Here is a 57,671-nt window from a genome sequence, read left to right on the forward strand (position 1 = left end):
GTGAGCATGCGGCGGATGCCGGAGACGGCGTTCTGGACCATTTTGCGGGCGGTGGGGGGTGGGTTGCCGTCCCACATGGCGTGGAGGATTTGGCTGGTGGCGACGACTTTGTTGGCGTTGAGGAGGAGGTAGCCGAGGATTGCGCGTTGGCGGATTCCGCCGAGTTCGAGGTGGTGGCCGTTGTTGGTGACTTCGGTGCTGCCGAGTACGGAGAAGCGCATGGGTGTGCTCCGGTGGTCTGGTGGTGTGGTGGGGGTGGGTTTTGAGTTTCCCATCGGTGGTCATTGGGGAGGCACCCCTAGGGCACCCCGCAGGAGGTGTGGGTGCATGGTGGGTGTCATTGGGTTGGCAGTGTGGAGTTGCTGGTCAGGCATTGTCGGGTGGTGGTGGGGCATGAGACCGTCATCCGGGTCCGATGAACGGCGCACGGCCGTACGGGGAAAGGTGCCGGTGAGCTGCCGAAGGTTGCTCCCACGGCCGGTGGGGAGCAATTCCCCCGGCCCGCTCCGTCGGCCGGCCCACCGCCCGTGACCCTTGCCACGCAAGGGCTTCCCGGGCCGGGGGTCCACCCTGGACACCGTGCTCGCGGCGCCCGGACGGCCGGGCTGGGTATTGACAAAAGTCACCGGGCCTGCCGCGTGTGACGGGTATGAGCGATTCACGAATGCGTTGTGACGAACCTTCGCGTAGACGGTGAACGCAGACCTTGTTGAAACACGTGCCCGTCCAGCAGGTTTAGATGGCGTTCCGCACCACCGGGCCAAGCTGTGTGAGAGGGGACTCCCATGTCTGTCAATGCGACCGAGATTCTCAATGCCTTCTTCTTCGACGGTGCCGACGCTCCGGCGGACGGTGACCTGCGCATCGACGTCGTGGACAGCTGGACCACCAGCGACCTGGCGGCGGTCCGGCCGACCACCATCAGCTGGAGCGAGGCCCGGGTGGACGGGGGCCGCTGACGCAACCGGGGCGACCGCCACCGGCGACCACGAGCTGAATCGCGGGGGAACGAGATGACGGACACCGACCTGTGGGTGCGACGGTTCCACCCGGCGGACGAGGCGGCGACCAGGTTGCTGTGCCTGCCGCACGCCGGCGGCTCGGCGAGCTACTTCGCCCGGGTGGCCAGGACGCTCGCTCCCGAGGTCGACGTGCTCGCCGTCCAGTACCCCGGTCGGCAGGACCGGTTGCGGGAGCCGGGCCTCACCTCGGTCCACGAGATCGCGGACCGACTGGTGACGGTGCTGCTGCCGCTGGTCGACCGGCCGATCACCGTCTTCGGCCACAGCCTCGGCGCGACCATCGGCTACGAGGTCGCGCTGCGGCTGCGGCGGGCGGGCGTCGGCCCGACCGCGCTGTTCGTCTCCGGCAGGCGGGCTCCGCACCTCCGTAAGGAGGAGCGGACCCACCTGCGGGACGACGCCGGCCTGATCGCGGAGGTACGCGCCCTGGCGGGCACCGACAGCGCGCTGCTGGAGGACGAGGACGTGCTGCGGATGGTCCTGCCGGCCATCCGCTCGGACTACACCGCAGCCGAGACCTACGAGTACCGGCCCGGGCCACGCCTGGACTGCCCGATCGTCGCGCACATCGGCGACAGCGACCCGCGGGTGACGGTCGACGAGGCGAAGGCGTGGCGGGAACACACCGACGCGGGGTTCGAGTTCGTCGTCCACCCGGGCGGTCACTTCTATCTCAACGACAACATGTCCGCGGTGCTGCGCAGCATCAGGGCGCACACCCGGTCGCTCAGCTCGGCCTCGCGCGGCGCCGCCACGGTCGCCCACGCCGAACAACCGGGGTGAGTCGCCGGTCGACCCGAGCCTCAGGAGTGTCCGGAGGTGACCCACATGGCACTGATCGAGAGAGAACACCTGCTGTCCGACCTCGTCGAGACGTACGCGACGGCTGCCGCGGGCCAGGGCCGGGTCGCGCTGGTCGACGGCGGCGTCGCCAGCGGGAAGACCCGACTGGTGAACGCCGTGACCGAGGTGGCCGTCGGCGAGGGCGCGCTGGTGCTGACCGCCGCCTGTTCGGTCGCGGAGAGCATGATCCCCCTGGGGGTGGTGGGACAGCTGTTCCACAGCCTCCGGGCCCAGACCACCTCGACCGGCCACCTGCCGCTGCTGCGGCGCGACACCGGGCCGGCGGGAAACCCGGACGCCCCCACCCTGCGGCACGGTGACGCGCAACTGCTGGAGGACGTCTGCCAGGTCCTCCTCGACGTGGCCGCCGACCGGCCCCTGGTGGTGGTCGTCGACGACGTCCAGTTCGCGGACTCCCTGTCGTTGCAGGCGCTGCTGTACCTGCAACGGCGCATCCGTTTCGCGCGGGTGCTGCTCGTGCTGAGCGGATGCGTGGGCGCGCGGCCCGAGGCGGCGGCGTTCCGTGCGGAGCTCACGCGGCAGCCGCACTGCCGTCACCTGCGGCTGCTCCCGCTGTCGCCCGAGGGCGTCGGGCGACTGCTCGCCGAGCGGATCCGGCCGGAGGCCGCCCGGCGGCTCGCCGCGTCGGCGCACGCCGTCAGCGGCGGCAACCCGATGCTCGTACACGCGCTGCTCGACGACGCCCTCACCGGCGCCGACGGGGACGTCGCGCCGACGGTGGGCGCGTCGTTTGTCCAGGCCGCGCTCGCCTGCCTGCACCGCAGCGACCCCCGGCTGCTCGACGTCGCCCGCGCCCTTGCGGTCGTCGGCCCGTCCGCGTCCGCCGGGCTCGTCACCGGGCTGGCGGGCCTCTGCGCGGCGACGACCCGGCAGGTGCTCGGCGCGCTCGCCGAGGCGGGCCTCACCGAGGGGCACTCCTACCACCACCCGGCGGTACGCGCGGCGGTGCTCGACGACTGCCCGCCGCAGACGCAGTCGGCCCTGCGGTCGCGGGCCGCGCTCCTGCTCCACGAGGACGGCGCGTCCGCCGCCGAGGTGGCCGCGCACCTCGTGGGCGTCGACGGGCCGGCCGGATCCTGGGCCGGTCCGGTGCTGGTCGCGGCGGCCGGGGAGGCCGTCGCCGGCGGCGCCGCACGGCACGCCGTGGACTGCCTGGAACTGGCGCTGCGATCCACCGAGGACGACCGCGAGCGGGCCGCCGTGGAGGCGGCCCTCGTCCGGGTGCACTGGCGCAGCGACCCCGAGGCGGTTCCGCGGCACCTGTCGTCGCTGGCGGTGGCGGCTCGCGCCGGCCTCCTCGACGAGGCCGACACGCTGCTGCTCGCCCGGTCGCTCGCCTGGCAGGGCAGGCACGACGAGGCGGTGGAGGCGCTCGACGGGGTGGGCGACCTCACCACGCACCCGGACCCCGACCTCGGCGCCGACCACCTCGCCACCCGCGAGTGGCTGCGGCACTGCCGCCCGCACGGCGGCGACGGTCCGGGCGACCCCGGGCCGGGCGTGGCGGTCGACCGCGCCGAGGAGGTGCTGCAACGCGCCCGCCCCGGTGACTCCCTCCTGGTGTCGGTGTGGCACGCGCTGCGGGTGCTGATCGGCGCCGACCAGCTCGACCGTGCCGCCGACTGGTGCGAGAAGCTGGCGGAGGAGGCCGAGTCGCACGGGATCACGAGCTGGCGGGCCGTCCTGACCGACGTACGGGCCGCCGTCGCCCTGTGCCGCGGCGACCTCGCCGCCGCCGAGCGGCACGCGCGCGACGCGCTGGCCACGATGCCGCCCGCCGCCTGGGGCGTCGCCGTCGGCTCGCCGCTCGCGCACCTGGTCCTGGCCTGCACGATGACCGGGCAGCTCGCCGAGGCCGAGGCGGCCCTGCGGGAGCCGACGCCGGCCGCGATGCGCCAGAGCATGTTCTGGCCGCAGTACCTGCGGGCCCGGGGCGTCTACTACGACGCCGTGGACCGGCGGCACGCCGCGCTCGCCGACTTCCAGACCGCCGGCCAGCTCGCCGTCGGCTGGGGCGCCGACGATCCGTCCGCGCTGCCGTGGCGGGTCGACCTCGCCCGGCTGTACGTGCGGATGGGCCGGCCCGACCAGGCCCGGAAGCTGATCACCGAACATCTGGCGCTGCCGGGTGGCGACGCCCCGCGCGCCAAGGGCATGGGGCTGCGGGCGTTGGCGGCGGCGTACGCGCCCAAGCAACGGCAGGTGATGCTGCGCGAGGCGATGGACCTGCTGCACGCCAGCGGGGACCGGCACGAACTCGCGCACGTCTTCGCGGACCTGAGCCAGACCGGGCACGCCCTCGGCGAGTTCGGGCGCGCCAAGATGATGGGCGCGCACGCCCTCCAGCTCGCCGAGGGCTGTCACGCCGAGCTGCTGCGGCGCAAGCTCAAGCCGTCCGACGACACCCTCGAAGCCGGGGTGGCCGGCGCGAAGGACGGGCTCGCCACGCTGACCGACGCCGAGCGCCGAGTCGTGAACCTGGCCGCCCGCGGGCACACCAACCGCGAGATCGGCGACCGGCTGTTCATCACCGTCAGCACCGTCGAGCAGCACCTGACGCGGGCCTACCGGAAGTTGAAGATCAGCACGCGTACGGAGCTGGTGCACATCGACCCGCCGAAGGGCGCACGCGGCGCGCGGCGCCGGCGCGTCGCCCCGGTCGGCCCGCCCTCGGGCGACAAGGAAACCACGATGCGATCGGACACGACATGACCGTTGCCGAGGACGAACAGGTCGGTAGCCGGGAGCGCACGCTCGCCCGGCAGATTCTCGAACTGGTCTTCCGCTTCCGCCGTCTCGAGCACGCCGACGACCCGTGCGGGGCGCAGCCGTGCGACGACTGCTTCGCGACCCACGAGGAACGGGTGGGCCGGTACCTACGCAGCGGCGAGCCGCTGCACTTCGTGCTGCCGGCGTTCCCCGCGAAGTCCCGCAACCCGGAGAAGGTGGTCGGGTCGCTGCCCGACCTCGGTGAGCGGATCTCCGTGGAGTTCCTCCAGTCCTTCTGCGAGCAGGTCAGCCACTACCACCCGGCGGGCGCGCGGATCCTCATCTGCTCCGACGGCCACGTCTTCTCCGACCTGCTCGGCATCCCCGACGAGGACGTGACCGCGTACCGCACGGAACTGCAACGCATCATCGACCAGACCGGCGCGTCCTCGGTCTCGATGTACTCGCTCGACGACGCGTTCGGGGCGATGTCCTACGACGAGATGCGCGGGCGGCTCCTCGCCGGGTACGCCACGCCGCTGGCGGACATCCGTGCCGAGGTGCTGACCGACCTGGGCGCCCGGTCGCTGTTCAACGGCATGCACCGGTTCATGCTCGAGGACCAGGGCCCGCTGCACCCCGACCTGAGCCGGACCAAGCTGCGCGAGCACTGCAAGGAGTTCGCGTACCAGATGATCCGGCGCAGCCGCGCCTGGGGAGACCTGGTCGGCACGAAGTTCCCCGACTCGCTGCGGCTGTCGATCCACCCGCAGCCCCGGCACGCCGAGAAGATCGGGCTGCACCTCATCCGGACCAGGGACAGCTGGCTGACGCCGTGGCACGGCGTCGTCCTCGACGACGGCGTCAACCTGACGCTGGTCAAGCGCAGCCAGGCCGAGCGGGACCGGGCCTCGTTGGTCTGGCGCAACGGCCGGCCGAGCCACTACGTGAACCCCCACTTCCGGCAGGAGGAGATCGCCTCATGACCACGGCAGACGAGCTGCGGGTGCAGCGGACGCCGCTGGCGCCGTTCGGCACGCTCTTGACGGCGGAGCACGACGGCGCCGACCTGCGGGACATCGCGCCCGCCACGCTGGAGCGCTGGACGATCGAGTCCAAGGTGGTCGTGCTGCGCGGCTTCCCCCTGCTCGACAGGGAGGACCTCGTCGCCTACTGCGAGACCTGGGGCGAGGTGCTGACCTGGGACTTCGGCGCCGTCCTGGACCTGGTGGTCCAGGAGGACCCGAAGAACTACCTGTTCAGCCGTACGGACGTGCCGTTCCACTGGGACGGCGCGTTCGCGCGGGCCGCGCCGCGGTACTTCCTCTTCCAGTGCCTCGAGGCGCCGGTGCCCGGCGGCGGCGGCGAGACGGTGTTCTCCGACAGCACCGACGTGATCCGGCGCGCCTCGCCGGAGCTGGTGCGCGAGTGGGCGGCGACGGAGGTCAGCTACCGCACGGAGAAGCTCGGCTACTACGGCGGCGAGACCGTGTCGCCGCTGCTCACCACGCACTCGGAGACCGGCGAGACGATCATGCGGTACGGCGAGCCGCTCGACCCGGAGCGCTACCGCAACCCGGTGTGGGTGTCCATCGGCGGCAGGTCGGCGGAGGAGGCCGAGCCGTTCATGGCCGACCTGCGCGACCGGCTGCACCACCCGGACGTCTGCTACCACCACGAGTGGGTCGACGGCGACATCGTGGTCGTCGACAACCAGGCGCTGCTGCACGGTCGCAACGCCTTCCGCGGCAACTCCTCCCGGCACCTCCAGCGGATCCAGATCCTCTGACCCCGGTCAGGGGCGCTCGCGGGTGCCACCGAAGGTCCTCAACCCCGAAGGAAGACACCATGACCGTCGAAGAGGCGCGCGCGGGCGCGTCCACACCGGCGCCGGCCACCGCGCGGCGCCCGATCTACCACTCCATCCGCATCCGCCGGGTCGAGTTCCTGCCCGTGATGCTGGCCATCTACGCGATCCCGTCGCTGCTGTCGGTCGACGACCTGAGCACCCTGGCCTCGGTCCACTTCGCGCTGGTGATCGTGATGGCGCTGTCCATCATGCACTTCATCGACATGACCAACGCGTACGCCGACCGCGACGTCGACGCCGTGTACAAGACGTGGCTGTCCCAGGCGGTGTACGGGCTGGGGCTGCGCAACGTGCGGTGGCAGATCGCCGCCACGGGCGCGGGTGTGCTGGCCCTCGCGACCTACTTCACCTTCCGCACCGGGCACTGGGACATCCTGCCCCTGGTCGCGTTCACCCTCTGGATCGGCGCCCAGTACTCCATCCCGCCGGTCCACCTGAAGAGCTCCGGCGTGGGGCAGATCCCCGGCCTCGCCGCCGTGCTGATCTGGCTGCCGATGCTCGTCGTCGTCCGGTCCGTGCCCGGTGAGCTGTCGTGGCCGCTGCTGGCCGTGATCATCGGCTTCGGGCTGAACCAGGTCGGCATCGTCATGGTCAACACGGCCGAGGACTGGCCGGAGGACGCCGCGTTCAACATCCGCACGTGCGTACGCGCGCTGGGCCTGACCCGCGCGATGGCCGTCGCGAGCGGGCTGATCGCGGTCGGCGGCTCCACGGTGTGCGTGTCGGTGCTCGCCATCGGCGGGTTCACCTGGGGTGCCGTGCCGATGATCGTCGCCATCGCGTTCGCGCTGGTGCACGTGTCGGGCACCTGGCGCGGCGTACGCGGCAAGCCTCTCGCGGACGCGCTGGCGTTCCTGCGGCCCCGGGCGAAGCTGGTGCCGTTGCAGGTGGCGAGCACCGGGTGGGGAACCGTGATCGCCGCCGCCTTCGCCCAGGCGAGCTGAGTCCCGGTGGGGAGGGACACCATGGCGCAGGTCGTGCTGCTCGACGAGGAGGGACGGCCGGTGGGCGCCACCGAGGGCGCGACGGTGCACCACCTGCGTACGCCGTTGCACCTGGCGTTCTCCTGTTACGTCTTCACCAGCGACGCCAAGCTGCTGCTCACCATGCGCAGCGACCGCACGCGCACCTGGCCGGGGATCTGGACCAACTCGTGCTACGGGCACCCCGTGCCGGGGGAACCGGTCCCCGCGGCGGTGACCCGCACCGTACGCGCCGAGCTCGGCCTGGCCGCGCCCGCGCCGGAGCTGGTCCTGCCCGCCTTCCGGTACCGCGCCACAATGGACAACGGCGTGGCGGAGAACGCCGTGTCCCCGGTGTTCCGGGTGGTGACCGACGAGCGCCCGACCCCCGACCCGGCCGCCATCGGCGACTTCGAGTGGGTCGCCTGGGCGGACTTCGTGTACGCGGTGGGCACCGGCGACATCTCCGTGTCGCCGTGGTGTCGCCTCCAGGTCGCCGAGCTCGTCACCCTCGGCGACGATCCGACGCGGTGGCCCACGGCCGACGAGTGCCTCCTGCCCGGCGGGACGCTGACGGCCACCGGCTGAGCGGCGTGCGGCGGACCGTGCCCACCGGCGGGGTGGGCGCGGTCCGTCGTCCGTTGCGGCGGGTGCTGCTGTCGGGCCCGGTCACGACCCGGCCCGGACGCTGGCCTGCACGGTGAACGTGCCGTCCCCCCGCCAGGTGCGCAGCGTGCCGCCCGCGTCCCGCAGCCGGTCGGCCAGCCCCGGCAGCCCGCTGCCGTCGAGGTCCGGCGCCCCGTCGCCGGCCCCGTCGTTGACCACCGTCAGCCGCGCCCCGGACGCCTCGCCGGCGATCTCGATCGTGCACCACCGCGCCTCGCCGTGCCGCAGCACGTGGGCGCCGGCCTCGCGCAGCACGGACACCAGCGGCCCGGTGAGCGCGGGCGGCAGGTCGCGCTCCGGCTGCGTCACGGAGCACCGCACGCCGGCGTTGCGCAGCACCCGTGCCACCGTCTGCGCCTGCTCGCGCAGGCCGACGCTGCGGTAGCCGTGCACGGCCTCGCGCATCCGGGCCGACGCGGCCGCCGCGAGCGCCCGCATCTCGGCGGTCTCCTTCCTGGTCCGCTCCCCGTCGACCATTGCCAGCCGCGACGCCAGCTCCGCCTTGAGGACGAGCGCCGACAGCTCGTTCGCGAGCAGGGCGTAGACGTCCCGGGCGCACCGCAGCCGCTCCTCGGCCGCCGCCAGGCGGGCCAGGGCGTCGTGCCCCTCCCGGGCCTGCGCCCGGAACGTCCAGAACCACAGGTGCAGCACGTTCCACGTCGCCACCGTCAGCCCGAGCACCACCGTGACGGTCACCGCGTCGCGCACGGGACCGCCGAGCCACCAGGCCGTCGCCGCGGCCACCAGCACCGTCCCGGCCATCAGGGTCACCGCGCACCGGACCGGCAGCAGCAGCGGCGCGGCCCCGACGAGCGCGGCCCCCACGAACGCCCAGGCCCGCCCCGGGGTGCCGCCGACCGGCCCGACGAGCGGGACGGACAGCACGGCGGCCGTGGCGCAGCCGGCGACCAGCCACCGGCCGGTCGTCGTCGCCCGCCACGGCATGACCGACCGGTGCAGCGCCGCGGCCAGCGCCAGGACCAGGAGCAGCGACCCCGCCGCGCCGAGCACGATCCCGCGCGGGTCGGGCTCGCGACGCAGTTCCAGGGCGGCGAGCAGTACGCACGCGGCCACCCCGCTCGCGGCGCCCGCCAGGATGCACAGCCTCGCCCGCCGCATGCCCGGGGTGGACAGGGCGTCAGCCGGCGCGGCGGGGGTCCCCGTCAGGCCGGTGGGCCGGATCCCGGTGACCATCAACGCCACGGCTCCCGGCGGACGTGGCGCGTGCCGGGCCCCGGCACACCCGGACGCGCCGACCCGGGCAGCGGTGCGCTCGGTGTCGTCGCCTGCCGGATCACGGTCGCCACGGAATGCATGGTATCGGTTACGGTCGGTTCGTGCCGACGTGGATCCGTCCCTGCCGTCGCATCCCGGGGCCGCCACCCGCCGGGCTCGCCCGTGGGGTGGGTGGTCTCGAGGAGCTGCGCTGTCATCGGAGGGCCTCCGTCCGGTCCTGGTCGCGTGGGCGCCGGCGGGCGCCGGTCCGCCCCGCGGGTCGCCGGCCGTGCCGCAGGCGTCGCCACGCGGTCGGTCGTGCCGTCAGCATGGCGGCGAGGACGCGCCGGATCCCATCCCCGCGTGTCACGTACGACCCGGGAGAACTGCACGGGTGAACCGTGCGCCGGTGTGTCGTCAGCGGGTTCCCGGGCGGCCCGGAAATTGCACGTTCCATCGCCTTGAAATTGTTACCGCCATCGCCCGGTAATTTGCGCTTCGAGTCGTGTCGGCAGATGGCGAACGTGATTGCGGCCGATGGTTCGACTCGGCTAATTTGCAGACACGAAATGCCTCTCCTCTCTGGAGGCTGCTGTGTCCTCATCCGTCGGAATTCTGGGCACCGGATCCTGGGTGCCCGCGCGAGCATTGCCGAACGAGGAAATCGCGCGTCGCGTACCGGGCGCCAGCCCGGAATGGATCGTACGCAAGACCGCCATTCGTTCGCGCCGTTTCGCGGCGGCGGAGGAGGCCACGTCGGACCTGGCCGTGCGGGCCGCGACCCGCGCCCTGCGGGACGCGGGCATCGGCGCCGACCGCGTCGACTACCTCATCGTGTCGACGTCGACCCCGGACCACCCGCAGCCGCCGACGGCCTGCCTGGTGCAGGACCGTCTCGGCGCGTACGGGGCCGCGTGCTTCGACGTCAACGCGGTGTGCGCGGGATTCGTGCACGCCCTGGTGCTGGCGCAGTCGCTGGTGGCGGACCGGCCCGGCACCCACGCGCTCGTGGTCGGCGCCGACGTGTACTCGCGCATCCTGGACTTCGACGACCGGCGCACGGCCGTGCTGTTCGGCGACGGCGCCGGCGCGGCCGTCGTGGGGACGACGTCCCCGGGGCGCGGTGTCGTCGAGTACGAGCTGGCCAGCCGGGGCGACGCCAGCGGCCTGATCGGGGTGGCGGCGGGCGGCAGCAGGCTGCCGGCGTCCGCGACGACGGTGGCGGACGGCGGCCACTTCTTCCGCATGAACGGCCGCGGCGTCACCGAGCTCGTCCTCCAGGACGTCCCGCCGTTCGTGGACAAGCTGCTGGCCAGGGCGGGCGTCGGCGCGGCGGACGTCGCGCACGTGGTGCCGCACCAGCCCAACGGCCTGCTCCTCGACGAGCTGGTACGCGCGTGCGGGCTGACCGCCGCGCACACGCACCGCACGGTGGAGGAGTACGCGAACGTCGGCAGCGCCTCGGTGCCGCTCACCCTCGACCACGCCAACCGGGCCGGGCTGCTCCGCGACGGCGACCTCGTCCTCCTGCTGGCGTTCGGCGGGGGGATGTCGCTCGGGGCGTGCCTGCTGCGGTGGGGCCGGACATCCGGCCCGGACCCCGGCGGGGACCGGTGAGCCCACCGGCCGACGACCCCACCCCCGAAACCCTGCCCGCTTCCACGCCAACCCTGTCGAAACAGGACGGTTATTCATGAAGACCTTGACGAAGCTCGGCGCGTTCGCGCTCGCCCTGGTGTTGGTGCTGGGGAGCGCCTACACCGTCGGCCGCGTGGTCGGGCCCCCGCCGACCGCCGCACCCGCAGCCGCACCCGCCGCCAAGCCGGCCGCCATGGCCGAGGAGTCCTCGTACGGCCTGACCATCAACCACGAGAGCATGAACCTGAAGGTGATCACGGACAACGTCCGGGCGGGCACGAAGCAGACCTTCGCCTTCCAGATCCTGCAGCACGACGGCACGCCGCTGGTGAAGTACAAGCCGCAGCACGAGAAGCTGATGCACCTGATCGTGGCGCGGCGCGACCTGACGAACTTCCAGCACGTCCACCCGAACCTCGGCTCGGACGGCGTGTGGCGGGTGCCGCTGACCTTCGCGGCGGCGGGCGAGTACCGCGTCTTCGCCGACTACATGCCGCTGTGGGGCATCCACGGCGAGACGCTCGGGGCGGACGTGTCGGTGTCGGGCGACTACCGGCCGGAGGCGCTGCCCGCGCCGTCGACCACCTCGACGGTCGACGGGTACACGGTGACCCTCGGCGGTGAGTTGACGCCCGGCAAGAGCGGCAAGCTGACGCTCAGCGTCGCGAAGGACGGCAAGCCGGTCACCGACCTGGAGCCGTACCTCGGCGCCTTCGGGCACCTGGTCGCGCTCCGCGACGGCGACATGGCGTACCTGCACGTCCACCCCGACGGCACGCCGGGCGACGGGCAGACCGCGCCCGGTCCGGACGTCCTGTTCCACGCCACCGCGCCGAGCTTCGGCGACTACCGGCTGTTCCTGGACTTCCAGCACCAGGGCGTCGTGCGTACGGCGTCGTTCACCCTGCGCGTGAAGGGCCCCAACCCGCCGCCGCACGGCCTGAGCGAGGAGGCCTTCGCGGCGGCCAAGGCCCGCAACGAGGAAGCCGTACGCAACGGCGGAGCCGCTGTCCCCGCCGACACGACCGGCGGCGGCACGGAGGGGGGCACCGAGCATGGCCACGGCTGAGAACCACCTGGAACTGCTGATCGGCGGCATGACGTGCGCGGCCTGCGCGGCGCGCATCGAGAAGCGCCTCAACGACATCGACGGGGTGGAGGCGACCGTCAACTACGCCACCGAAAAGGCGAAGGTGCTCCTCCCGCCCGGGATCACGCAGGCGCGGGTGATCACCGCCGTCGAGGAGATCGGCTTCACGGCCCGGCCGGTGCAGCCGCCCGCGGCACCGGCGGCGGACGTCCCGGATCCGGCGGCCGCGGAGGAGGCCGAGCACGACCGTGAGCTGCGGGCGGCCCGCCACCGCCTCTGGGTCGTCGCCGTGCTGGCGGTGCCGGTCATCGCGATGTCGATGTTCTCCCAGCTCCAGTTCGAGTACTGGCAGTGGGCCTGCCTCACGTTGAGCGCGCCCGTCGTGGTGTGGGGGGCGTGGCCGTTCCACCGGGCCGCCTTCGCCAACCTCCGGCACGCCGCCGCCTCGATGGACACGCTGGTCTCGGTGGGCACGCTCGCCGCGTTCGTGTGGTCGCTGTACACGCTGTTCCTCGGCACCGCCGGCGTGCCCGGCATGCGGCACCCGTTCCGGATCACCCTGGAGCGGACGCCCGGCGAGGGCAACATGTACCTGGAGGTCGCCGCGGGCGTGACCCTGTTCATCCTCTGCGGCCGGTACTTCGAGGCCCGCGCGAAGCGCCGCTCCGGCGCCGCGCTGCGCGCGCTGCTGTCGCTGGGCGCCAAGGACGTGACGGTGCTGCGCGACGGCGCCGAGGCGATCGTGCCGATCTCGGCGCTCGCCGTCGGCGACCGGTTCCTCGTGCGGCCGGGCGAGAAGGTGGCGACCGACGGCGTCGTGGAGGAGGGCTCCTCGGCGGTCGACGCGAGCATGCTCACCGGCGAGTCCGTGCCCGTCGAGGTGGGACCGGGTGACGAGGTCGTCGGCGCGACGGTGAACGCCGGCGGGCGGCTCGTCGTCCGCGCCACGAAGGTGGGCGGCGAGACGCAGCTCGCGCAGATGGCCAGGCTCGTCGAGGACGCGCAGACCGGCAAGGCCGCCGTCCAGCGGCTCGCGGACCAGGTGTCGGCGGTGTTCGTGCCCGGGGTGATCGCGCTGTCGCTCGCCACGCTGGGCTACTGGCTCGGCTCCGGCCAGCCGGCGGCGGCCGCGTTCACCGCTGCCGTGGCCGTACTGATCATCGCCTGCCCGTGCGCGCTGGGGCTGGCGACGCCGACCGCGCTGCTGGTCGGCACCGGCCGGGGCGCCCAGCTCGGCATCCTCATCAAGGGACCGCAGGTGTTGGAGTCCACGCGGACCGTCGACACCGTCGTGCTCGACAAGACCGGCACGGTGACCACCGGCGAGATGTCCGTCGTGGAGGTCGTGCCCGTCGACGGCGAGGACGACGTCCAGCTGCTGCGGCTCGCCGGCGCACTGGAGAGCGCGTCGGAGCACCCCATCGCCCGGGCCGTCGTCGCGGGAGCCAGGGACCGGTGCGGCGAACTGCCCCCGGTCGCGGACTTCTCCAGCGAGACCGGCGTCGGCGTGCGGGGCACCGTCGACGGGCACGAGGTCGTCGTCGGCCGGGCGTCGCTGCTGGGCGCGTGGGCGACCGACCTGCCCCCGGAGCTGGTCGCCGCCAAGGCGACGGCCGACGCGGCGGGCCGTACGTCGGTCATGGTCGGCTGGGACGGCGCCCTGCGGGGGATGCTCGTCGTGTCCGACCGGGTGAAGTCCACCAGCGCGGCGGCGGTGGCGCAGTTCAAGCGGCTGGGGCTGCACCCGATCCTGCTGACCGGCGACAACGCGGCGGTGGCGGCGGCGATCGCGGCGGAGGTGGGGATCGACGACGTGGTCGCCGAGGTCCTCCCCGCCGGGAAGGTGGAGCTGGTCAAGCGGCTCCAGGCCGACGGCAAGGTCGTCGCGATGGTCGGCGACGGCGTCAACGACGCCGCCGCCCTCGCGCAGGCCGACCTGGGCATCGCGATGGGCACCGGCAGCGACGTGGCGATCGAGTCCGGCGACCTGACGGTGGTCCGCGGCGACCTGCGGGTGGTCGCGGACGCCATCCGGCTGTCGCGGCGCACCCTCGGCACGATCAAGGGCAACCTGTTCTGGGCCTTCGCGTACAACGTCGCGGCGATCCCGCTCGCGGCGAGCGGGCTGCTCAATCCGATGCTGGCGGGTCTGATCATGGCCGGCAGTTCGGTGTTCGTGGTGTCGAACAGCCTGCGGCTGCGGCGGTTCAAGGCGCTCGCCGGCCACGAACTCCCGGACCGGGCCGACACGGCCGAGGCCTCGCGCGCCCCGATGGTCACCGCCTCCTGACGCGTCGAGCGCGCACGTCCGCACGGAAAGAAACGGAGCCGCACCATGGCCGAGCCGAGCCGGCTCGCGGAGGATCCTCAGCTCCTGCTGCTGCACGCGGCCGGTCTCGGCCGGGCGAGCTGGGACGCCGTCGTCGAACGCATCCCGGGCTTCGCCCGGACCCTCGCGATCGACCTGCCCGGCCATGGCAGCGTGCCGGGGCTCGCGTACGACCGTGACGTCGTACCGAGGCTCGCCGAGTACGTCGCGGAGCGGATCGCCGCGCTGGGGCTGCGCAGGCCGCACGTGGTCGGGCACTCGCTCGGCGGGGTGATCGCACTCGAACTGGCGCGTCGGGTGCCCGTCGCGGCGGTGACCGCCCTGTGCAGCATCGGGTTCCGGGCGGTCTGCCACGCCTCGATGTGCGTGGTGCGGACCCACGCGATCCTGCGGATGACCGCCGCCGTGGGGCCGCGGACGCGGGGGCGGCTGCTCAACCGGGGGGTGGTCCGCAGGATGGTCATGGGCAGCGTGTCGGCCCGGCCCGCCGCACTCCGGCCGGACGTGGCCGCCGCCGACGTGAACTCGATGATCACCAGCGACCTGTCCGCCCTGAGCCGGTACGCGGGGCTCTACTCGTTCCGCGCCGACGCCACCGACACGACGCCGGTGAACCTCGTGTGGGCCGACCAGGACCGCGTGGTCCCGTTGCGCGACGCGCTCCGGGCCCGGCGGGTGCTCCCGAGGGCGCAGCACTACGTCATCCCCGGCAGCGGTCACTTCGTCGTACGCGACGACCCGCACGGCGCCGCTGCCGTCATCCACGCCTGTCACGCCCAGGTGCTGCGGGAGAGGCAGGCCGAGACTCGCAGAGGAGTTCGCGGAAATGTGAACCCACAGCGCGGTAATTGAGCAGGCAATTCGGCCCCGCACATCTGTCGGGGCGGGAACTGTTGACCGACCGGACGCGACTACTGAGGTACGCGGAGCCCGGGACCACCGCTCAGAGGAGTGCGAATGAAAATCACCCCGCAGGCTGGAAAGAAGTTCGGCGTGATCGTGGAGGGTTTCGACGCGGAAACCGCCTCGCCGGAGGACATCGTCGAGCTGAAGAAGGCCATCTACTCGAACAAGATCGCCGTGCTGAAGAACCAGGACCTGTCGCCGCGGCAGTTCCTGGCGCTCGGCCAGCGGCTGGGCCGGGTCGCGGAGTACTACGAGCCGGTCTACCACCACCCCGAGGTGAAGGAGGTGTTCGTCTCCTCCAACGTCAAGGAGGAGGACGGCCGCCAGATCGGGGTGCCGAAGACCGGCAAGTTCTGGCACTCGGACTACCAGTTCATGCCACGTCCGTTCGACATCACCATGATCTACCCGCAGGTCGTGCCGTCGAAGAACCGGGGCACCTACTTCATCAACCTGGCGACCGCCTACGAGCAGCTCTCCGAGGAGCTGAAGCTGGCCGTCAAGGACAAGACGGCGACGCACAGCGTGCTGCGGTACTTCAAGATCCGGCCGACCGACGTCTACCGGCCGATCTCGGAGATCATCGACGAGGTCAACGCGAAGACCCCGCCGGTGACGAGCCCGCTCGCGTTCCCGCACCCGCACACGGACGAGACCCTGCTCTACCTGAGCGAGGGCTTCACGCTGTCGGTGCAGGACGCGGACGGCAACGACCGGCCGGAGCTGCTGACCGAGCTGCTCACGGCCACCGGCCAGCTCGACCGCACCTACGAGCACGAGAACATCCACCTCCAGACGTTCGAGAAGGGCGACATGCTCCTCTGGGACAACCAGAGCCTGGTCCACCGGGCGCTGCACACCGCGACGCCGGAGCCGGCCGTGTCCTACCGCGTCACCGTCTACGACGACGTGGACGCCGCCTAGTCCCGCACGGACGTTCGATCCGCGGTGGGATCCGACGGCGTCGACCGTCGGATCCCACCGGTGTCCACATCGCACGAGGTCGAGAGGCATGACGTGGCAGGTCAGTTGACGGCGGCGAGGATCAGGGCGGACGTCGCCGAGATGCTCCACCGTCGCCCGGACGAAAGTTTCGACGCGGAGGATCTGTTCGACTGCGGCCTGGACTCGGTGCGGCTGATGACGCTCATCGAGCGGTGGCGCGACGCCGGCGCCGAAGTCAGCTTCGTCGACCTGGCCGAGCGGCCGACGGTGGAGCACTGGGTGAAGCTGCTGGTGGGCGGCGATGGCTGAGCCGCTGCCGCTGGGCGCGGCCCAGGAGGGCATCTGGACCGGTCAGCAGTTCGACCCGGACAGCCCCGCCTTCAACACCGCCGAGTACGTGGAGATCCGCGGCCCGGTCGACGCGCGGCTGCTGGAGGCGGCCGTGCGCGGGGCCGTCGGCGAGGCCGAGGCGCTGAACGTGGTGTTCGAGGAGGACGCCGACGGGCGCCCGTGGCAACGCCCCCGCGACGACGAGTCGTGGCCGCTGCACACCATCGACACCAGTGCCGAGGCGGATCCGCTCGCCGCCGCGACGGCCTGGATGCGGGCGGACCTCGACACCCCCGTCGACCTGCGCAAGGACCCGCTGTTCCGGCAGGCGTTCCTCCGGCTCGGCCCGGACCACCTCCTGTGGTACCAGCGCGTGCACCACATCGCCCTGGACGGATACGGGCTGTCCCTGGTCGCCCGCCGGGTCGCCGAGCTCTACACCGCCCTCGTCGAGGGCCGGGACCCCCCGCCCCGGACGTTCGGGGCGCTGGCCGCCGTGGTCGACGAGGACCGGGCCTACGCCGACTCGGACAGGTACGCCGCCGCCCGCGAGCACTGGACGTCCCGGGCGCAGGGCAGGCCGGCGCCGGTGGTGCTCGCCCGCCGCACCGGGAAGCTGGCGCGGACGGTGCTGCGCGCCACGGCGGACCTCGACACCGCCGGCATCGACGCGTTGAAGGCGGTCGCGAAGGCCACCGGAACCACGTGGAGCGAGACCGTCATCGCGGCCTTCGCGGCGTACCTGCACCGGATGACCGGCGCGGACGAGCTGACCCTCGCGCTGCCGGTCATGTCGCGGCTCGGTTCGGTGTCGCTGCGGGTGCCGTGCATGGTCACCAACGTCGTGCCGCTGTGGGTCCGCGTCGAGCCCACCGCCACGCTGGCCAGCCTCACCGGGCAGGTCGCGGCGGAGCTGCGGGCCGGGCGCCCGCACCTGCGCTACCGCTACGAGCAACTGCGCCGCGACCTGCGGATGGTCGCCAGCGAGCGCAAGCTGTTCGGCCCGTCGGTCAACATCATGCCGTTCGACTACGGCCTGCGCTTCGCCGGGCACCGGGGCGTCGTGCACAACGTCAGCGCCGGGCTCGTCGAGGACCTGGTGGTCCACGTGTACGACCGGGCGGACGGCAGCGGGCTGCGCATCGTCCTCGACGCCAACCCGAACTGCTACGACGACGAGGAGCTCACCGGTCACCTGACCCGGTTCCTGGCCTTCCTGCGCCGCGTGACCGACGCCGCCGACACCCCGGTCGCCGACGTCGACCTGCTCCTCGACGGCGAGCGCCGGCTCCTCCTGGAGGAGTGGAACGACACGGCCCGGCCCCTGCCGGCGGTGACCGTACCCGCGCTGTTCGCGGCACAGGCCGCCGCGACGCCGGACCGTACGGCGCTGGTGGCCGGCGACGCCACGCTGACCTTCGCCGAACTCGACCGCCGCGCCGACCGCCTCGCCCACCTGCTCGTCGCCCGGGGGGCCGGCCCCGACCGGCACGTGGGGCTCCTGCTGCCCCGCACCTCCGAGGCGATCGTGGCGCTGCTCGCCGTGCTCAAGGCCGGCGCCGCGTACGTGCCCGTCGACCCGGACCTGCCCGCCCGGCGGGTCGCGGCGATGCTCGCCGACAGCGCGCCGGTCGTGCTGCTCGCCACCGGGGCGCTGTGGGCCGGGCACCGGCAGTCGGAGGTCCCGGTCCTGCTCGTGGACGCCCCCGCGACCGTCGCGGAGCTGGCCGAGGCGCCCGACGCGCCCGTACCGGACACCGGCCTCGCGCCGGAGCACGCGGCCTGCCTCATCTACACGTCCGGCTCCACCGGCGTGCCGAAGGGCGTCGTGGTCGAGCACCGTGGTCTGGTCAACCTCTTCCACCACCACCGCGACACGATGATCCGGCCGGCGGCCGCCGGCCGGGTGTGCCGGGCCGCGCTGTCCGCGTCGCTGTCGTTCGACACGTCGTGGGAGGGCCTGCTGTGGCTGCTCGACGGCCACGAGCTGCACTTCGTCGACGACGACCGGCGTCGGGACCCCGCCGCGATGCTCGACTACGTCGACCGGCACGAGATTGACTTCATGGACATCACCCCCACGTACGCCGAGGAGTTGGTGGCGAACGGCTTCCTCGACGCCGGCCGGCACCGGCCCGCCGTGCTCGCGCTCGGCGGCGAGGCCACCGGCCCCGCGCTCTGGACGGCCCTGCGCGACGCCGGCACGACCGTCTACAACCTGTACGGCCCCACCGAGTGCACCGTCGACACCCTCTGGTGCCGGCTCTCCGAGAGCGCCGACCCGATCGTGGGCAGGCCGCTGACCAACACCAGGGCGTACGTGCTGGACCCGGCGCGCGGGCTCGTGCCGCCGGGCACGGTGGGCGAGCTGTACTTCGCCGGGGCGCCGGTCGCCCGCGGCTACCACGACCGTCCGGAGCAGACCGCGGAGCGGTTCGTGAAGGATCCCTTCGGGCCCCCGGGCAGCCGGATGTACCGCACCGGCGACCTCGCCCGCTGGCGGCGCGACGGCACTCTGGAGTTCCTCGGCCGCGCGGACGACCAGGTCAAGATCCGGGGCTTCCGCATCGAGCCGGGGGAGATCGAGGCGGTCCTGCTGGCCCACCCCGCGGTCGCCCAGGCGGCGGTGGTGCCCCGCGAGGACGCGCCCGGTCAGGTGCGGCTCGTCGGCTACGTCGTGCCGGTGGGCGACGCCGCGCCGGAGCCCGCCGCGCTGCGGCAGTTCGTGGCGGAGCGGCTGCCCGACTACATGGTGCCGCCCGCGTTCGTCGCGCTGGAGGCGATCCCGCGTACCACGAACGGCAAGCTCGACCGCGCGGCGCTGCCCGCGCCGGACCTGACCGCGACCGTCGGCGGCCGCGCGCCCCGCGACCACCGCGAGGCGGTCCTGTGCGGTCTCTTCGCCGACCTGCTCGGCCTGCCGGAGGTCGGCATCGACGACGACTTCTTCTCGCTCGGCGGGCACTCCCTGCTCGTCGCCCGGCTGATGGGCCGGGTACGCGCCGAGTTCGGCGTGGAGATCAGCATCCGGACGGTGTTCGAGGCGCCGACCGTCGCGAAGCTCGCGCCGGCGCTCGCCACGGACACCGCCGGCGGCTCGACGGAGGTGCTGCTCCCGCTGCGGACGCGGGGGAGCGGGCCGCCGCTGTTCTGCGTCGCGCCGGCGACCGGGCTGGCGTGGTCGTACGCCGCGCTGCTGGCGAGCCTGCCCGACCGCCCGGTGTACGGACTCCAGTCGGTCGCCGCCGCCGGGTGCGCGAGCGTCGCCGACCTGGCCGCCGACCATGTGCGGCGCATCCGTGAGATCCAGCCCGCCGGGCCCTACCACCTGCTCGGCGCCTCGTTCGGCGGCCTGGTGGCCCACGAGATGGCCACGCAGCTCGCGGAGGCCGGCGAGGCGGTGGCCCTGCTCGCGCTGCTCGACTCGTATCCGGTGCCGGCCGCCTGGCGGGAGCTGCCGCCGCCCGCCGAGCACGACGCCGCCGCCGCCGTACTCGGCCAGGCCGTGCTCGGCGGCCTCGACGAGGCGCAGCGTCGCCTCGCGTACGACGCCTTCGCGCGCAACTCGCGGCTCGCCGCCGGCTGGACGCCCCGGCGCCTCGGCGGCGACGTGCTGGTCGTCGAGGCGACCGAGGGCAAGACACCGGACTGGCCCGGCCCGCGGAGCTGGGAGCCACACGTCGACGGGCGCATCGACGTGCACCGGCTGGACTGCACCCACGACGGCATGCTCGCCGCCGGTCCCCTGGCGCGGGTCGGCGCCGTACTCGCACCTGTCGGCGATCATCGGAGGGCAACATGAGCGAACGGCGTGAGTGGCTCGGACTCGGCGCGGTTCTCGCCGCGACGTTCATGACCCAGGTGGACGGCTTCGTCGTCAACGTGGCCAGCCCGTCCATCCAGCGCGACCTCGACGCGGGCTTCGACCAGATCCAGTTCGTCGGCGCCGCGTACGTGATCGCCTTCGGGGCCCTGATGGTCACCGGCGCGCGGCTCGGCGACCGGATGGGCCACCGCACGGTGTTCCTCTGGGGCGTCGCCGGCTTCACGGTGACCTCGTTGCTGTGCGGCATCGCGCCGGACGCCGACCTGCTCATCGTGGCCCGCTTCCTGCAGGGCGCCACGGCGGCGTTCATGGCACCCCAGGTGCTCGCGATCATCCGGGCCACGATGCAGGACCCGGAGCGGCTGGCGAGGGCCATCAGCGTCTACGGCGTGGTCATCGGCCTGGGCGTGATCAGCGGCATCGCGGGCGGCGGTCTCATCGTCGAGGCCGACCTCTTCGGCCTCGGCTGGCGGCCGGCGCTGCTCGTCAACGTGCCCGTCGGGATCGCGATCCTGGCGTTGGGCGGGATCCTGCCGCGTACCGTGCCGAAGGCGCCGCACCGCCTCGACCTCGCGGGCGCGGCGCTCACCATCGTGGCGGCGCCGGCCCTGCTCGTGCCCCTGGTCTTCGGGACGGACGGCTCGCCGTGGCTGTGGCTCGGCGTGCCGCTCGCCCTCGTCCTGGCCGTCGTGCTGGTGCGCCAGCAGCGGCGCCTGCATCGCGAGGGCGGCGAGCCGCTGTTCCCGCCGCGGGTCGTCACCGCCCCCGGGATGCGGCTGTCCCTGGTGACCGTGCTGGCGCTGTTCGCCACGAACTCGGGGCTCTTCCTCGTGTTCACCTACTACCTGCAGACGGGGCTGCGCTTCACGCCGCTCACGGCGGCGCTGATGTTCGTACCGCTCGGGATCGGCTTCTCGCTGGGCTCCGCGGCGAGCCGCCGGGTGGCACGCCTGGTCCCGGCGCCGACCCCGGCCGTGGGCTGCGGCCTGCTCGCCGCCGTCCTGCTGGCCAGCGCGGCCGTCGTCCAGGCGCCCGAGTCCGCGCAGGCGCCCATGCTCGTCGCGGTGGTCACGCTGGCCGGCTTCGGGCAGGGCCTGGTCGTCTCACCCCTGGTGGCCGGGATCCTCGGCCGGGTCAGGCCCGCCGAGGCGGGCGCGGCGTCCGGCATGGCGACCACCGTGACGCAGTTCGGCCTGGCGCTCGGGGTCGCGGTCGCGGGGGTCTGCTACCGCACCGTGCTCGGCGCGACGCCCGGCGACCCCGACGTGCCCTTCGCCGACCACGCGACGGCCTTCGCGGTCACCGCGCTCCTGCTCGCGGCCTCCGCGATCTGCGCCGGCCTGGTCAGTGTCCGTCTGCACCACCTGCCCAAGCCCGCGGCCGCGGCCGCGGCAGCGGAAGAGGCGGCGGCGCCGTCGCCCGTCGCCACGTCAACTGCTCGGAGGACCGGATGAAACTCAAGCGACTCCCCCTCGCGGCGGCCGTCGCCGCCCTGCTTCTCACGACGGCATGCTCGACGGCCAAGAGCGAGGCCGGCCAGTCGAACGACCCGCCGAAGGCGGGCTACCCGGTGACGATCAGCAACTGCGGCAAGAAGTACACCTACCAGCAGGCGCCGAGCCGCGTGGTCGTGATGAACGGCGGGTCGGTCGCGGAGGTCTCCGCGCTGCTGGAACTCGGCGTCGCCGACCGGATCGTCGCCAACGCGCAGTCCTACGGCGCCTCCGAGGTCGACGGCCGGGTCGACGCGATCAAGAAGCTGCCGACGGGCAACATCAAGCTCAACGACATGTCGGACATCCCGCGCGAGGCCATGATCGGGCTGACGCCCGACTTCGTGATCTCCACGTACGACGGCGGCTTCCGCGCCGAGGCGGGCTTCGCCACCCGCGACGACCTCGCGGCCGTGGGGGCCAACACGTACGCCCCGAAGAGCTCGTGCGGTGAGGTCGGCACGGTCTCCGGCACGCCGACCGTCGAGGACAGCTACGCGCTGCTGCGCGACCTCGGGGCCATCTTCGGGGTGTCCGAGCGCGCCGAGAAGATCATCGCCGACTCGAAGGCGCGCATCGCCGAGGTCGGGACGAAGACCGCGAGCCTGCCGAAGCAGAAGGTCATGCTGATCATCCCCGGCATGGCGATGGGTGGGGAGTTCAGCTCGGTCGGCGGCAACGGGATCTGGAACGACATCATGGCCAAGTCGGGTGCGGTGAACGCCTTCGAGGGCGCCACCGACCAGATGTTCGCCAACCTCTCCCGCGAACAGGTCGCCAAGGCCGACGTGGACGTCCTGCTCGTCGTGAACTACATGTCGAAGGATCCGGACGCGGACGCGAAGAAGCTGCTCGCCCAGTTCCCGCAGTGGGACGCGGCGAAGAACAACCGCTACGTCGTGTTGTCCGACTCGATCTACCTCGGCCCCAGCAACCACCTCGCGGTCGCCAAGATCGCGCAGGCCGCGCACCCCGAGGCGTTCTGAGCGCCATGACCACCTTGTCGCGTTCCACCAACGGCCGGGTGTCGGCCGCGCCGAAGCGCCCCGCCACCCGGCCGGCCCCCCTGCACGGCGCGCCCCTGCCGCTGTGCCTGCTCGTGCTCGGCGTACTGCTGGTCGTCCTGATCCTCGTCGCGGCGGCCGTCGGCTCGGTGCCGGTCTCCATCGGCGACACCGGCCGGATCGTCTGGGCGCACCTGACCGGGGCGACCCCCGCCGTGGACCCGGCCCACGACCAGATCGTCTGGACCTTCCGGATCCCACGGGTGCTGCTGGCCGCGCTGTGCGGCGCCGGGCTCGCGGTAGCGGGCGTCGTGCTGCAGGCCCTCGTGGCCAACCCGCTCGCCGACCCCTTCATCCTCGGCGTGTCGGCGGGCGGCTCGGTCGGCGCCGTCACCGTGATGGCGCTGGGCGCCGGCGCGGCCGGCGGACTCGGGGTGTCGGGCGCGGCGTTCGTCGGCGCGATGCTGGCGGTGGCGCTGGTCTTCACCCTCGGGCAGCAACACGGCCGGCTCAACCCGGTCCGGCTCGTACTCGCGGGGGTCGCGATCAGCTACGTGTTCACCTCGATCACGAGCCTGCTCCAGTTGCAGACGACGCCCAACAACATGCGCCAGATCATGTTCTGGCTGCTCGGCAGCGTCGCGGGCGCCCGCTGGGAGCAACTCCAGGTCGCGGGCGTGGTCGTCCTCGCGGTGACCGTGCTGCTGACCATGTACGCCCGGCAGTTCAACGCGCTCGTCACCGGCGACGAGTCGGCGACCGCCCTCGGGATCGACGTCAAGCGGCTGCGGATCGTGTCGATCGTCCTGACGTCGCTGCTCGCGGGCGTGCTCATCGCCGTGGCCGGTGGCATCGGCTTCGTCGGGCTGATGGTGCCCCACCTGGTGCGGCTCGCGTTCGGCGTGGACCACCGCCGGGTGCTGCCCCTCGCGGCCCTCGTCGGCGCGGTCTACCTCGTGATCGTCGACCTGCTGTGCCGGACGGTCGACCCGCCGAACGAGTTGCCCCTCAACATCCTGACCGCCCTCTTCGGCGCACCGTTCTTCATCTGGCTGATGCGCCGGGATAGGAGCCTGTCCCACTCATGAAGCTTCAGGTGCAGCAGGTGTGCGTCTCCATCGGTGGTACGCCGATCCTCCGCGACGTCAGCATGGAGGTCGCGCCCGGCGAGGTCGTCGGCCTGATCGGCCCCAACGGCAGCGGCAAGTCCACGCTCCTGCGGACCATCTACCGGTCGGTCCGGCCCGCCGGCGGGCAGGTGCTGCTCGGCGACGAGGACGTCTGGTCGCTGTCGGCGCGGGCGGCCGCGCGGCGGACCGCCGCCGTGTTGCAGAACAGCCCCACCCCGCCGGGCCTGACCGTGCGGGAGGTCGCCGCGCTGGGCCGGACCCCGCACAAGGGGGTGTTCGACCGCGAGACGGCCGACGACAACGACATCGTCGCCGACGCGCTGGAGCGCACCGGCATGCTGGGGCACGCGGACCGGATCTACGGCTCGCTGTCCGGCGGTGAGCGGCAGCGGGTGCTGCTCGCCCGGGCGCTGGCCCAGCAGCCGCAGCTCCTGGTGCTCGACGAGCCGACCAACCACCTGGACATCCGGGCCCGGTTCGAGCTGTTGGAACTGGTGCACACGCTGGCCGTCACCACGCTGGCGGTGCTGCACGACCTGGACCTCGCGGTGCGCAGCTGCGACCGCCTCGTCGTGCTGGACCGCGGGGAGGTGGTCGCGTCGGGGCCGGTGCTGGAGGCGCTCACGCCCCAGGTGCTGTCCGGGGTCTTCGGGGTCACCGCCGAGACGGAACGTCACGAGGACGGGGTCGTCCGCGTCACGTACGGCGCCCGGCCGCTGGCCAAGACGGGCTGAGCCGGGTGCGGCGGACGTGCCCGCCGCCCGGCCGGATCCGGCCGGGCGGCGTCCCGACGGGCGGGCGGCGCGCCCCGGGCGCGCGGCCCCCGTCGGGCGCGCGCCCGTCGCCGCCTTCACCGCGCCCGTGCGCCGCGCGGTCCCCGGGACGCCCGGCACGCTGGCCGAACGGTTCCATCGAATTCTGGTTCCCGGCGATGAGGCCGACTGGACTGCCACTGGAATCCCTTCTTCTCGGCATCCCGCATGGTTACCGTGAATTCATGTCGGAGCCACTGGAAGAAAGCGCGGTCACGGCTCTGGCCCTGGCCGTCGGGCGCGGCGACCGTTCCGCGGCGGATCCTCTCGTCCGCAGCACGCAGCGTGACGTCTGGCGATTCCTGGTCTACCTGGTCGGGTACGCCGACGCCGAGGACCTGACGCAGGAGACGTTCGTCCGCGCGCTGGGCAGCGCGCACCAGTTCACCGGGCGCCACCACGCACGGTCCTGGCTGCTGGCCATCGCGCGGCACGTGGCCGCAGACCACTTCCGCGCCGCCGCGAGCCGGCCCCGGATCGTGTCCGACCAGGACTGGCAGGCCACCGCGGAGCGTTCCGCGGCCCACCACCTGCCCGGCCCGGACGACACGGTCGCGCTCAACCTCGCGGTACGCACGCTGCCCGCGGCCCGCCGTGCCGCGTTCGTGCTCACCCAGGTCGTGGGCCTCGGCTACGCGGAGGCGGCCGCACTGTGCGGCTGTCCCGTCGGCACGATCCGCTCCCGCGTCGCGCGGGCCCGCCGCGACCTCGTGTCGGTCCTGGCACCGGCCCCTCGGCGGCGTCCGGCGCTGCCCCGGTAGGCCCTCGCCACCGCGCGGCGGTCACCGCGTCAAATGTCCCTACTAGAGGATATGACGTGACGGTGGCAAATGTTCCCTAGCATCGATTAGGACCCTTTCGCGCTGCGGCGGCCAGGGGTGGACGGCTTGACGGCCGTCATTTTTTTGTGGAAAGGTCGACCCTCAAGGGGGAAGGTGTCCGTAAGGGCACATCGCAATTCGGGGCCGGGAATCCGTCAAAAACGTTTGCGTTGCGTAACAACTCTGTGGGGTGCGACGCCTGTCGGCGTCCGATCGGCCGCACCGGGTTGTTGCGCGGGTCGACGAGGCATTCCCGCCCTCGGGTCGATCACTGGGGAGTGTGTCGTGGTTGTTGGATCGACGCCCGCTACCGGGCATCGCGGCTGGCGGGGGGCCGGCCACACCGGGTACGGGGCCAGTTGGCCTCTGGGCGTACGCTGGCTGCGCTAGAACAAACGAGAGCGCTGCTGCCGTGAACCTCTCCGTCACATCAGGGCGCTCATCATCGCGAGGGGCCGCGCCGCTACCGGCGCCCCGTCTCGCGATGGGCGTCGTCACCGCCGTCTTCGCAAGCATCAGCCTCATCGGCTTCATCCACGTCATGTTCCTGCCGGTCGGTCCAGTGGCCATCGCGCTGTCGTTCACGTGCATCGCCGTCCTGATGGCGATGCAGTTGCTGTGGTACGGCCGGGACAACGGACGCCTGCGCACGCCGCTGGGCTACGGCGTCCTCGCCACCCAGGCCGCGCTGGTCTATCTGCCGATCCTGACCTTCGGGCAGGCGTGGGTCGGCATGCCGGGCTTCCTGGCCGGCAGCGTGCTGCTCGTGCTGCGGGCGGTCACGGCGTGGGTGACCTTCGTCCTCATCGTCGCCTCGATGGCCGTCGCACAGTGGATCTTCACCCGTGCTCCGATCGACATGCTCTACACCGCGATCTCCACCGTCACGACGGGGCTCGTGGTGTACGGGTTGTCCCGGCTGACCGCCCTCGTCGTCGAGGTGCAGGAGAGCCGTGCGGAGATCGCCCGCATGGCGGTGCTGCGGGAGCGGCTGCGGTTCGCCCGCGACCTGCACGACCTGCTCGGCTACAGCCTGTCCGCCATCTCGCTCAAGATCGAGCTGGTGCACCGGCTGATGGAGAAGTCGCCGCAGGAGGCGAGCGACCAGCTGCTGGAGATCCTGGAGATATCGCGGGTCGCCCTCTCCGACGCGCGGACCGTCGCCAGTGGCTACCGCGAACTGTCGCTGGAGGAGGAGTGCCGGTCCGCCGTGTCCGTGCTGTCCGCCGCGGACATCCAGGTGCGGCTGGACAGCGACCACCTGGACCTGCCGGTCCAGGTGAGCACGGTGCTCGCCACGGTGCTGCGGGAGGGGGTGACCAACATCCTGCGGCACAGCAAGGCCAAGCGCTGCGACATCACCATCCGGCAGACGCAGGACGACGCCTGGATCGAGATCGTGAACGACGACCTGGCCGTCGGGCCGCCCAGGGACCCGGGCAGCGGGCGGAACGGGCTGCGCAACCTGTGCGTACGCGCCGAGGAGATCGGCGGCTCGCTGACGGTCGACCAGCAGCCGGACCAGTTCCGGCTCTGCGCCCGGGTGCCCCTGCGGCTGGAGCGCCACGGGGCGTCCCGGTCACAACCAGCCGGCCTCCCGGGCGACCCGGATGGCGTCGACGCGGTTGCGCGCGGAGAGCTTGTTGACGATCGTGGTCAGGTAGTTGCGGACGGTGCCGACTGACAGGAACATCTGCGCCGCGATGTCGACGGCCTGGAGTCCCTCCGCCGTGAGGCGGAGGACTTCGGTCTCGCGCGCCGTGAGGGGGCACTCGGCGCTGTCCCAGGCGGACATCGCGAGTTGGCTGTCGACGACCCGGCGACCGGCGGCGACGCTGCGGATGGCGTCGACCAGCTGCTCGGTCGGGGCGTCCTTCAGCAGGAAGCCGGTCGCCTTCGCGGACAACGCCCGGCGCAGGGTGCCCGGTCGGCCGAGCGCGGTCAGGACCAGGGTGCGGATCTCCGGCAGGTGGGCCTGGATGTCGGCGATGGCGGAGAGCCCGTCCTTGCCCGGCAGGTCGATGTCGATCACGGCGACGTCGGGCCGGAACCGCCGCGCCATGGGGAGGATCTCCGTGCCCGAGGCGACCGCGGCGACGACCTCGATGTCCGGCTCCAGGTTGAGCAACGCGACCAGCGCATCGCGGACCATGTGCATGTCCTCGGCCAACAACACCTTGATCAACTTGGCATCCCCTGTCGGGCCGGCGCAATTAACCCCGTTCTATCACGCGCCCGCACACATCCTGAATGCTGTTTTCGCGCCCACGTGCGAAGCGTCGCCGAGCCATTTGCCGACGGTCGATCGACCCATTCACATTCCGTGCACGCCCAGGTACTCGTCGTTACAGGACATGTCGTTTTCGGGTAGTCCGATGGCGAATTCGCCGACCCCGACCTCCGCCGGCCAGTCGAGCCCGAACGCCGATGCGGAAACCCTGGCGTCGCCCATGGTCAGGGCGCACGTGGCGAGCCCGAGCATCGTGGCGACGAGGCAGAGCGTCTGCTGGAGCATGCCGACGTGCTTCAGGGTGGTGGCGTAGGAGATGCTGTCGTACACCCAGGAGAGCCTGCCCACCCGCGCGGTCATGGTGATCAGCACCGGCGGGGGCCGCCGGTCCCCGACGGACACCCGGGCGTTGACGAGCATCTCGTCGATGTCCGCCGGACTGGCGTTGACGAGGGTCAGCGCGTGCTCGACCGGGCTGTAGTGGTAGATCCCGCGCCGCAGGTCCGGGCAGCGGTCCACCGTCAGGTACAACTCCAGCTCGTACAGCGAACCCGCGCTGGGATACGGCCGTCGCGTCACCGTGTACCGCACGTTGTCGGGAGCCGTGGCCACCGTCTGCATCCGGACCCGCGCCGCGTGGAACAGCAGTTCCCCGAGTTCGCGGGTCGACGGCGCCGCCTCGGCGAACGCGCGGGTGGACCGGCGCCGGTCGACGGCTTCGGTGAGCGTCATCCCGTGCGGAACCGAGACGGGCGGCCGGTACATCGGGATCCGCGGCCCGGCGGGCGCCGGCTTGACGGCGGCCGGGGGCGGCAGGGTCGCGAGGTGACGGAACGTCGCGCCGGCGGGGTCGTCGTGCGTGCCGAGCCTGCTGCGCGAGTGGAACAGCAGGTCGTACGGCGACCACATCGCCAGCGTGGGGTCGGAGTCCTCGTGGAACCGCGACGTGCCGGCCTCACCGACGACGACCATGCCCGTGCCGACCAGATAGGCGACGATGTCGGCCACCCCGGGCAGCGCCAGGCCGACCCGCCGCGCCACCTCGACGACGGTGGTCGCGCGGGGGAGCGCGCCGAGCACCAGCGACACCTGCGGCCGGTGCAGCACCACCCGGTGGTGCGACAGCGGGGACTCGAGCACCAGCTCGCCGTCCCGCTGGTGGGCGAACGCGAAACGGGACAGCCTGACCGGTTGGTCCTCGGCCACCTCCGGCAGCTCGAACACCCCCAGCGGGGACACCGGCTGGACGGACAGCAGCGGCACCGGCGAGTCCCGCGAGCCGAGCGAGCGGACTATCCGGCCGGGCAGCCGGTCGAGGACCGACCGGAGGGCGCGCCCGTCCAGCCCGGCGACGTTGCCGAGCGCGACCGGCCCGTAGGTCATGCGGTGCAGGACCTCCTCGACGGCGGGCGCGGGGCGGCCCACCGGGACGTCGCCCCAGCGGGTGAGGATGGTCAGACTGCCGTCCTCAGCCGTCTCGATGGTCACGTCGTCCCGGAAGGACCACAGCGACAGGCTCGGTCCGGGGCGGGACGTGTCGGCGTCGGATGGCAACCTGGCTCCTCGACGGGCGTGGCTGGGGCCACGTGCACCCCGCTCTACACGAAAAGTGGTATCGGGTTGAGGTTCTCGTACTCCGTGGGGCGGTCGAGCCTGCCGAGCTGCACCGGGACGTCGAACAGTCTGCCCGGCGCGAACCTCGCCCAGAAGCCGCGCATCCCCGGCACGATGGCCTTCACCACGGGGAGCCCGACGTCCGGGCGGGTCTGGTCGAGCACGAGCACGTCGAGCCCCAGTGCCTCCAACCTGTGCTGCACCGAGCGGACGTCGGCCAGCAGATCGTCCGTCGGGGTGTGGCGGTAGTCGGCGAGCCGGCGCGCCGGCACCGCCGGATCGGGCCGCAGGTAGGCGTCCCCGGCCCAGGTGGCGGTGCGCCACCACCGTACGGCGTCCGGATCGGACCAGCCGTACCCGCCGTCGTCGCCGCCGACCTCCGCCACGGTCGGCATCAACTGGTTCATCTCGGTGAGCGCGCGGACCAGCGCCGCCCGCGGGTCGGGGTGGGTGCCGAAGCCGAACATGATGTCCTCGCACCGCTTGTCGGTGCGCCGGGACAGCGCGGCCATGGTGGGGATCCCGACGTCCGACGACACGTCCAGCACCCACACCTCGCGGTGCAGGCCCGCGTAGACCTCCCGCAGCTCGTCGATCCAGCGGTCGCGGAAGCTGTCCAGGTCCACCGCGGGGGCCTGGGTGCGGTTGTACCACCAGAGGGCCACGGCGTCGCGCTCCACCACCTCCAGCAGGCCCTGGAGCAGCGCGTCCTCCAGGCTGCTGCCGGCGGCGTTGCCGTTGGAGTCCGCGCACAGCGACATGCCGCCGTGCTGCTCCGGCACGTTGAAGTAGAGCATCGAGGTGGGCAGCAGGCGGTGCCGCTGCTCGGTGAGCGACCACACCGGCGTCCAGCTCGTCACGGCCGCGTCGTCGAACGGCGCGCACACGTACTGGAACGGCGAGCAGGTGGCGTTCCAGCGGTCGCGGTCGGCGTACTGCCGCTCGTCGAACAGCAGGCAGTCGTCGGGGTGGACGGCGGTGCCCGCCAGCTCGGTGTAGCTGCCGGTGACCCGGGCCTCGTCGCCGTGGAAGTACGCGCTGTGCCGCTCGATGGCCTCGCACAGCGCGCTCACCTCGGCGTGCACGGGGGTCACGCCCTTGCCGCCGTTCTCGGCCCGCAGCGCGAAACGCATCTGCTCCGCGTTCCTGCGGGTGGTCATCGCGAGATTCGGGCCGGAGCGGAACGAGTTGAAGAAGGCCGGGCCCCGCCCGTCGCGGGTGATCTCCTTGACCACGCCGCTGACCGGGCTCACCAGGTGCCCGTAGTCGCGCAGCACCCGCTCCGGCGGCAGGGCGCGGTGGCTGCCGCCGCTGCGGGACGCCTTCGGCCGGCTGCGCAGCGGCACCGGACGGAACGCCCGGTCCCGCTCGATGCCGGGGTCGCCGCACTCGGGGCACTGCGGCCGGGCGCGCACCTCGTGGTGGGCGCCGCGCAGGGTGACGCTGTCCAACGTCCACACCGTGCGCTGCCCGTCGTGCCGGAGCCCGGCCGTCCACTTCGCGGCCTCCAACGCCACCAGGTGCAGGGCGGCGGCGCCGAGCGGGGGCAGCGACACCGGCGGGGTGCCGATCTCCGTGTCGGAGCCGACGACGGCGCGCAGGCGCGTCTCGGCCTGGCGGTGGCCGCGCAGCCGGTGCCCCAGACAGTGCCAGCACCCCGTCGCGGCGGCGGGGTCGAACACGGGCCCCACCCACACCTGTGCGCCGCCCGGCTTCGCGAGGAGCCAGGGCCGGCCTGCCGCGCGATGCGCGGCGTCGACGGCAGCCAACCCCTCGTCGAGGTAGTCCTCACAGAGCACAATCGATAAGTCGGCGGACGGGGCCGAAAAGTTCCCGGACACCGGCGTCACCGTCAACCCGGCCGCGCGCAGCGCGTCTGTCGCCGCCACGGCATCCGCCGCACGGCCGCCGACGCGGACGAGGTCGACCCGGGCGGCGGCGGTGGCCCGTACGGCGGCGGTGGGGTCCAGACCCGCCGCCTCCCAGTACGCGAGCGCGGGCTCGTCGGCCTCCGCCTCCCGCGCCGGCCGCAGCGTCACCAGGCCGGCGTCGACGAGCCGCCGGACGACCGTGCCGATCTCGGCGGGCGACATCCCGGCCGGACTGTCCCGGACGAGTTCCGCCAGGTCACGGGTGCCGTCGAGCAGCGGGGCCAGGGCCTCGACGTGCGCCCCGCTGACCGAGGTCGCGCCGCGCTCGGAGAGCAGGTAGACCGCGTCACCGCGTACCACGTGGGCCCGCAGGTGCCGCTTGAACCCGACGCGCAGCTGTGCATCCCCACCCGACATGGCTGCTCCCTGCTCGACCAGTGCCGCTCCAGCGACACTCCAGCGTGCCTCCAGCCAGCCTCGCGGCAGCGCAGGCTGCGGGCAAGTGCCGCGGTCACATGCTGCCCCCTCGTTTGGTCATGCCCGTCCATGACGCGGTCACTATCGGCTCGACCTTCGCTTGGAATAGCGTGGAAGCCTGTCCTGACTCCCCCTGGTCGGAATCGTCGCTCCCGTCACGGAACCAGTCGCCGACGCACTCGTCGGCGGTGGAAAGTGCGGTGGATCCGACTGATAGCGAGGTCGGCGAAATGATTACCAAGTTTGCGGAACTGGGATCGATGTCGCACGAGGAGAAACTGACGCTCCTCGCCGCGTTGCTGGAGTCGGCGGCCGAACCCGCGACGGAAGTCCGGCGCCCCGAGCCGCCGCCGGTCGTGCCACCACGGCACCCGGCGGGGAACCCGCTCGCCGGGCTGCGGTTCGAACTGCTCGGCCCGCTCGTCATCCGGCACGACGGGGTCGACATCGCACCGAGCGCACCGAAGCTGCGGCTGGTCCTGTCCGCGTTGCTGTTCAACGTGAACCAGCCGGTCGGCGCGTCGGTGCTCGTCCGGGAGCTGTGGAGCACGGGGGCGCCCCGCACCGCCCACGCCACCCTCCAGACGTACATGTTCAAGGTGCGCAAGCTCTTCCGCGGCGTGCTCGGCGGCTCCGTCGAGGACATCGCGCGCGACGTCCTGCTCACCTGCTCCGGGGGCTACACGCTGCGGGTGGACCCGAAGCAGCTCGACATCGTCGAGTTCGACGAGCTGGTCACGGCGGGCACCGCGGCGATGCACGCGGGCGACTACGAACAGGCGGGCGCGCACCTGCGCCGGTCGCTGGCGCTCTGGCGCGGCAACGTCGTGCACCAGGGCCAGTGGGGCCCGCAACTGCGCGCCCAGGCCGCGCGGCTCGAGGAGCGGCGGTTCTACGCGTACACCACCAGGATCGACGCCGACCTCTGCCTGGGGCGGCACCGGGAGGCGACCTCCGAGCTCGCGTCGCTGGTCGTGGAGCACCCGCTGCACGAGTCGGCGCACACGATGCTGATGCTCGCGCTGCACCGGTCGGGGCGTACGCCGGCGGCGCTGGAGGTCTACCTGCGGTTCCGGCGGCGGATGATGAACGAACTCGGCATCGAGCCCTCGGAGCGGATCCAGGCGCTGCACCTGGCGCTGCTGTCGACCGACCCGCTGCTCGCGGACCTGTCGCTCACCTCCGACATGCTGCTGGACCGGCTCGTCGGCCGGGTCCGCCACGGGCGTCGGCTGAGTTCTTCCGCTGTTACCGGCTGATGGGCCGGCCGCGATTACCTTCAATTTCGCACTCGTGCGCAAAGGAGGAATAGCAATGACCACATCGCCGGTGAAGAACAGTGCGCCTATCGGGCGTGCGACATTTGCCAACGACCCGGGACTGCTTTCGGACGTGCTGCGCCCGTACGCGAGGCCGAAGACCCAGTACCTCAAGTCCGCGACGGTCACCGTCGCCAACGGGCTGGCGAGCGCGGAGGGCGAGTTCGCCATCCCGTACCCGTGCTACATCGACGACACCGGTCACCTCAACTCGGTCGAGGTGAACATCTGCTTCAACCAGCTCATGTACTACCTGATCGCCAAGTGCGTCCAGGACCGGGCGGTGCCCGCGCTGGCCGCGTGGACGATGGAGGACTACTGGGCCAAGCAGCTGCCGGACATGCTCATCGCGAACTTCACCAGCAGGTTCCGCCGGCCGATCGACTCGTCGTCGTTCCACGGCGAGGTCTCCTTCGCCGAGTTCAGCGAGCGCAACCGCAGCAAGCCGGTCCAGATCATCGACATGCCCTGGCGCTTCTGGGACACCCAGGGTGGCGTCGCCGACGGCGAGGTACGGATGGCGCTGGTCAACCCGCCCGGCATGCGTTTCCAGGCCGACGCGGCGTGAGCCGCCTCCACCCGTACGTCCCCTGAGGAGGACCCCGGTGACTGTTCAGTTGCGCACCCTCGTCGACGTGGTGCGCAGGCACGCCGTCCAGCAGCCGGACGTCGTCGCCATGGTCTGCGAGGGCCGGCGCGTCGACTACGCCACCCTGCACCGCGTCAGCAACCAGGTGGCGCGCGCCCTCCAGGCGGCGGGCCTGCGCCCCGGTGACCGCATCGCCTACCTGGGCAGGGAGTCCGAGCACTACTACGAGCTGCTCTTCGGCGCCGCGAAGACGGGCGTGGTGCTGGTGCCGATCAACTGGCGGCTGGCCGCCGGCGAGGTCGAGCACATCCTGCGCGACTCGGGCGCGGCCCTGCTCTTCGTCGACTCGGACTCGGCCGCCGTCGCCGAGAAGCTGGCGGCGGAACTGCCGACGCTGACCGGGGTGGTCGGGCTCGACGAGCCGGGTGCCGCCGGGGCCGGCTTCACCGCCTGGGTGTCGGCGCAGCCGGACGCGAACGTGCTGGCCAGGGTCACCCCCGACACGCCGCTGGTGCAGATGTACACAAGCGGAACGACGGGCCTGCCGAAGGGCGTCGTCCTCGCGCACCGCAGCTTCTTCGCGGTACGCCAGGCGCTCGCCTCGGCGGAGCTGGACTGGATCGACTGGCGCGAGGGCGACGTCAGCCTCGTCGGCATGGCCGGCTTCCACATCGGCGGCCTGTGGTGGGCGACGCAGGGCTTCGTGTCGGGCGTGACGAACGTGGTCATGCGCGAGTTCACCACGGCGGGCGCGGTCGAGCTGATCAGGACGCTGCGCGTCACCACCGCCTGCCTGGTGCCCGCGATGCTGCGGCTGCTGCTGGCGGAGCCCGGCGTGTCGAAGGAGGACTTCACCTCGCTGCGCAAGGTGGTCTACGGTGGCGCGCCCATCTCGGCGGCGCTGCTGGCCCGCTGCGTCGAGGGCTTCGGCTGCGAGTTCGCCCAGATCTACGGGCTGACCGAGACCGGCAACACGGCCATCTGCCTGCCCCCGGCCGACCACACGCCGGACAGCGGCCGGATGCAGGCGGCGGGACGCCCCTACCCGGGCTTCGAGGTCAAGATCGCCGACAGCCGGGGCGAGCCGCTGCCGCCCGGCGAGATCGGCGAGGTCTGGTTGCGTACGCCGGCGGCGATGGTCGAGTACTGGAACCTGCCCGAGGCCACGGCGAAGACGCTCGTCGACGGCTGGGTCGTCACCGGTGACGCGGGGGTGCTGGACGAGGACGGCTACCTGTTCATCCGGGACCGGATCAAGGACATGATCATCGTGGCGGGGGAGAACGTCTACCCGGCGGAGGTCGAGCACGTCATCGGGCGCCACCCGCTGGTCGCCGAGTCGGCCGTCGTGGGCGTGCCGGACGAGCGCTGGGGCGAGGCCGTGCACGCGTTCGTGGTGCCGGTGGAGGGGCAGCAGCTCACCGAGAGTGACCTCGCCCTGCACCTGCGCGGCAAGCTCGCCGCCTTCAAGCAGCCCCTGCACTACGAGTTCATCGACCGGGTGCCCCGCAACCCCAGCGGCAAGATCCTGCGCCGCGAGCTGCGCGAGCGATTCTGGCAGGGTCACGAGCGCAGGGTGAGCTGATCGCGATGACCACCGAGCGCGAATGCCGCGCCCCGCTGCACCGGCTGTCCCGGCCGGCGCGGCGGCGCGGCGCCACGCTGCTCGACGCCACGCTGCTCGACGCCCTCGCCGAGGTCGTCGCCATCCACCGCACGACGATCGCGGCGCCCGGCGGGACCGGACGCCGCGAACTCGTGGCACGGGGCGTCGCAGACCACGCGCGGGTCGTGGGCGGCCCCGGCCGCGCACCCGACCTCGGCCTGGTCGACGAGGCCGTCCGCCCGGAGGACACCCGGGCCCGTCCCGTGTCCGCGCTCGCCGCCGGCCCCGTCCGGCGGCGCGGCGCGCACGGGCACATCCCGCTCTAGCACACGATCCCCCACCGGTCCGCCCTTGGAGTGACGTCGATGCCCGACAACGAGGAAAAGCTGCTCGACTACCTCAGGCGGACGACAGCGGAGCTGCGCGAGACGCGGCGGAAGCTGCGTGACGCGGAGGAGGCCGCGCACGAGCCCATCGCGATCGTCGGCATGGCGTGCCGGTATCCGGGGGGCGTGCGTACGCCGGAGGACCTGTGGGACCTGGTCGCCGCCGGACGCGACGGGATCGGCGGCTTCCCCACGGACCGGGGCTGGAACGTGGGGGAGCTGTACGACCCGACCCCGGGCACGCCGGGCCGGTCGTACACCCGCGAGGGTGGCTTCCTGCCCGACGCCGCGGACTTCGACGCCGAGTTCTTCGGGATCAGCCCGCGCGAGGCGTTGACCACGGACCCGCAGCAGCGGCTGCTGTTGGAGACCTCGTGGGAGGCGTTGGAGAACGCGGGCATCGACCCGGTGGGGCTGCGGGGCAGTGCCACCGGCGTGTTCGCCGGGATGATGTACCACGACTACACGGGCAACAGCTCCACGGGCTCGATCGCCTCGGGCCGGGTGGCGTACACGTTCGGGCTGGAGGGGCCGGCGGTCACCGTCGACACCGCCTGCTCGTCTTCCCTGGTCGCCCTGCACCTCGCCGGGCAGGCGCTGCGCAACGGCGAGTGCACGCTGGCGCTGGCCGGCGGCGTGACCGTGATGGCGACCCCGGAGACGTTCATCGAGTTCTCCCGGCAGCGCGGGCTGTCGCCGGACGGCCGCTGCAAGTCCTTCGCCGCCGCCGCCGACGGGACCGGCTGGTCCGAGGGCGTCGGCGTGCTCGTGCTGGAGCGGCTGTCGGACGCGCGGCGCAACGGCCACCGGGTGCTGGCGGTCGTTCGCGGCACGGCCGTCAACTCCGACGGGGCCTCGAACGGCCTGACCGCCCCGAACGGGCCGGCGCAGCAGCGGGTGATCCGGGCCGCGCTGGCCAACGCGCGGCTGTCGGCGAGCCAGGTCGACGTGGTCGAGGCGCACGGCACGGGCACGGTCCTGGGGGACCCGATCGAGGCGCAGGCGATCCTGGCCACCTACGGGCGGGACCGGGACCGGCCGCTGTGGCTGGGCTCGATCAAGTCGAACATCGGTCACACCCAGGCCGCGGCCGGCGTCGCCGGCCTGATCAAGATGGTGGGCGCGCTGCGGCACGGGCTGCTGCCGCGCACCCTGCACGTCGACGAGCCGTCCCCGAAGGTCGACTGGTCGGCGGGGGCGGTGTCGCTGCTGACCGAGCCGGTGGCGTGGCCCGCCGGCGACCGCCCGCGTCGTGCCGCCGTGTCGTCGTTCGGCATCAGCGGCACCAACGCGCACGTGGTGCTGGAGGAGCCCGAGCCGGCGGAGGCCCCCGAGCCGGTCGCCGCGGCCGAACCGCCGGTGATCCCCTGGGTCCTCTCCGGACGGACTCCGGAGGCGGTACGGGCGCAGGCCGCGCGCCTGGCCGGCGCGGTGGCGGGCCGCGATCCCGAGGACGTCGGGTTCGCCCTGGCCGTCGGGTTCACGCTGGCCGTCGGGCGCACCGCGTTCGAGCACCGCGCCGCGGTGGTGGGCCGCGACCTCGCGGAGCTGGTACGCGCGCTGGAGGCCGGCGTGCAGCCGACCCCCGCCGGCACGGGCGGGCGGCTCGCCTTCCTGTTCACCGGGCAGGGGGCGCAGCGGCCGGGCATGGGCGCCGAACTCGCCGCCGCGTACCCCGTCTTCGCCACCGCCTTCGACGAAGCCTGCGCTGCCCTCGACAAGCACCTCGACCGGCCCCTACGCGAGGTCATCGACACCGACGAGCTGCACCAGACCGGCTACACCCAACCCGCCCTGTTCGCCTTCGAGGTCGCCCTGCACCGACTCCTCGAATCCTGGGGCGTCCACCCCCACGCCGTCGCCGGACACTCCATCGGCGAACTCGCCGCCGCCCACATCGCCGGCATCCTCGACCTCACCGACGCCGCCACCCTCGTCGCCGCCCGCGCCCGCCTCATGCAGGCCCTCCCCGCCGGCGGCGCCATGATCGCCGTCGAAGCCACCGAGGAACAGGTCACCCCCCACCTCACCGGCACCGTCGGCATCGCCGCCGTCAACACCGGCACCAACGTCGTCATCTCCGGCGACGAGGCCGCCACCCGCGCCGCCGCCGAGGCACTCGCCGCCCAGGGCCACCGCACGAAGCGCCTCACCGTCTCGCACGCCTTCCACTCCCACCTGATGGACCCCATGCTCGACGACTACCGGGCCGTCGCCGCGTCCGTCACCCACCACGAACCCCGCATCCCCCTCGTCTCCACCGTCGACGGCCAACCACTGCGGCCCACCGCCGACCACTGGGTCGACCAGGTCCGCCAGGCCGTCCGCTTCCACGGCGCCGTCACCACCCTCACCACCACCCACCACGTCGACACCTTCCTCGAGATCGGCCCCGACACCGTCCTCGCCACGGCCGCCGCCACCGGCGACGCCACCGCCATCGCCACCACCCGCCGAGGACAACCCGAGACGCACACGCTCACCAGGGCCGTCGCCGCGCTCCACACCCGCGGCGTCCCGGTCGACTGGCCCACGTTCTTCGCCGGCGCCCGGACCACGGAGCTGCCGACGTACCCCTTCGAACGCCAGCGGTACTGGGCGGAGAACACCGCCGCGACCGGGGCGGCGAGCCGACTCGGGCTCGCCGACACCGAGCACCCCCTGCTCGGCGCGGCCGTCGCGCTGCCCGACTTCGACGGCGTCGTCTACACCGGCCGGCTGTCGACCGGCACCCACCCGTGGCTCGCCGACCACGTCGTCGCGGGCGTCGTGCTCGTTCCCGGCGCGGCGCTCGTCGAACTCGCGGTGCACGCCGCGGACGCGGTCGGCTGCCCGGTGCTGGAGGAGCTGACCACGGTCGCCCCGCTGGTCCTGCCCGCCGACGGCGCGGTGCAACTGCGGTTGCGCGTCGGCGAGCCGGACGGGGAGGGCCGCCGCACCGTCGAGATCCACTCGCGCGGCGAGCACACCGAGAGCTGGACGGCGCACGCCACCGGACTCGTCGCCGCGGAAGCGGTCACCGCGCCCGACACCGTGACCGAGTGGCCCCCCGCCGACGCCCGGCCGGTCGACCTGACCGACGCCTACGACCGGCTCGCCGACTCCGGCTACGAGTACGGGCGGGCGTTCCGTGGCGTCACGGCGGTCTGGGAACGCGGCGACGAACTGTTCGCCGAGGTCACCCTCCCCGAGGCGGACGAGCGGTTCGCGCTGCACCCCGCCCTGCTGGACGCCGCGCTGCACGCCCCGCTGCTGGCCGACCCCGCCGGCACGGGCAACACCGTGCTCCCGTTCTCGTGGCAGCAGGTCGTGCTGCACGCCACGAACGCCACCGCCCTGCGGGTCCGCATCGCCCCCGTCGACTCCGGCTGGGCGATCACCGCGACCGACGGCACCGGCGCCCCCGTGGTGTCGGTGGGCAGGCTGGAGACCCGGCCGGTCGGCGCGCTCGACGCCCGCCCGACCCACCACGACTCGCTGTACGAGCTGACCTGGACCCCCGTGCCGGCAGCCCCAAGGCAGGACGGGGACGTACGGCTGCTCGACACGACCACGTTCCCGCCCGCCTCCGCCCCGGCGGACACCCCGGCCGGCGTCCGCGCCGTGCTGCACCGCGTCCTCGACGAGCTCACGTCCTGGCTGGCCGAACCCGCCGGCTCCCGCATCGTCGTGCGTACCCGCGGCGCGGTGGCCCTGCCCGGCGAGGACGTCACCGACCTCGCGGGCGCCGCCGTCTGGGGGTTCGTCCGCTCGGTCCAGGCCGAGCACCCCGACCGCGTCGTCCTGGTCGACGGCGACGTGCTGCTGGCCGACGACGAGCCGCAGCTCGTGGTCCGCGACGGCGTCCCGTACGCCGCCCGGCTGGCCCGGGCGGCCACCGCCGACCCCGTCGCCACGGACCTCGGCGCCGGGACGGTGCTGGTCTCCGGCGCGTCCGGCGCGTTGGGCGCGGTGGTGGCCCGGCAGGTGGTGGCGGTGCACGGGGTGCGCGACCTGCTGCTGGTGTCCCGCCGTGGCGCGAGCGCCCCGGGCGCCGAGGAGCTGGCGGCGGAGCTGACCGCGTCGGGCGCGTCGGTGCGCTGGGCGGCCTGCGACGTGGCCGACCGGGACGCGGTGGCGAAGCTGGTCGCCGGCTGCGACCTGTCGGCGGTCGTGCACGTCGCCGGCGTGGTGGACGACGGTCTGCTGGCGTCGTTGTCGCCGGAGCGCCTCGACCGGGTGCTGGCGCCGAAGGTGGACGCGGCGTGGCATCTGCACGAGGTGACGGCCGGGACGCCCCTGTCGGCGTTCGTGGTGTTCTCGTCGGCGGCGGGCGTGTTCGGCAACGTGGGCCAGGCGGCGTACTCCGCCGCGAACGCGTTCCTCGACGCGCTTGTCGTGCGACGCCGGGCGGCCGGCCTGACCGGGCAGTCCCTGGCGTGGGGCATGTGGGACGGGGGGATGGCGGGCGAGCTGACCGGCGCGGAGCGGCAGCGGCTGGCCCAGGCGGGCGTACGCGCCCTGCCGGTCGACGAGGGCCTGCGCCTCTTCGACGCCGCGCTCACCTGCGCCGCGCCGGTCCTCGTACCCATCGGGCTCGACCTCGGTGTGGTCGACGGTCCGCTCTACCGCGGCCTGGTCCGCCCCCGGACCCGGCGGGCGGCCTCCACCGGCGACGGCCTCGCCGCGCGCCTGGCCGGCCGGTCCGGACCGGAGTGCGCGGACCTGCTGCTGGACCTGGTCCGCACGAACGTCGCGACGGTGCTCGGGCACCGCGACCCCGACGCCGTCGACCCCGGTCGCGCCTTCACCGAGCTGGGCTTCGACTCGCTCGCCGCGCTGGAACTGCGCAACCAGCTCAACGCCGCGACCGGCCTGCGGTTGCCCGCCACCCTGACCTTCGACCGGCCCAACACCCGCGCGGTCGCGGAGCTGCTGTACGAGCGGCTCGTCCCCGACACCGGCAGCGACGGCGGGCTGCCGGAGGACGAGGTCCGCCGCATCCTGCTCGCCATCCCCCTCAGCCGGCTCCGGGACGCCGGCCTGATGGACAGCCTGCTCGAACTGGGCGGCGTCCGGGTCGCCGCCGCCGAGCCGGACGCCGCACCCAGCGGATCCATCGACGACATGGACGCCGACGCACTGATCAGCATGGCGCTCGCCGACCTCGGTGAAGCGACGACGGAAGCGGGGAGCTGACCACATGGCCAACTCGGAGGAGAAGCTCGTCACCGCGCTGCGGGCCTCGCTCAAGGAGAACGAGTGGCTGCGGGAGCAGAACCGCAAGCTCAACTCGACGCTGCGCGAGCCGATCGCCATCGTCGGCATGGCCTGCCGCTACCCGGGTGGGGTGCGGAACCCCGACGACCTGTGGGACCTCGTCGCCGCCGGCGGGGACGGCATCACCGGCTTCCCCACCGACCGCGGCTGGAACGTCGCGGAACTCTACGACCCCACGCCCGGCACGCCGGGGCGGTCGTACACCCGCGAGGGCGGCTTCCTGCACGACGCGGCCCAGTTCGACCCGGAGTTCTTCGGGATCAGCCCGCGCGAGGCGTTGACGATGGACCCGCAGCAGCGGCTGCTGCTGGAGACCTCGTGGGAGGCCCTCGAGAACGCCGGCATCGACCCGACCGGGCTGCGCGGCAGCGACACGGGCGTCTTCGCCGGGATGATGTACCACGACTACGCGGAGAACAACGCCACCGGCGCGATCGCCTCCGGCCGGGTGGCGTACACCTTCGGGCTGGAGGGGCCCGCCGTCACCGTCGACACCGCGTGCTCGTCGTCGCTGGTGGCCCTGCACCTGGCCGTGCAGGCCCTGCGCAACGGCGAGTGCTCGCTCGCGCTCGCCGGCGGGGTCACCGTGATGGCGACCCCGGAGACCTACGTCGCGTTCTCCAAGCAGCGCGGGCTGTCGCCGGACGGCCGGTGCAAGTCCTTCGCCGCCGCCGCCGACGGCACCGGCTTCGCCGAGGGCGTCGGCATGCTGATCGTGGAGCGGCTCTCCGACGCCCGGCGCAACGGGCACCAGGTGCTCGGCGTCGTCCGCGGGACGGCGGTCAACCAGGACGGCGCCTCCAACGGCCTGACCGCCCCGAACGGGCCGGCGCAGCAGCGGGTCATCCAGGCGGCGCTGGCCAACGCGCGGCTGTCGGCCAACCAGATCGACGTGGTCGAGGCGCACGGCACCGGCACCACCCTCGGCGACCCGATCGAGGCCCAGGCCATCCTCGCCACCTACGGCCAGGACCGGGACCGGCCGCTGTGGCTCGGCTCGGTCAAGTCCAACATCGGTCACACCCAGGCCGCCGCCGGCGTCGGCGGCATCATCAAGATGGTGCTCGCCATGCGGCACCGGCTGCTGCCGAAGACGCTGCACGTGGACGCCCCCAGCGACCAGGTCGACTGGACCGAGGGCTCGGTTGACCTGCTGACCGAGGCCGTCGCCTGGCCCCGGGGCGCGGAGCCGGCCCGCGCCGGCGTCTCGTCGTTCGGCGTGAGCGGCACCAACGCCCACGTGATCATCGAGGAGCCGCCCGCGCCGGAGGCCGCGCAGCCCACCGTGGCGGCGACCGGGCCGGTGCCCTGGGTGGTGTCCGGCCGTACGCCTGAGGCCCGGCGCGAGCAGGCGGCCCGGCTGGCAGCCCACCTCGACCTGCACCCCGCCGCCCCGGCCGACGTCGCCGCCGCCCTGGCGACCCGCGCCCGGTTCGAGCACCGGGCGGTCGTGGTCGGCGCGGACCCCGCCGAGCTGCGGGCCGGCCTGGCCGCCGTCGCGGCGGACGAACCCGGGCCGACCGTCGCCACCGGCGCCGTGCTGGGCGACGAGCCCCGGGTCGTCTTCATGTTCCCCGGCCAGGGCTCGCAGTGGGCGGGCATGGCCGTCGAGCTGATGGACACCGCCGAGGTGTTCGCGGACCGGATGGACGAGTGCGCGCGGGCCGTCGACGCGTTCACCGACTGGTCGCTGCTGGACGTCGTCCGGGGCGTGCCCGGCGCGCCGTCGCTCGACCGGGTGGACGTGGTGCAGCCCGTGCTGTTCGCCGTGATGGTGTCGCTCGCGGCGCTGTGGCGCTCGTACGGCGTGCGGCCCGCCGCCGTGGTGGGGCACTCGCAGGGCGAGATCGCCGCCGCCGTCGTCGCTGGCGCGCTCACCCTCGACGACGGCGCCCGGGTGGTCGCGCTGCGCAGCCGGGCGATCGCCGCCGGGCTGGCCGGTCGCGGCGGCATGGCCTCGGTGGCGGCGCCCCGGGCGGACGTGGAGGCGCTGCTCGCCCGGTGGGGCGAGCGGATCTCCGTCGCGGCGGTCAACGGTCCCGCCGCCACCGTCGTCTCCGGCGAGCCCGACGCCCTCGCCGAGCTGCTGGCCGCGTGCGAGGCCGACGGCGTGCGGATGCGGATGATCCCCGTGGACTACGCCTCGCACTCCGCGCAGGTCGAGGCCATCCGGGACGAGCTGCTGCACGTCCTCGCCGAGGTGCGGCCGCGAAGCGCCGACGTGCCGCTGTACTCCACGCTCACCGGCGAGGTCGTCGACACCGCGACCCTCGACGCCGACTACTGGTACGCGAACCTGCGCGGCACGGTCCGGTTCGAGGACGCCATCGACCGCCTGCTCGCCGACGGGCACGACGTCCTCGTGGAGATCAGCCCCCACCCCGTGCTCGGCATGGGGGTACGCGAGATCCTGGACCGCGCCGACGCCCCGGCCGCGCTCGTCGGCTCGCTGCGGCGCGACGAGGGCGGCCTGTCGCGCTTCCTGCTCTCCCTGGCCGAGGCGTACGTGCGCGGGGTCGCCGTCGACTGGTCCCCGCACACCCGCGGCGTCCCGGCCCCGCTGCCGACGTACGCGTTCCAGCACCAGCGGTACTGGCAGCTCGCGGCGGCGTCCGCCGTGGACGCCCGCGGCCTCGGCATCGACGTCGTCGGTCACCCGCTGCTCGGCGCCGCGCTCACCGTCCCGGAACGGGACCTCGTCGTGCTCGCCGGCCGGATCAGCCTGGAGACGCACCCGTGGCTGGCCGACCACGCCGTCCTGGACACCGTCCTGCTGCCCGGCACGGCGCTTGTCGAACTGGCCGTCCGCGCCGGCGACGAGGTCGGCTGCCCGGCCGTCGAGGAACTCGTCATCACCGCCCCGCTCGTCGTGCCGGCACACGGCGGGGTGGCCCTGCGGCTCACCGTCGAGGCACCGGACGAGCACGGCCGCCGCGCGCTCGGCGTCTACGGGCAGACCGACACCGAGGCGAGGATCGGCATGTGGACCCGGCACGCCACCGGTGTCCTCGCCGCCGCCACGACAGCGGGGGAGCACCTCACCGAGTGGCCGCCCGCCGACGCGCTGGCCGTCGACCTCGGCGACCTGTACGACCGGCTCGCCGGGCTCGGCCTGCGGTACGGCCCGGTGTTCCAGGGCCTGCGGGCCGCGTGGCGGCGCGGCGACGAGACGTACGCCGAGGTGGCCCTGCCGCAGGGCGTCGACGTCGACGGGTTCGGCCTGCACCCGGCGCTGTTCGACGTCGCCCTGCACGCGCTCGCCGCGGACGTCGGGGACGGGGCGGCGAAGCTGCCGTTCTCGTGGAACGGCGTGACGCTGCACGGGGCCGGCGCGACGAGCCTGCGCGTCCGGCTCACCAGGACGGGGGCGGACAGCGCGGCCCTGCTCCTCGCGGACCACACGGGCGCCCCGGTCGCCTCCGTGGCGGCGCTCACCGTACGCACGGTGGCCCCGCAGGCGCTCAAGGGACGCAGCGGCTTCGTCGAGGCGCTGTTCCGGCTGGAGCACGTGCCGCTGCCCGCCGGCCGGGGCGAGCGCGGCACGTGGCAGACGCTGGGCGACACGGCGGTCTTCGGCGCGCCGCCGGTGGCGCTGGCCGACGTGGCCGCCGACACGCTCTTCCTGCCGTGCTTCTCCGACGCGCCCGGCATCGCCGCGGTGCCCGACCTCACGGCGTACGCGCTGAGCACGATCCAGCAGTGGCTCGCCGATCCCCGCCAGGCCGAGACCAGGCTCGTCGTGGTGACCCGCCCGGACGACCTCGCCGGCGCGGCGGTGCACGGCCTGGTCCGCTCCGCGCAGGCGGAGAACCCGGAGCGGATCGTCCTGCTGGAGGCCGACGACACCGCCGACGAACTGGTGGCGGCGGCGCTGGCGACGGGCGAGCCGGTGCTCACCGTCCGCGACGGCGTGGTGCGCGCGCCCCGCCTGGCCCGGGTGCCCGAGCAGGACGTCGCCGGGCCGGCGGTGTTCGGCCCGGACAGCCGGGTGCTCGTCACCGGCGGCACCGGCACCCTGGGCGGGCTGGTCGCCCGCCACCTGGTCACCGGGCACGGCGTACGCGACCTCGTGCTGACCAGCCGCCGCGGCCTCGCCGCCGCCGGCGCGGAGGAACTGCGCGACGAACTCGCCGAGCTGGGCGCGACCGTGACGGTGCTGGCGTGCGACGTCGCCGACCGCGACCAGGTCGCGGCGCTGCTGGCGGACCACCCGGTCACCGGCGTCGTGCACACGGCGGGCGTGATGGGCGACGCCACCATCGCCACGCTCACCCCCGACCAGCTGGCCGCGGTGCTGCGACCCAAGGTGGACGCGGCCTGGCATCTGCACGAGCTGGCCGGGGACGTCACCGCCTTCGTGCTGTTCTCCTCGGCCGCCGGCATCTTCGGCAGCCCCGGCCAGGGCGCCTACGCCGCCGCGAACGCGCTGCTCGACGCGCTCGCGGCGCGGCGCCGGGCCGCGGGACTGCCCGCCCACTCGCTCGCCTGGGGGCTGTGGGCCGAGCGCAGCGAGATGACCGCCGACGTGGGCGGCGCGCAGCTGGGCCGGATGGCGCGCAGCGGCATGAGCGAGCTGTCCAGCAAGGACGGCCTGGCCCTGTTCGACGCCGCCGTCCGGTCGGCCGACGCGCTGCTCGCGCCGGTGCCGGTGGACCTCGCCGCGTTCGGCCGCGACGACCGGGAACCGCCGGAGCTGCTGCGCGGCCTGGTCCGCGCCCCGGCCCGCCGGGCGGTGGGCGGCTCCTCCCTCGCCCAGCGGCTGGCCGAGGTGCCCGGCGAGCGCTGGGCCGAGGTCGTGCTGGAGGTGGTGCTCACCCGGGTCGCGTCCGTCCTCGGCTACGCCCGGGCGGACAAGCTGCCGGCCGGACGCCCCTTCAAGGAACTGGGCTTCGACTCGCTCACCGCGCTCGACCTGCGCAACCAGCTCGGCGTGGCGACCGGGCTGCGGCTGCCGGCGACCCTGGTGTTCGACTACCCGACGCCGGAGGCGCTGGCCGGCTACCTGGTGTCGCAGTTGGCCGGCGGGCGGACCGCGACGGCGGACGTCGCCGTGACCCGGCACGACCACGAGCCGGTCGCGATCGTCGGCATGGCCTGCCGCTTCCCCGGCGACGTGCGTACGCCCGAGGACCTGTGGCGGCTGCTGGTCGGCGGCGGCGACGCGATCGGGCCGTTCCCCGGCAACCGGGGATGGAACCTCGACGCGCTCTTCGACCCCGACCCGGACACGTCGGGCACCAGCTACGTCGACCAGGGCGGCTTCCTCCACGACGCGGCCCACTTCGACCCCGGCTTCTTCGGCATCTCCCCGCGCGAGGCGCTGGCGATGGACCCGCAGCAGCGGCTGCTGCTGGAGACCTCGTGGGAGGCGCTGGAGCGGGCCGGCATCGACCCGACCAGGCTGCGCGGCAGCCGGACCGGGGTGTACGCGGGCGTCATGTACAACGACTACGGCACCGTGCTGAGCGCCTCCGCCGAGTCGGTCGACGGGTTCCTCTCCACCGGCAACTCCGGCGGCGTCATCTCCGGCCGGATCTCGTACACGCTCGGGCTGGAGGGCCCGACGATGACCGTCGACACCGCCTGCTCGTCGTCGCTGGTCGCCCTGCACCTCGCCATCTCCGCGCTGCGCAACGGGGAGTGCTCCCTCGCGCTCGCCGGTGGCGTGTCGGTGATGTCGACGCCGGGCACCTTCCTGGAGTTCTCCCGGCAGCGCAACCTCGCCCCCGACGGGCGGTGCAAGTCGTTCGCGGGCGCGGCCGACGGCACGTCGCTCTCCGAGGGCGTCGGCGTGCTGGTGGTCGAGCGGCTCTCCGACGCCCGGCGCCACGGGCACCCCGTACTGGCCGTGGTGCGCGGCTCGGCCGTCAACTCCGACGGCGCCTCCAACGGGCTCACCGCACCCAACGGGCCGTCGCAGCAGCGGGTGATCCGGGCCGCCCTGGCCGACGCGCGGCTGTCGCCGTCCGAGGTCGACGTGGTCGAGGCGCACGGCACCGGCACCACCCTGGGCGACCCGATCGAGGCGCAGGCCGTCCTCGCCACGTACGGCCAGGACCGGGCCACGCCCGTGCTGCTCGGTTCGGTCAAGTCGAACCTCGGGCACACGCAGGCCGCCGCCGGGGTCGCCGGCATCATGAAGATGGTGCTGGCGCTGCGGCACGGCGTGCTCCCGCAGACCCTGCACGTGGACGAGCCCTCGCCGCACGTGGACTGGTCCGCCGGCGCGGTACGCGTCGCCTCGGAGACCGTCCCGCTCACCGCCGCCGACCGCCCGCTGCGGGCCGCCGTGTCGTCCTTCGGCATCAGCGGCACCAACGCCCATGTCGTACTGGAGCAGGCCGACCCGGCGCCGCCGGCCGACGAGCCGGCCGTGCCGTTCACGCCGTGGTTGCTCTCGGCGCGGACCGAGGAGGGGCTGCGGGAGCAGATCCCGCGGCTGCGCGCCCACGTCGCCGCCGACCCGACGCTGCGCCCGGTCGACGTCGCGTACACCCTCGCCACCGGGCGGGCCGGGTTCGCGCACCGCGCGGTGCTGCTCGGCGACGAGGTGGTGACCGGCACGGCCGACGGCGGGAAGCTCGCCATGGTCTTCACCGGTCAGGGGTCGCAGCGGGTCGGCATGACGGCGGAGCTGATGGCCTTCCCCGCGTTCGCGGCGGCGTTCGACGAGGTGTGCGGGGAACTGGACCGGCACCTGGAGCGGCCGTTGCGGGAGGTGTTGGGCTCCGAGGAGGTGCATCAGACGGGGTGGGCGCAGCCGGCGTTGTTCGCGGTGGAGGTGGCGCTGTTCCGGTTGTTCGAGTCGTGGGGGGTGCGGCCGGACTTCGTGGCGGGGCACTCGATCGGTGAGTTGGCGGCGGCGCACGTGGCGGGGGTCTGGTCGCTGGCCGACGCCGCGAAGGTCGTCGCGGCGCGGGGCCGGCTGATGCAGGCGCTGCCGACCGGTGGCGCGATGGTGGCCGTACGTGCCACCGAGGACGAGGTCGTCCCGCTGCTCTCCGACGCCGTGGCGATCGCCGCCGTGAACGGGCCGGAGTCGGTGGTGCTCTCCGGCGACGAGACCGCCACCCTGGCCGTGGCCGAGAAGCTGTCGGGGAAGGGCCGCAGGGCGCGGCGGCTGACCGTGTCGCACGCGTTCCACTCGCCGCTGATGGACCCCATGCTCGACGAGTACCGCGCGGTGGTGGCCCAGGTGGACTGCCGGGAGCCGGCCGTCGCGCTGGTCTCGACCGTCACGGGCGAGCCCACCACGCTGGACGCCGAGCACTGGGTGCGGCAGGTGCGCGAACCGGTCCGGTACGCCGACGCGGTCGCCACGCTGGCCGCGTCCGGGGCCACCACCTTCCTGGAGATCGGCCCCGACGCGGTGCTGACCGCGCTCGGGCGCAACGTGGCCGACGGCGAGTGGATCCCGGCGTGCCGCAAGGGCCGCGCCGAGCCCGAGACCGTGGCCACCGCGCTCGCCCGGCTCGCGGTGCGCGGCACGCCCGTCGACTGGCCCTCGGTGGTGCCGGGGCGGACCGTCGAACTGCCCACGTCCGCGTTCCAGCACCAGCCGTACTGGCCCCGGCCGGGCGCCGGCACCGGCGACGCGAGCGGGCTGGGCCAGACGCGGGCGAACCACCCGCTGCTGGGCGCGGCGGTCGAGCTGCCGGACGGCGGCGCGGTCTTCACCGGCCGCCTCGCGCTGACCACCCACCCGTGGCTGGCCGACCACGCGGTGGCGGACCTGGTGCTGCTGCCCGGTGCGGCGCTGGTCGAGCTGGCGGCCCACACCGGCCGCGAGGTCGGCTGCCCGCGCGTCGAGGAGCTGACGTTGGAGGCGCCGCTCGTACTGCCGGACTCCGGCGGCGTCCAGGTGCGGGTGACGGTGGGCGAACCGGCGTCGGACGGCGGCCGGGAGGTGGGCGTCCACTCGCGGACCGAGGACGGGGACGGGTGGACCACCCACGCGGTGGGCCGGCTGACCCCGGCCGGGGCCGCCGGCGCCGACCTGCGCGCCTGGCCGCCGGACGCGGAGCCGGTCGACGTCTCCACGGCCTACGACGACCTGTTCGCGCGCGGCCTGCGCTACGGCCCGGTCTTCCAGGGCCTGACCGCGGCGTGGCGGCGCGGCGACGAGGTGTTCGCGGAGCTCACCCTGCCCGAGCAGGCCCACGACGACGCCGGCCGCTTCGGCCTGCACCCGGCGCTGCTGGACGCCGTCCTGCACGCGGTGGCGTCGACCGGCGACGGCGACCCGGTGCTGCCGTTCTCGTGGCGCGGATTCACCGTGCACGCGGCGGGCGCAGACCGGCTGCGGGCCCGGATCGTGCCGGGCGACGGCACGGCGGCCATCACCCTGGCCGACGCGACCGGCGCCCCGGTGGCCTCCGTCGAGGCGCTGGCGGTACGCCCGGTGTCGCCCGAACAGCTGGCGGCGCTGCGCCGCGACCGGCACGAGTCGCTGCTGCGCCTGGACTGGACGCCGCTGACCGGGACGCCCCGGCCGCGCACCCTCGCGGTGCTCGGGGAGCGGATCGACGGCCTCGACGCGACCGCGTACCCGGACCTGGCGGCCCTCGCCGCCGCCGTCGCCGCCGGCGCCGCGGTGCCCGAGGTGGTGGTGGCGCGGTGCGCCCCGGACCGGGGCGTAGCGGAGGACGCGCGGGCCCGTGCGGCCACCCACCAGATCCTCGCCCTGGCGCAGAAGTGGCTCGCCGACGAGCGGTTCGCCGCCGCCCGCCTCGCCGTCCTGACCGGTGGCGCGGTGGCCACCCGGCCCGAGGACGACGTCACCGACCTCGCCGGGGCGGCGGCCTGGGGCCTGGTCCGCTCCGCCCAGTCCGAACACGGCGACCGGTTCGTCCTGGTCGACGTCGACGACGACCGGGCCGCCGGGACCGGTCTGTCGGCCGCGCTCGGCTCCGACGAGCCGCAGCTCGCCGTCCGCGGCGCCGACGTCCTGGTGCCCCGCCTGGCGCGGGCCGGCGCCACCGACGAGACCGCCGCGACCGCGTTCGAGGGGACCGTCCTGGTCACCGGCGCCACCGGCGCGCTCGGCCGGCTCGTCGCCCGGCACCTGGTCACCCGGCACGGCGTACGCGAGCTGTTGCTGGTCAGCCGCAGCGGCCCCGCCGCCGAGGGCGCGGCCGAGCTGCGCGACGAACTCGTCGCACTGGGGGCCGAGGTCACCGTCGCCGCGTGCGACGTCGCCGACCGGGCCGCCCTCGCCGGGCTGCTGGCGGCGCACCCGGTGCGCGGGGTGGTGCACACGGCCGGCGTCGTCGACGACGCCGTCATCTCCTCGCTCACCCCTGAGCGGGTCGACCGGGTGCTGCGGCCCAAGGTCGACGCCGCGACGAACCTGCACGAGCTGACCGGGGACCTGACCGCGTTCGTGCTGTTCTCGTCGGCCTCCGGGGTGCTCGGCGGCCCCGGCCAGGGCAACTACGCCGCCGGCAACGCCTACCTGGACGCGCTCGCCCAGCACCGGCGGGCGAACGGCCTGCCGGCCGTGTCGCTGGCCTGGGGCCGCTGGGAGCAGGCGGGCATGGCGGAGCAGCTGACCGAGGCCGACCTGCGGCGCATGTCGCGCTCCGGCGTCGGCGCGCTCCCCGTCGAGGAGGCGCTGGAGCTCTTCGACGCGGCGCTGCACACCGGGGGCATGGTGGCGCCCATCAAGCTCGACCACCGGGCCCTGCGGGAACGCGCCGTCGCGGGCATGGTGCCACCGGTGCTGAGCGGGCTGGTCCGGGTGCCCGCCAGGCGGACGGCCGACGCCGACGCGGGAGCGGCCGACGCGCTGCGGCAGCGGCTCGCCGGCCGGGACGCCGAGGAGGCCGAGGCGATCCTGCTCGACCTGGTGCGTACCCAGGTGGCAGGGGTGCTGGCCTACCCGGACCCCGGCGCGGTCGCCGCCGACCGGCCGTTCAACGAGCTCGGCTTCGACTCGCTCACCGCGGTCGAGCTGCGCAACCGGGTGAACGCGGCGACCGGGCTGCGACTGCCCGCGACGCTGGTGTTCGACCACCCCACGTCGAAGGCCCTCGCCGCGTACCTGCGGGCCGAACTCTCCGGCGAGGCGGGCGACACCAACGCGGTGCTGGCCGCGTTCGCCGAACTCGACCGCCTCGAGGCGGTCCTGTCGGACGTCGACGAGCAGTCCCGCACCCGGCTGACGCTGCGGCTGCGCGACGTGCTCTCGAAGCTGGGCGGCGAGCCGGCGTCCACCGGCAACGACATCGATTCCGCGACCGACGACGAGGTCTTCGCTCTCATCGACAGCGAGCTGGGGATCTCATGACAGTGCGAGGAGGGCGACCGTAGTGGCCAACGAGGACAAGCTCCGGGACTACCTGAAGCGGGTCACGGTCGACCTGCAGAAGACCCGGCAGCGCCTGCACGAGGTGGAGGCGTCCGCGCACGAGCCGGTCGCGATCGTCGGCATGGCCTGCCGCTACCCCGGCGGCGTGACGAGCCCCGAGGACCTGTGGCGGCTGGTGGAGTCCGGAACCGACGCCACCGGCGCGTTCCCGACCGACCGCGGCTGGGACCTGGAGTCGCTGTACGACCCCCAGTCGCAGCGGGAGGGCACCTCGTACACCTCGCGCGGCGGTTTCCTGTACGACGCGGCGGACTTCGACCCCACGTTCTTCGGCATCAGCCCCCGCGAGGCGGTCGGCCTGGACCCCCAGCAGCGGCTGCTGCTGGAGGTCGCGTGGGAGACCCTGGAACGCGCCGGCATCGACCCCACCTCGCTCGCCGGCAGCCCGACCGGCGTGTTCACCGGCCTGATGTACCACGACTACGCGGGCAGCAACAGCTCCGGCAGCGTGGTCTCCGGCCGGGTCGCCTACACGCTGGGGCTGGAGGGGCCGGCGGTCACCGTCGACACCGCCTGCTCGTCGTCGCTCGTCGCGCTGCACCTGGCGATCCAGGCGCTGCGCCGGGGCGACTGCACGCTCGCGCTCGTCGGCGGCGTCTCGGTCATGGCGACGCCGCTGACGTTCGTCGAGTTCTCCCGCCAGCGTGGCCTGTCGCCGGACGGGCGGTGCCGCTCGTACTCGGCGGACGCCGACGGCACCGGGTTCGCCGAGGGCGCCGGCGTGCTGCTGGTCGAGCGGCTGTCGGACGCGATCGAGCACGGCCACCGCGTCCTGGCGGTCGTACGGGGCTCCGCGGTCAACCAGGACGGCGCGTCGAACGGGCTGACCGCGCCCAACGGGCCGTCGCAGCAGCGGGTCATCGAGGCCGCGCTGGTCGACGCGGGCCTGTCGACGCGCCAGGTCGACGTGGTCGAGGGGCACGGCACCGGCACCACCCTGGGCGACCCGATCGAGGCGCAGGCGCTGCTCGCCACGTACGGCCAGGACCGGGAGGACCCGCTCTGGCTCGGCTCGGTGAAGTCGAACATCGGCCACACCCAGGCCGCGGCCGGGGTTGCCGGGGTCATCAAGATGGTGGAGGCGATCAGGCGCGGCGTCCTGCCCGCGACGCTGCACGCCGAGCAGCCGTCGGACCAGGTCGACTGGACGGCCGGCAACGTACGGCTGCTGACCGCCGCCACCGAGTGGCCGCAGACCGGGCAGCCGCGCCGGGCCGCGGTCTCGTCGTTCGGGTTCAGCGGCACCAACGCCCACGTGATCGTGGAGCAGGCGCCGGACGCCGCCGCCGCGCCCGAGCCGGCCGCCGCGCCGGTGACGTCGCTGCTGCTCACCGCCCGCGACACCAACGCGCTGCGGGACCAGGCGCGGCGGCTCGCCGCCGTGGTGTCGCAGGTGGAACCGGCCGAGCTGGGTTACGCCCTGGCCACCACCCGGTCCCGCTTCGCGCACCGGGCCGCGGTGCTCGGCGGCACCGCCGAGGAACTGGCCGCCGGCCTGGGCGCCCTGGCCCGCGACGAGCAGGCCGCCAACCTGGTCCGCGGCCGGGTGGCCGACGGCGGGGTCGCGATGCTCTTCTCCGGGCAGGGCGCGCAGCGGCTCGGCATGGGCCGCGGGCTGTACGCGGTGTACCCGGAGTTCGCGGCGGCGTTCGACGAGGTGTGCGCCGCCCTGGACCCGCACCTGGACCGGCCGCTGCGCGACGTCCTCGACACCGAGGACCTGCACCTGACCGGCTGGACCCAGCCCGCCCTGTTCGCCGTCGAGGTGGCTCTCTACCGGCTCGTCCGGTCGTGGGGCGTCACCCCCTCGGTCCTGGCCGGGCACTCGATCGGCGAGCTGGCCGCCGCGCACGTCGCGGGGGTGTTCACGCTCGCCGACGCGGCCCGCCTGGTCGCCGCCCGGGGCCGGCTGATGCAGGCGCTGCCGGCGGGCGGGGCGATGCTCGCCGTACAGGCCACCGAGGACGAGGTCGCGCCGCTGCTCGGCGCGGACGCCGACATCGCCGCCGTCAACGGCCCGGACTCGGTGGTCGTCTCCGGCACCGAGGAGGCGGTGGCGGCGGTGGCCGCGCGGTTCGCCGACCGCCGCACCCGGCGGCTGACCGTGTCGCACGCCTTCCACTCGCCGCTGATGGACCCGATGCTCGCGCAGTTCCGGGCGGTGGCCGAGACGATCTCGTACGCGCCGCCGACGATCCCGCTGGTCTCGACGGTCACCGGCGCGCCCGCGGGCGACGAGCTGGCGACGCCCGACTACTGGGTCGGGCAGGTCCGCGCGACCGTACGCTTCGCGGACGCGGTACGCGCCGCCGCCGCGACCGGCGCCACGACGTTCCTCGAACTGGGCCCGGACTCGGTGCTCGCCACCATGGCGGCGGACTGCCTGGACGGCGACGTGCTGGCCGCGCCGGTGCTGCGCCGGGACCGCGACGAGCCGAGTGCCCTGGTGGAGGCGCTGGCGCGGCTGGAGACCCGAGGCGTCGCGCTGGACCCGGAGGCGTTCTACCGCCGGTCCGGACGGTCCTGGGTGGACCTGCCGACGTACCCCTTCCAGCACGAGCGTTTCTGGCAGGACAGCGTGGACCCGGCCGGCTCCGGCCAGGCCGGCGACGACGACGGCCTGTGGGCGGCGGTGGACAGCGGTGACCTCGACACGGTGGTCACCACTCTCGACGTGGACCCGCAGGCGCCCCTGGCGTCGGTCCTGCCCGCGCTCTCCGCGTGGCGCAGGGGACGGCAGGAGCGCTCCGCGCTGGACCGCTGGCGCTACGAGGCCCGCTGGGAGCGCCGCCCCGGCGGCACCCCGGCGGCGCTGACCGGCACCTGGCTGCTGGTGGTCGCCGACCCGGCGGCGCCGGGCGACGCGGGCGCAGCGGTGGCCGACGCGCTCACCGCGCACGGCGCCACGGTCGTCACCACCGGCCCGGCGGACCTGGCCGGCCACCTCGACGCGGAACCGGCCGGCGTGGTCTCCCTCCTCGCGCTCGACGAGGCGTCCCTGCCCGGCCACCCCGGCGTCCCGGCGGGCGCCGCCGCCACCCTCGACCTGATCCGCGCGCTCGCCGGGCGGGGCGCCAGGCTGTGGTGCCTCACCCGGGGGGCCGTCGCCACCTCCCCGGCCGACCCGGTGACCGGCGTGGCCCAGTCGCAGGTGTGGGGCCTCGGCCGGGTCGCCGCGCTGGAGCTGCCCGACACCTGGGGCGGCCTGGTCGACCTGCCCGCCGAGCTGGACGGGCGCGCCGCCGCCGCGCTGGCCGGCGTGCTCGCCGGCATCGGGGAGGACCAGGTCGCGGTGCGCCCGGACGGGGTGTTCGTCCGCCGGCTGCACCGCGCGCCGGCGACCGGCGCCCCGCGCTGGCGCGGCACGTCCGGCACCGTGCTGATCACCGGCGGCACCGGCACCCTCGGCATCGAGGCCGCCCGCCTGTACGCGCGCCACGGCGCCGAGCGGCTCGTGCTGCTGAGCCGGCGCGGCACCGCCCCCGCCGAGGCGCTCGACGAGCTGCGCGGACTGGGCGCGCAGGTCGACGTCGTCGCCTGCGACGTGGCCGACCGGGCTGCCCTGGCGGCGGTCGTCGACGGCTACCCCGACGTGCGTGCCGTCGTGCACGTGGCGGGGCTGGCCCAGCTCACCGGCATCGTCGACATGGACCTCGCCGAGTACGCCGACGTCGTCTCCGCCAAGGTCGCCGGCGCCACCCACCTCGACGCGATCTTCGCGGATCGCGACCTCGACGAGTTCGTGCTCTTCTCCTCCGTGGCCGGCGTCTGGGGCAGCGGCGGCCAGGCCGCCTACGCCGCCGGCAACGCGCACCTGTGCGCCCTCGCCGAGGCACGGCGCGCCCGGGGTCAGGTCGCCACCGCCCTCGCCTGGGGACCGTGGGCCGAGAGCACGCTGGTGGACGACGAGATCTCGGCCTCGCTGCGCAAGCGGGGCCTGGCGCCGATGGCGCCGGAGCGGGCCGTCGCGGCCATGCGTACGGCCCTGGCGGCCGGGGACACGGACGTCGTGCTCGCCGACGTGGACTGGGCCACCTTCGTGCCGTCGTTCACCGCGCTGCGGCCGAGCCGGCTCTTCGACACCATCCCCGAGGCCGTCGCCGACGAGGAGCCGGCCGAGACCTCCACCTCGTCGGACTTCGCCCGCCGGCTCGCCGACCTGCCCGAGGCGGACCGCCTCGACCACGTCGTCGGGCTGGTCCGCACCCAGGTCGCGCTCACGCTCGGCTACGCGGGCCCGGAGGCGGTCGAGCCGGCCTCCGCGTTCAAGGAACTGGGCTTCGACTCGGTCACCGCCGTGGAGTTCCGCAACCGGATGGTCGAGGCCACCGGCGTACGGCTCTCCGCGGCCGTCGCCTTCGACTACCCGACCCCGGTCGCGCTGGCCGAGCACCTGCTGGAGACCGGTCGCACCGAGGTGGTCGTCGGCACCGTCGCCGCCGACGAGCCGATCGCCATCGTCGGCATGAGCTGCCGCTTCCCCGGGGGCGTCAGCTCGCCCGAGGAGCTGTGGGCGATGCTGCGCGAGGGGCGCGACGGCATCGGCCCGTTCCCCACCGACCGCGGCTGGGACCTCGACGGCCTGTTCCACCCCGACCCGGAGCACTCCGGGACCAGCTACGTCCGCGAGGGCGGCTTCCTCGCCGACCTGCCGGGCTTCGACGCGGCCTTCTTCGGCATCAGCCCCCGCGAGGCGGAGGCCATGGACCCGCAGCAGCGGCTGGTGCTGGAGGCGTCCTGGGCGGCCTTCGAGGACGCAGGCATCGACCCGACCGGGCTGCGGGGCACGGCGACCGGCGTGTACGTCGGCGCCAACAACGTCGACTACGCCCGGATCACCGGGGCGGCCGGGGCGAGCGCGGAAGGCTTCATGGCCACCGGCAACGCCGCGAGCATCCTCTCCGGTCGGCTCTCGTACGTGCTGGGGCTGGAGGGCCCGGCCGTGACCGTGGACACCGCCTGCTCGTCGTCGCTGGTGGCGATGCACCTGGCGGTGCGGGCGCTGCGCTCTGGCGAGTGCGCGATGGCGGTCGCGGGCGGCGTCACCGCCATGTCGACGCCGGGCGCGTTCCTGGAGTTCAGCCGGATGCGCGGGCTCGCCCCGGACGGGCGCTGCAAGGCGTTCGCGGCCGGCGCGGACGGCACCAACTGGGGCGAGGGCATCGGCGTGGTCGTGCTGGAGCGGCTCTCCGACGCGCTCGCCGCCGGCCACGAGGTCCTCGCCGTGGTACGCGGGACCGCGGTCAACCAGGACGGCGCGTCCAACGGGCTGACCGCCCCCAACGGGCCCTCGCAGCAGCGGGTCATCCGGCAGGCGCTCGCCGACGCCGGGCTCTCCACCGCCGACGTGGACGTCGTCGAGGCGCACGGCACCGGCACCACGCTGGGCGACCCCATCGAGGTCGACGCGCTCTTCGCCACGTACGGCCGGGACCGCGCCGCCGAGCGCCCGCTCTGGCTGGGCTCGGTGAAGTCGAACATCGGGCACACCCAGGCCGCCGCCGGCGTCGCCGGGGTGATCAAGATGGTGCTCGCGCTGCGGCACGGCGAACTGCCCCGGACCCTGCACGTCGCCGAGCCGACGGCGCACGTCGACTGGTCGGGCGGGGTGCGGCTGCTCGCCGAACCGCAGCCGTGGGGCCGCAACGGCCAACCGCGTCGCGGCGGCGTCTCGTCGTTCGGGTTCAGCGGCACCAACGCCCACCTCGTCATCGAGGAGGCACCGGAGGCGCCCGAGGCCGAGCGGACGCCCGACGACGGGCCGGTCGCGCTCGTGCTCTCCGCCCGCTCCGACGGGGCGCTGCGCCGGCAGGCCGCCGACCTCGAGCCGCTCCTGGCCGAGGTGGCGCCCCGCGACCTGGCGTACTCGCTGTCGCTGCGGGCCACCCACCCGCGCCGCGCGGTCGTGGTGGGCGGCGCCGACGAGTTGCGCGCCGGCCTCGCCGCGCTCGCCGCGGGGGAGCCCGCGCCGAACCTGGCCACCGGGGTCGCCGCCGGCACGCCGGGGAAGGTGGCGTTCTCCTTCCCCGGGCAGGGCTCGCAGTGGATCGGCATGGCCGTGGAGCTGCTCGACACCGCCCCGGTCTTCGCCGCCCGGATGGCCGAGTGCGAGGCCGCGCTGGCGCCGCACGTCGACTGGTCCCTGGAGGCCGTCCTGCGGCAGGGGGAGGAGCTGGACCGGGTGGACGTCGTCCAGCCCGTCCTGTTCGCCGTCATGGTGTCGCTGGCCGAGCTGTGGCGCTCCCACGGGGTCGAGCCCGCCGCCGTGGTGGGGCACTCCCAGGGCGAGATCGCCGCCGCCTGCGTGGCGGGCGCGCTC

General features: G+C 74.0%; 31 protein-coding genes and 1 pseudogene (1 of these 32 running past the window's edge). 27 read left to right on the plus strand and 5 right to left on the minus strand.

Features of this window, described 5'->3' with window-relative positions:
• Positions 1–221, minus strand: a 221-nt coding sequence (locus F6X68_RS01195) for a winged helix-turn-helix domain-containing protein (RefSeq protein WP_192581220.1), incomplete at its 3' end; no start/stop codon positions are given.
• A gap of 564 nt (positions 222–785) precedes the next feature.
• Here F6X68_RS01195 and F6X68_RS33350 point away from each other — a divergent pair.
• Genes F6X68_RS33350 through idi form a run of 7 tightly spaced genes read left to right on the plus strand, consistent with a single transcriptional unit; the run spans position 786 to position 8,015 of the window.
• A complete protein-coding gene (locus F6X68_RS33350; protein ID WP_192581221.1) occupies positions 786–959 on the plus strand; it encodes a hypothetical protein in 174 nt (57 codons plus the stop codon).
• Between the two features lie 54 nt (positions 960–1,013).
• Positions 1,014–1,805 carry a thioesterase II family protein gene (locus F6X68_RS01200; RefSeq protein ID WP_151452475.1) on the plus strand — a complete coding sequence of 264 codons (792 nt, stop codon included), beginning with the start codon at positions 1,014–1,016 and terminating at the stop codon, positions 1,803–1,805.
• 45 nt (positions 1,806–1,850) lie between these two features.
• The gene (locus F6X68_RS01205; protein ID WP_151452476.1) at positions 1,851–4,598 is read left to right on the plus strand and encodes an AAA family ATPase; all 2,748 of its coding nucleotides are present in this window, start codon (positions 1,851–1,853) and stop codon (positions 4,596–4,598) included.
• Positions 4,595–5,581: an L-tyrosine/L-tryptophan isonitrile synthase family protein gene (locus F6X68_RS01210; RefSeq protein ID WP_151452477.1), complete on the plus strand. Its 987-nt coding sequence runs from the start codon at positions 4,595–4,597 to the stop codon at positions 5,579–5,581. Before F6X68_RS01205 ends, F6X68_RS01210 begins: the two co-directional genes overlap by 4 nt.
• Positions 5,578–6,384 (plus strand): TauD/TfdA family dioxygenase, encoded by an 807-nt coding sequence (locus F6X68_RS01215; RefSeq protein WP_151452478.1) that lies wholly within the window; start codon positions 5,578–5,580, stop codon positions 6,382–6,384. The genes F6X68_RS01210 and F6X68_RS01215 overlap by 4 nt, the downstream gene beginning before the upstream one ends.
• A 59-nt stretch (positions 6,385–6,443) precedes the next feature.
• A complete protein-coding gene (locus F6X68_RS01220; RefSeq protein ID WP_151452479.1) occupies positions 6,444–7,409 on the plus strand; it encodes a UbiA family prenyltransferase in 966 nt (321 codons plus the stop codon).
• A 21-nt stretch (positions 7,410–7,430) separates the two neighbouring features.
• On the plus strand, positions 7,431–8,015 hold the full coding sequence (gene idi, locus F6X68_RS01225; protein ID WP_151452480.1) for an isopentenyl-diphosphate Delta-isomerase: 585 nt from the start codon (positions 7,431–7,433) through the stop codon (positions 8,013–8,015).
• 81 nt (positions 8,016–8,096) lie between these two features.
• Here the strand turns inward: idi and F6X68_RS01230 are convergent, their stop codons facing one another.
• Positions 8,097–9,287 (minus strand): sensor histidine kinase, encoded by a 1,191-nt coding sequence (locus F6X68_RS01230; RefSeq protein ID WP_225851892.1) that lies wholly within the window; start codon positions 9,285–9,287, stop codon positions 8,097–8,099.
• A gap of 615 nt (positions 9,288–9,902) precedes the next feature.
• Between F6X68_RS01230 and F6X68_RS01235 the strand changes: the two genes are divergently transcribed.
• The 13 genes from F6X68_RS01235 to F6X68_RS01295 all read left to right on the plus strand — a co-directional run bounded on the left by F6X68_RS01235 (position 9,903) and on the right by F6X68_RS01295 (position 27,316).
• Positions 9,903–10,925, plus strand: coding sequence for a 3-oxoacyl-ACP synthase III family protein (locus tag F6X68_RS01235; RefSeq protein ID WP_151452482.1), 1,023 nt, complete (start codon positions 9,903–9,905; stop codon positions 10,923–10,925).
• A gap of 76 nt (positions 10,926–11,001) precedes the next feature.
• Positions 11,002–12,015 (plus strand): hypothetical protein, encoded by a 1,014-nt coding sequence (locus F6X68_RS01240; protein WP_192581222.1) that lies wholly within the window; start codon positions 11,002–11,004, stop codon positions 12,013–12,015.
• Positions 12,002–14,326 carry a cation-translocating P-type ATPase gene (locus tag F6X68_RS01245; RefSeq protein ID WP_151452483.1) on the plus strand — a complete coding sequence of 775 codons (2,325 nt, stop codon included), beginning with the start codon at positions 12,002–12,004 and terminating at the stop codon, positions 14,324–14,326. Before F6X68_RS01240 ends, F6X68_RS01245 begins: the two co-directional genes overlap by 14 nt.
• Before the next feature lie 45 nt (positions 14,327–14,371).
• Positions 14,372–15,217: an alpha/beta fold hydrolase gene (locus tag F6X68_RS01250; protein ID WP_151452484.1), complete on the plus strand. Its 846-nt coding sequence runs from the start codon at positions 14,372–14,374 to the stop codon at positions 15,215–15,217.
• 105 nt (positions 15,218–15,322) lie between these two features.
• Positions 15,323–16,195: a TauD/TfdA family dioxygenase gene (locus F6X68_RS01255; RefSeq protein WP_151452485.1), complete on the plus strand. Its 873-nt coding sequence runs from the start codon at positions 15,323–15,325 to the stop codon at positions 16,193–16,195.
• Between the two features lie 60 nt (positions 16,196–16,255).
• Positions 16,256–16,525, plus strand: a complete 270-nt coding sequence (locus F6X68_RS01260) for a phosphopantetheine-binding protein (protein WP_225851889.1) — start codon at positions 16,256–16,258, stop codon at positions 16,523–16,525.
• Positions 16,518–20,348: a non-ribosomal peptide synthetase gene (locus tag F6X68_RS01265; RefSeq protein WP_225851890.1), complete on the plus strand. Its 3,831-nt coding sequence runs from the start codon at positions 16,518–16,520 to the stop codon at positions 20,346–20,348. The genes F6X68_RS01260 and F6X68_RS01265 overlap by 8 nt, the downstream gene beginning before the upstream one ends.
• Complete coding sequence (locus tag F6X68_RS01270; protein WP_151452486.1) at positions 20,345–21,826, plus strand: MFS transporter; 1,482 nt, start codon at positions 20,345–20,347, stop codon at positions 21,824–21,826. The genes F6X68_RS01265 and F6X68_RS01270 overlap by 4 nt, the downstream gene beginning before the upstream one ends.
• Positions 21,823–22,851: an ABC transporter substrate-binding protein gene (locus tag F6X68_RS01275; RefSeq protein WP_151452487.1), complete on the plus strand. Its 1,029-nt coding sequence runs from the start codon at positions 21,823–21,825 to the stop codon at positions 22,849–22,851. The genes F6X68_RS01270 and F6X68_RS01275 overlap by 4 nt, the downstream gene beginning before the upstream one ends.
• A 5-nt stretch (positions 22,852–22,856) precedes the next feature.
• On the plus strand, positions 22,857–23,957 hold the full coding sequence (locus tag F6X68_RS01280) for an iron ABC transporter permease (protein WP_151452488.1): 1,101 nt from the start codon (positions 22,857–22,859) through the stop codon (positions 23,955–23,957).
• Positions 23,954–24,733: an ABC transporter ATP-binding protein gene (locus F6X68_RS01285; protein ID WP_151452489.1), complete on the plus strand. Its 780-nt coding sequence runs from the start codon at positions 23,954–23,956 to the stop codon at positions 24,731–24,733. Before F6X68_RS01280 ends, F6X68_RS01285 begins: the two co-directional genes overlap by 4 nt.
• 263 nt (positions 24,734–24,996) lie before the next feature.
• A complete protein-coding gene (locus tag F6X68_RS01290) occupies positions 24,997–25,572 on the plus strand; it encodes a sigma-70 family RNA polymerase sigma factor (RefSeq protein ID WP_151452490.1) in 576 nt (191 codons plus the stop codon).
• A 544-nt stretch (positions 25,573–26,116) separates the two neighbouring features.
• On the plus strand, positions 26,117–27,316 hold the full coding sequence (locus tag F6X68_RS01295; protein ID WP_151452491.1) for a histidine kinase: 1,200 nt from the start codon (positions 26,117–26,119) through the stop codon (positions 27,314–27,316).
• Here F6X68_RS01295 and F6X68_RS01300 read toward each other — a convergent pair.
• From F6X68_RS01300 to F6X68_RS01310, 3 genes are all read right to left on the minus strand, one after another.
• The gene (locus F6X68_RS01300; RefSeq protein ID WP_132240694.1) at positions 27,212–27,817 is read right to left on the minus strand and encodes a DNA-binding response regulator; all 606 of its coding nucleotides are present in this window, start codon (positions 27,815–27,817) and stop codon (positions 27,212–27,214) included. The genes F6X68_RS01295 and F6X68_RS01300 overlap by 105 nt on opposite strands.
• A 129-nt stretch (positions 27,818–27,946) precedes the next feature.
• Positions 27,947–29,416 carry a SagB family peptide dehydrogenase gene (locus F6X68_RS01305; RefSeq protein ID WP_151452492.1) on the minus strand — a complete coding sequence of 490 codons (1,470 nt, stop codon included), beginning with the start codon at positions 29,414–29,416 and terminating at the stop codon, positions 27,947–27,949.
• Between the two features lie 44 nt (positions 29,417–29,460).
• The gene (locus F6X68_RS01310; protein WP_151452493.1) at positions 29,461–31,764 is read right to left on the minus strand and encodes a TOMM precursor leader peptide-binding protein; all 2,304 of its coding nucleotides are present in this window, start codon (positions 31,762–31,764) and stop codon (positions 29,461–29,463) included.
• Between the two features lie 290 nt (positions 31,765–32,054).
• Here F6X68_RS01310 and F6X68_RS01315 point away from each other — a divergent pair, with 290 nt between their 5' ends.
• The 7 genes and pseudogenes from F6X68_RS01315 to F6X68_RS01345 all read left to right on the plus strand — a co-directional run.
• On the plus strand, positions 32,055–33,083 hold the full coding sequence (locus F6X68_RS01315; protein ID WP_192581223.1) for an AfsR/SARP family transcriptional regulator: 1,029 nt from the start codon (positions 32,055–32,057) through the stop codon (positions 33,081–33,083).
• A 55-nt stretch (positions 33,084–33,138) separates the two neighbouring features.
• On the plus strand, positions 33,139–33,711 hold the full coding sequence (locus F6X68_RS01320; RefSeq protein WP_151452495.1) for an FcoT family thioesterase: 573 nt from the start codon (positions 33,139–33,141) through the stop codon (positions 33,709–33,711).
• Between the two features lie 37 nt (positions 33,712–33,748).
• A complete protein-coding gene (locus F6X68_RS01325) occupies positions 33,749–35,317 on the plus strand; it encodes a fatty acid--CoA ligase (RefSeq protein ID WP_225851891.1) in 1,569 nt (522 codons plus the stop codon).
• A gap of 5 nt (positions 35,318–35,322) precedes the next feature.
• A complete protein-coding gene (locus F6X68_RS01330; RefSeq protein ID WP_151452496.1) occupies positions 35,323–35,664 on the plus strand; it encodes a hypothetical protein in 342 nt (113 codons plus the stop codon).
• Between the two features lie 30 nt (positions 35,665–35,694).
• Complete coding sequence (locus F6X68_RS01335; RefSeq protein ID WP_370518892.1) at positions 35,695–40,902, plus strand: type I polyketide synthase; 5,208 nt, start codon at positions 35,695–35,697, stop codon at positions 40,900–40,902.
• Between the two features lie 4 nt (positions 40,903–40,906).
• Complete coding sequence (locus tag F6X68_RS01340) at positions 40,907–51,271, plus strand: type I polyketide synthase (RefSeq protein ID WP_151452498.1); 10,365 nt, start codon at positions 40,907–40,909, stop codon at positions 51,269–51,271.
• A gap of 61 nt (positions 51,272–51,332) precedes the next feature.
• Positions 51,333–57,671, plus strand: a pseudogene (locus F6X68_RS01345) (type I polyketide synthase); its annotated part runs 4,473 nt beyond the window's last position; the annotation flags it as partial.

It is taken from the genome of Micromonospora sp. AMSO12t (genome assembly GCF_008806585.1).
Classification (GTDB): Bacteria; Actinomycetota; Actinomycetes; order Mycobacteriales; family Micromonosporaceae; genus Micromonospora; species Micromonospora reichwaldensis.

What these genes read in the sequence shown, in the direction of transcription:
- F6X68_RS33350 (WP_192581221.1), top strand. Translation starts at nt 786, where the DNA reads ATGTCTGTCAATGCGACCGAGATTCTCAATGCCTTCTTCTTCGACGGT.
- F6X68_RS01200 (WP_151452475.1), top strand. Translation starts at nt 1,014, where the DNA reads ATGACGGACACCGACCTGTGGGTGCGACGGTTCCACCCGGCGGACGAG.
- F6X68_RS01205 (WP_151452476.1), top strand. Translation starts at nt 1,851, where the DNA reads ATGGCACTGATCGAGAGAGAACACCTGCTGTCCGACCTCGTCGAGACG.
- F6X68_RS01210 (WP_151452477.1), top strand. Translation starts at nt 4,595, where the DNA reads ATGACCGTTGCCGAGGACGAACAGGTCGGTAGCCGGGAGCGCACGCTC.
- F6X68_RS01215 (WP_151452478.1), top strand. Translation starts at nt 5,578, where the DNA reads ATGACCACGGCAGACGAGCTGCGGGTGCAGCGGACGCCGCTGGCGCCG.
- F6X68_RS01220 (WP_151452479.1), top strand. Translation starts at nt 6,444, where the DNA reads ATGACCGTCGAAGAGGCGCGCGCGGGCGCGTCCACACCGGCGCCGGCC.
- idi (WP_151452480.1), top strand. Translation starts at nt 7,431, where the DNA reads ATGGCGCAGGTCGTGCTGCTCGACGAGGAGGGACGGCCGGTGGGCGCC.
- F6X68_RS01230 (WP_225851892.1), bottom strand. Translation starts at nt 9,287, where the DNA reads ATGGTCACCGGGATCCGGCCCACCGGCCTGACGGGGACCCCCGCCGCG.
- F6X68_RS01240 (WP_192581222.1), top strand. Translation starts at nt 11,002, where the DNA reads ATGAAGACCTTGACGAAGCTCGGCGCGTTCGCGCTCGCCCTGGTGTTG.
- F6X68_RS01245 (WP_151452483.1), top strand. Translation starts at nt 12,002, where the DNA reads ATGGCCACGGCTGAGAACCACCTGGAACTGCTGATCGGCGGCATGACG.
- F6X68_RS01250 (WP_151452484.1), top strand. Translation starts at nt 14,372, where the DNA reads ATGGCCGAGCCGAGCCGGCTCGCGGAGGATCCTCAGCTCCTGCTGCTG.
- F6X68_RS01255 (WP_151452485.1), top strand. Translation starts at nt 15,323, where the DNA reads ATGAAAATCACCCCGCAGGCTGGAAAGAAGTTCGGCGTGATCGTGGAG.
- F6X68_RS01265 (WP_225851890.1), top strand. Translation starts at nt 16,518, where the DNA reads ATGGCTGAGCCGCTGCCGCTGGGCGCGGCCCAGGAGGGCATCTGGACC.
- F6X68_RS01270 (WP_151452486.1), top strand. Translation starts at nt 20,345, where the DNA reads ATGAGCGAACGGCGTGAGTGGCTCGGACTCGGCGCGGTTCTCGCCGCG.
- F6X68_RS01275 (WP_151452487.1), top strand. Translation starts at nt 21,823, where the DNA reads ATGAAACTCAAGCGACTCCCCCTCGCGGCGGCCGTCGCCGCCCTGCTT.
- F6X68_RS01280 (WP_151452488.1), top strand. Translation starts at nt 22,857, where the DNA reads ATGACCACCTTGTCGCGTTCCACCAACGGCCGGGTGTCGGCCGCGCCG.
- F6X68_RS01285 (WP_151452489.1), top strand. Translation starts at nt 23,954, where the DNA reads ATGAAGCTTCAGGTGCAGCAGGTGTGCGTCTCCATCGGTGGTACGCCG.
- F6X68_RS01290 (WP_151452490.1), top strand. Translation starts at nt 24,997, where the DNA reads ATGTCGGAGCCACTGGAAGAAAGCGCGGTCACGGCTCTGGCCCTGGCC.
- F6X68_RS01295 (WP_151452491.1), top strand. Translation starts at nt 26,117, where the DNA reads ATGGGCGTCGTCACCGCCGTCTTCGCAAGCATCAGCCTCATCGGCTTC.
- F6X68_RS01310 (WP_151452493.1), bottom strand. Translation starts at nt 31,764, where the DNA reads ATGTCGGGTGGGGATGCACAGCTGCGCGTCGGGTTCAAGCGGCACCTG.
- F6X68_RS01315 (WP_192581223.1), top strand. Translation starts at nt 32,055, where the DNA reads ATGATTACCAAGTTTGCGGAACTGGGATCGATGTCGCACGAGGAGAAA.
- F6X68_RS01320 (WP_151452495.1), top strand. Translation starts at nt 33,139, where the DNA reads ATGACCACATCGCCGGTGAAGAACAGTGCGCCTATCGGGCGTGCGACA.
- F6X68_RS01330 (WP_151452496.1), top strand. Translation starts at nt 35,323, where the DNA reads ATGACCACCGAGCGCGAATGCCGCGCCCCGCTGCACCGGCTGTCCCGG.
- F6X68_RS01340 (WP_151452498.1), top strand. Translation starts at nt 40,907, where the DNA reads ATGGCCAACTCGGAGGAGAAGCTCGTCACCGCGCTGCGGGCCTCGCTC.